Origin of the sequence: Formosa sp. S-31 (assembly GCF_051172795.1) — a bacterium.
Lineage (GTDB): Bacteria > Bacteroidota > Bacteroidia > Flavobacteriales > Flavobacteriaceae > Formosa.
This window is the reverse complement of record NZ_JAENDK010000004.1, coordinates 1-57,671: the sequence shown is the minus strand read 5'-3', so window position 1 is coordinate 57,671 and position 57,671 is coordinate 1. Positions and strand designations below refer to the sequence as shown.

Annotated in this window: 46 protein-coding genes and 1 rRNA gene (1 of these 47 running past the window's edge); 17 read left to right on the top strand and 30 right to left on the bottom strand. The window is 35.8% G+C overall.

What is annotated here, in order from left to right; genetic code table 11:
- Both I3217_RS06005 and I3217_RS06000 read right to left on the bottom strand, forming a co-directional pair.
- Positions 1-1,381: the 5' portion of an ankyrin repeat domain-containing protein gene (locus I3217_RS06005; protein ID WP_435048849.1), read on the bottom strand. The gene continues 125 nt to the left of window position 1, outside the view; 1,381 of the gene's 1,506 nt are visible here — the first part of the coding sequence; the start codon lies at positions 1,379-1,381; its stop codon lies beyond the left edge, outside the window.
- 1 nt (position 1,382) lies between these two features.
- Positions 1,383-2,291: a DUF6607 family protein gene (locus tag I3217_RS06000; RefSeq protein WP_435048848.1), complete on the bottom strand. Its 909-nt coding sequence runs from the start codon at positions 2,289-2,291 to the stop codon at positions 1,383-1,385.
- A 104-nt stretch (positions 2,292-2,395) separates the two neighbouring features.
- Between I3217_RS06000 and I3217_RS05995 the strand changes: the two genes are divergently transcribed.
- Together I3217_RS05995 and I3217_RS05990 are read left to right on the top strand one after the other, a co-directional pair.
- Positions 2,396-4,528: a TonB-dependent receptor plug domain-containing protein gene (locus I3217_RS05995; RefSeq protein WP_435048847.1), complete on the top strand. Its 2,133-nt coding sequence runs from the start codon at positions 2,396-2,398 to the stop codon at positions 4,526-4,528.
- 11 nt (positions 4,529-4,539) lie between these two features.
- Positions 4,540-5,625 (top strand): HmuY family protein, encoded by a 1,086-nt coding sequence (locus I3217_RS05990; protein ID WP_435048846.1) that lies wholly within the window; start codon positions 4,540-4,542, stop codon positions 5,623-5,625.
- Positions 5,626-5,690: 65 nt separating this feature from the next.
- Here I3217_RS05990 and I3217_RS05985 read toward each other — a convergent pair whose 3' ends face one another.
- The 13 genes from I3217_RS05985 to I3217_RS05925 form a co-directional block, all read right to left on the bottom strand.
- Positions 5,691-6,317 carry a carbonic anhydrase gene (locus I3217_RS05985; RefSeq protein WP_435048845.1) on the bottom strand — a complete coding sequence of 209 codons (627 nt, stop codon included), beginning with the start codon at positions 6,315-6,317 and terminating at the stop codon, positions 5,691-5,693.
- Between the two features lie 11 nt (positions 6,318-6,328).
- Complete coding sequence (locus tag I3217_RS05980) at positions 6,329-8,194, bottom strand: SulP family inorganic anion transporter (protein ID WP_435048844.1); 1,866 nt, start codon at positions 8,192-8,194, stop codon at positions 6,329-6,331.
- 145 nt (positions 8,195-8,339) lie between these two features.
- Positions 8,340-9,932, bottom strand: coding sequence for a SulP family inorganic anion transporter (locus tag I3217_RS05975; protein WP_435048843.1), 1,593 nt, complete (start codon positions 9,930-9,932; stop codon positions 8,340-8,342).
- A 76-nt stretch (positions 9,933-10,008) separates the two neighbouring features.
- Positions 10,009-10,314, bottom strand: coding sequence for a hypothetical protein (locus I3217_RS05970; protein ID WP_435048842.1), 306 nt, complete (start codon positions 10,312-10,314; stop codon positions 10,009-10,011).
- A gap of 72 nt (positions 10,315-10,386) precedes the next feature.
- On the bottom strand, positions 10,387-11,136 hold the full coding sequence (locus I3217_RS05965) for a tetratricopeptide repeat protein (protein WP_435048841.1): 750 nt from the start codon (positions 11,134-11,136) through the stop codon (positions 10,387-10,389).
- A 6-nt stretch (positions 11,137-11,142) separates the two neighbouring features.
- Positions 11,143-12,915, bottom strand: coding sequence for a BatD family protein (locus tag I3217_RS05960; RefSeq protein ID WP_435048840.1), 1,773 nt, complete (start codon positions 12,913-12,915; stop codon positions 11,143-11,145).
- 24 nt (positions 12,916-12,939) lie between these two features.
- On the bottom strand, positions 12,940-13,845 hold the full coding sequence (locus I3217_RS05955; RefSeq protein ID WP_435048839.1) for a tetratricopeptide repeat protein: 906 nt from the start codon (positions 13,843-13,845) through the stop codon (positions 12,940-12,942).
- Positions 13,842-14,879: a vWA domain-containing protein gene (locus tag I3217_RS05950; RefSeq protein ID WP_435048838.1), complete on the bottom strand. Its 1,038-nt coding sequence runs from the start codon at positions 14,877-14,879 to the stop codon at positions 13,842-13,844. The genes I3217_RS05955 and I3217_RS05950 overlap by 4 nt, the downstream gene beginning before the upstream one ends.
- A 4-nt stretch (positions 14,880-14,883) precedes the next feature.
- Positions 14,884-15,888, bottom strand: coding sequence for a vWA domain-containing protein (locus I3217_RS05945; protein ID WP_435048837.1), 1,005 nt, complete (start codon positions 15,886-15,888; stop codon positions 14,884-14,886).
- Complete coding sequence (locus I3217_RS05940) at positions 15,888-17,570, bottom strand: BatD family protein (protein WP_435048836.1); 1,683 nt, start codon at positions 17,568-17,570, stop codon at positions 15,888-15,890. Before I3217_RS05940 ends, I3217_RS05945 begins: the two co-directional genes overlap by 1 nt.
- 13 nt (positions 17,571-17,583) lie before the next feature.
- Positions 17,584-18,450 carry a DUF58 domain-containing protein gene (locus I3217_RS05935; protein ID WP_435048835.1) on the bottom strand — a complete coding sequence of 289 codons (867 nt, stop codon included), beginning with the start codon at positions 18,448-18,450 and terminating at the stop codon, positions 17,584-17,586.
- Positions 18,451-18,534: 84 nt separating this feature from the next.
- Positions 18,535-19,536 carry an AAA family ATPase gene (locus I3217_RS05930; RefSeq protein ID WP_435048834.1) on the bottom strand — a complete coding sequence of 334 codons (1,002 nt, stop codon included), beginning with the start codon at positions 19,534-19,536 and terminating at the stop codon, positions 18,535-18,537.
- A gap of 156 nt (positions 19,537-19,692) precedes the next feature.
- Entirely contained in the window at positions 19,693-20,505 is an 813-nt protein-coding gene (locus I3217_RS05925) for a DUF4382 domain-containing protein (RefSeq protein WP_435048833.1), read from the bottom strand.
- A 272-nt stretch (positions 20,506-20,777) separates the two neighbouring features.
- On the opposite strand from I3217_RS05925, the gene I3217_RS05920 reads away from it, so the two are divergent.
- Together I3217_RS05920 and I3217_RS05915 are read left to right on the top strand one after the other, a co-directional pair.
- Complete coding sequence (locus tag I3217_RS05920) at positions 20,778-21,530, top strand: SDR family NAD(P)-dependent oxidoreductase (protein ID WP_435048832.1); 753 nt, start codon at positions 20,778-20,780, stop codon at positions 21,528-21,530.
- Position 21,531: 1 nt separating this feature from the next.
- On the top strand, positions 21,532-22,665 hold the full coding sequence (locus I3217_RS05915) for an ATP-binding protein (RefSeq protein WP_435048831.1): 1,134 nt from the start codon (positions 21,532-21,534) through the stop codon (positions 22,663-22,665).
- Between the two features lie 230 nt (positions 22,666-22,895).
- On the opposite strand, the gene I3217_RS05910 is transcribed toward I3217_RS05915, so the two are convergent.
- The 4 genes from I3217_RS05910 to I3217_RS05895 all read right to left on the bottom strand — a co-directional run bounded on the left by I3217_RS05910 (position 22,896) and on the right by I3217_RS05895 (position 28,053).
- A complete protein-coding gene (locus I3217_RS05910) occupies positions 22,896-23,402 on the bottom strand; it encodes a hypothetical protein (RefSeq protein WP_435048830.1) in 507 nt (168 codons plus the stop codon).
- A 13-nt stretch (positions 23,403-23,415) separates the two neighbouring features.
- Positions 23,416-24,333: an OmpA family protein gene (locus I3217_RS05905; RefSeq protein ID WP_435048829.1), complete on the bottom strand. Its 918-nt coding sequence runs from the start codon at positions 24,331-24,333 to the stop codon at positions 23,416-23,418.
- 182 nt (positions 24,334-24,515) lie between these two features.
- Positions 24,516-26,072, bottom strand: coding sequence for an L-piperidine-6-carboxylate dehydrogenase (amaB, locus tag I3217_RS05900; RefSeq protein ID WP_435048828.1), 1,557 nt, complete (start codon positions 26,070-26,072; stop codon positions 24,516-24,518).
- A 97-nt stretch (positions 26,073-26,169) separates the two neighbouring features.
- Positions 26,170-28,053, bottom strand: a complete 1,884-nt coding sequence (locus I3217_RS05895; RefSeq protein ID WP_435048827.1) for a T9SS type B sorting domain-containing protein — start codon at positions 28,051-28,053, stop codon at positions 26,170-26,172.
- 60 nt (positions 28,054-28,113) lie between these two features.
- Between I3217_RS05895 and I3217_RS05890 the strand changes: the two genes are divergently transcribed.
- On the top strand, positions 28,114-28,437 hold the full coding sequence (locus I3217_RS05890; protein WP_435048826.1) for an antibiotic biosynthesis monooxygenase family protein: 324 nt from the start codon (positions 28,114-28,116) through the stop codon (positions 28,435-28,437).
- Here I3217_RS05890 and I3217_RS05885 read toward each other — a convergent pair.
- Genes I3217_RS05885 through I3217_RS05875 form a run of 3 tightly spaced genes read right to left on the bottom strand, consistent with a single transcriptional unit; the run spans position 28,432 to position 30,120 of the window.
- Positions 28,432-29,079 carry an HAD family hydrolase gene (locus I3217_RS05885; protein WP_435048825.1) on the bottom strand — a complete coding sequence of 216 codons (648 nt, stop codon included), beginning with the start codon at positions 29,077-29,079 and terminating at the stop codon, positions 28,432-28,434. The two genes, I3217_RS05890 and I3217_RS05885, sit on opposite strands and share 6 nt — an antisense overlap.
- A 19-nt stretch (positions 29,080-29,098) precedes the next feature.
- Positions 29,099-29,650, bottom strand: coding sequence for a YciI family protein (locus I3217_RS05880; protein ID WP_435048824.1), 552 nt, complete (start codon positions 29,648-29,650; stop codon positions 29,099-29,101).
- Positions 29,647-30,120 carry a CYTH domain-containing protein gene (locus tag I3217_RS05875; protein ID WP_435048823.1) on the bottom strand — a complete coding sequence of 158 codons (474 nt, stop codon included), beginning with the start codon at positions 30,118-30,120 and terminating at the stop codon, positions 29,647-29,649. Before I3217_RS05875 ends, I3217_RS05880 begins: the two co-directional genes overlap by 4 nt.
- A 32-nt stretch (positions 30,121-30,152) precedes the next feature.
- Here I3217_RS05875 and dinB point away from each other — a divergent pair, with 32 nt between their 5' ends.
- The 3 genes from dinB (at position 30,153) to I3217_RS05860 (ending at position 35,251) form a co-directional block, all read left to right on the top strand.
- Complete coding sequence (gene dinB / locus I3217_RS05870; protein ID WP_435048822.1) at positions 30,153-31,253, top strand: DNA polymerase IV; 1,101 nt, start codon at positions 30,153-30,155, stop codon at positions 31,251-31,253.
- A gap of 233 nt (positions 31,254-31,486) precedes the next feature.
- Entirely contained in the window at positions 31,487-33,901 is a 2,415-nt protein-coding gene (locus I3217_RS05865) for a TonB-dependent receptor (RefSeq protein ID WP_435048821.1), read from the top strand.
- Between the two features lie 12 nt (positions 33,902-33,913).
- Positions 33,914-35,251 carry a hypothetical protein gene (locus I3217_RS05860; protein WP_435048820.1) on the top strand — a complete coding sequence of 446 codons (1,338 nt, stop codon included), beginning with the start codon at positions 33,914-33,916 and terminating at the stop codon, positions 35,249-35,251.
- Between the two features lie 108 nt (positions 35,252-35,359).
- On the opposite strand, the gene pyk is transcribed toward I3217_RS05860, so the two are convergent.
- The 5 genes from pyk to I3217_RS05835 all read right to left on the bottom strand — a co-directional run bounded on the left by pyk (position 35,360) and on the right by I3217_RS05835 (position 39,667).
- Positions 35,360-36,811 (bottom strand): pyruvate kinase, encoded by a 1,452-nt coding sequence (gene pyk / locus I3217_RS05855; RefSeq protein ID WP_435048819.1) that lies wholly within the window; start codon positions 36,809-36,811, stop codon positions 35,360-35,362.
- The gene (locus I3217_RS05850; RefSeq protein WP_435048818.1) at positions 36,811-37,296 is read right to left on the bottom strand and encodes an IPExxxVDY family protein; all 486 of its coding nucleotides are present in this window, start codon (positions 37,294-37,296) and stop codon (positions 36,811-36,813) included. The genes pyk and I3217_RS05850 overlap by 1 nt, the downstream gene beginning before the upstream one ends.
- A gap of 128 nt (positions 37,297-37,424) precedes the next feature.
- Positions 37,425-38,165, bottom strand: a complete 741-nt coding sequence (gene rnc, locus I3217_RS05845; RefSeq protein WP_435048817.1) for a ribonuclease III — start codon at positions 38,163-38,165, stop codon at positions 37,425-37,427.
- Between the two features lie 5 nt (positions 38,166-38,170).
- Complete coding sequence (gene fabF / locus I3217_RS05840) at positions 38,171-39,421, bottom strand: beta-ketoacyl-ACP synthase II (RefSeq protein ID WP_435048816.1); 1,251 nt, start codon at positions 39,419-39,421, stop codon at positions 38,171-38,173.
- A gap of 12 nt (positions 39,422-39,433) precedes the next feature.
- Entirely contained in the window at positions 39,434-39,667 is a 234-nt protein-coding gene (locus I3217_RS05835; protein WP_007647141.1) for an acyl carrier protein, read from the bottom strand.
- 262 nt (positions 39,668-39,929) lie between these two features.
- On the opposite strand from I3217_RS05835, the gene I3217_RS05830 reads away from it, so the two are divergent.
- The 4 genes from I3217_RS05830 (at position 39,930) to I3217_RS05815 (ending at position 44,146) form a co-directional block, all read left to right on the top strand.
- Positions 39,930-40,502 (top strand): phosphoribosylglycinamide formyltransferase, encoded by a 573-nt coding sequence (locus I3217_RS05830; protein ID WP_435048815.1) that lies wholly within the window; start codon positions 39,930-39,932, stop codon positions 40,500-40,502.
- A 21-nt stretch (positions 40,503-40,523) separates the two neighbouring features.
- A complete protein-coding gene (locus tag I3217_RS05825) occupies positions 40,524-41,162 on the top strand; it encodes a ribonuclease H1 domain-containing protein (RefSeq protein ID WP_435048814.1) in 639 nt (212 codons plus the stop codon).
- A gap of 98 nt (positions 41,163-41,260) precedes the next feature.
- Positions 41,261-42,187, top strand: coding sequence for a PfkB family carbohydrate kinase (locus tag I3217_RS05820; RefSeq protein ID WP_435048813.1), 927 nt, complete (start codon positions 41,261-41,263; stop codon positions 42,185-42,187).
- Between the two features lie 60 nt (positions 42,188-42,247).
- Positions 42,248-44,146, top strand: a complete 1,899-nt coding sequence (locus I3217_RS05815; protein WP_435048812.1) for an amidophosphoribosyltransferase — start codon at positions 42,248-42,250, stop codon at positions 44,144-44,146.
- A 682-nt stretch (positions 44,147-44,828) separates the two neighbouring features.
- Here I3217_RS05815 and I3217_RS05810 read toward each other — a convergent pair.
- Entirely contained in the window at positions 44,829-45,437 is a 609-nt protein-coding gene (locus I3217_RS05810; RefSeq protein WP_435048811.1) for a superoxide dismutase, read from the bottom strand.
- 128 nt (positions 45,438-45,565) lie between these two features.
- On the opposite strand from I3217_RS05810, the gene I3217_RS05805 reads away from it, so the two are divergent.
- The 4 genes from I3217_RS05805 to I3217_RS05790 all read left to right on the top strand — a co-directional run bounded on the left by I3217_RS05805 (position 45,566) and on the right by I3217_RS05790 (position 54,274).
- Positions 45,566-48,724 (top strand): UvrD-helicase domain-containing protein, encoded by a 3,159-nt coding sequence (locus I3217_RS05805; protein ID WP_435048810.1) that lies wholly within the window; start codon positions 45,566-45,568, stop codon positions 48,722-48,724.
- A gap of 48 nt (positions 48,725-48,772) precedes the next feature.
- Positions 48,773-49,966 (top strand): glycine C-acetyltransferase, encoded by a 1,194-nt coding sequence (gene kbl, locus I3217_RS05800; RefSeq protein ID WP_435048809.1) that lies wholly within the window; start codon positions 48,773-48,775, stop codon positions 49,964-49,966.
- Between the two features lie 123 nt (positions 49,967-50,089).
- Positions 50,090-51,448, top strand: a complete 1,359-nt coding sequence (locus I3217_RS05795; protein WP_435048808.1) for an OmpA family protein — start codon at positions 50,090-50,092, stop codon at positions 51,446-51,448.
- Positions 51,449-51,511: 63 nt separating this feature from the next.
- A complete protein-coding gene (locus I3217_RS05790) occupies positions 51,512-54,274 on the top strand; it encodes a PD-(D/E)XK nuclease family protein (protein ID WP_435048807.1) in 2,763 nt (920 codons plus the stop codon).
- A 27-nt stretch (positions 54,275-54,301) separates the two neighbouring features.
- Here the strand turns inward: I3217_RS05790 and I3217_RS05785 are convergent, their stop codons facing one another.
- Positions 54,302-56,092 carry a cation:proton antiporter gene (locus I3217_RS05785; protein ID WP_435048806.1) on the bottom strand — a complete coding sequence of 597 codons (1,791 nt, stop codon included), beginning with the start codon at positions 56,090-56,092 and terminating at the stop codon, positions 54,302-54,304.
- Between the two features lie 170 nt (positions 56,093-56,262).
- On the opposite strand from I3217_RS05785, the gene I3217_RS05780 reads away from it, so the two are divergent.
- Positions 56,263-56,889, top strand: a complete 627-nt coding sequence (locus tag I3217_RS05780; protein ID WP_435048805.1) for an alpha/beta hydrolase family protein — start codon at positions 56,263-56,265, stop codon at positions 56,887-56,889.
- Positions 56,890-57,381: 492 nt separating this feature from the next.
- Here the strand turns inward: I3217_RS05780 and rrf are convergent.
- A 5S ribosomal RNA gene (gene rrf, locus I3217_RS05775) occupies positions 57,382-57,489 on the bottom strand.
- Positions 57,490-57,671: the final 182 nt, after the last annotated feature.

Here is a 57,671-nt window from a genome sequence, read left to right as displayed (position 1 = left end):
TTAGAATTACATCGTCTGTTGCCGACATAGATGCTTTTAATAAAGCTGTCATGCCGTCCTTATTCTTAGCATTAACATTTACTCCATAAGGCGCTAACTGCTTCAATAAATCCAAACTGTTTTTATCCAGCGCTAAATGGTAAACTGTATTGCCGTTATTCTGAGGTTTAGAAACATCTAACCCTTTCTGCTTTAATAATTCCAATTTTTGCTTGAACTCATTACTATTCCTTTCTGAATATCCCTGAATTAAATAAGCGATTAGGTTGTTTCCTTCAGCATCTAAAACATTTACATCCGCTCCATTGTTAATTAAATAGGTAACGACTGCAGCTGAATTATTCTGTACCGCTAAAGCCAAGGCAGATTCTCCTTTTTTATTAGTTGCATTAATAGTTTTCACCTCCTTAGCTAATAGCTTCACTATATCTAAAGTGTTTCTTGAAGCTGCATTTAAAAAAGCGGTATTTCCATTCTGGTCGGCCTGATTAACATCAACACCTTTTGCTATAAAGTAATTTATAATTTCGGCATCTTTACTTTTGCCCCCTAAAGCATGTAACGGCGTTTCGCCTGTACTTGTAGTTACATTAGGACTTATACCTTTACTTTCTAAAAACTTAAATAACTCTAATCCGTTTGAAGTACCACGACCACCCATACTGGCAAACATCATGGCGTTTCCTCCTTCGTTATTTTTGTAATTATAGTCTATTCCCTTTTCAATAAGTTGATTTAGCATATCTATATTACCAGACTTTGCCACATAATGAAATATACCATTGCCTTCGGCATCCTTACCGTTAATATCTAAGCCTTTAGATACAAAATAATAGATGGTATTGAAATCCTTAGCCCGTTGCGAAACCAGTAACAAAGCATTAGCCCCGTGATGATCTAAATCTGATTGTAAATTTGCTCCGTTTTCCAGGCATAAATCGTAAACTTTGGTATTACTCTGACCGGTTGCAGCGGCAAAATTTAAAACCGTAAAGCCATGGTTATCCAATAGATCTGTTTTTGCTCCTCTTTCTAATAAATACTCCATAAGCTCGACCTTCCCTTTATTCGCTGCCCAAAATATATAGGTACGGCCGTCGTGAGTTAATTTATTAACATCGTTCCCTTTTTGGGTGATAAGATATTCTATAGTCTCATCTGGAAGCCCCTGTAAAATAGCCAAAGTTACCGGATCGAAACTGGCCGAATTACGCTCAGTAGGATCATTCCCAGCTTTAATTTTTTCTTTTACTACCTCTACAGAAGGATTGGATTTCCAGAAATCGCGTTCTAAAAACACGTTGGACTGTTGCGCCTGAGCGAACAATCCAACACTTAAAAAGGCGCCTAACACACCTTTTTTGAAACTTAAATTTTTCATATTATTTTTTTACAAAAGATTCGATTACCTCATTTATGGCTGCCTCATCCTGATAAGCATCTTCAGAAAACAAATACTTATACAGTTGTTTATTATCTACTTTTTCTTCTAAATTTAAATTAGTGTCTCTCGCAAAAACCTCATCCCATTTTGCTCGAACCAAAGCCCATTTAGCACTTGTTTTAGTCCAGTAATCCTGAGCTGCTTTACACTTAGCATCTTCTACTTTTTTGTACGTATTATACCCTTTTTCCTGAGCCACTAACACATCGTCCTTACCTGTTTCACGCACTACTTTGTCGTTATCCTGATCGTGAATCCATCCCGTTTTTGTTATTTCCTGACGGTTGCGTCGAACCGTTACATTATAATCGCTACGTTGTGTATATTCGCGACGCGGCAGTGGGGCCGTTGTTGTATTTTCCCAGTAACTTTTCCCATCTACGTGTACCCAGGATGCAGATCCTTCGTAACGCGGACTATCGTCTACCTGAAATACTTTTTGCGACCATTGTCCTTTAACTTCACTTTTCGGAAGATTTACATAGTTCCAAACATTATCACCGTTATACAAATACAAATCCGTGTTTTCGTACTCCCAGTCCTGTCTCCAGTGTTTTACAATGTGCGGATGCGCAGCATCACCAACAATTAAAAGGTGTTGTAAGGCAATTTTATCTTTAGAATCTTCAACCAGCTCTACCCATTCCAATCCTCTGTCATGCTTTACCTCAGATGGCACATATGCAGAGTCTTTTACATAATTAAACGTTTCTGCAAAATTAAAATTCACTTCATAACAGCCACACATGTTCTTAATGGCGTCCTGATCTTGTTTCTTTTTGCTTTGAGCTTCTGCCTGACCAGCAAACATTAAAGCTACTAATCCTAGAATAAAGCTGTGTTTCATAAAATGGTTTGTTTTTAAGATTATAAAAGTACTACAAAAATATTAATTCTTATTTAGATTGAATTAAAATAAAAATATATATTTGCCTGCAAATCTAAATAAGAATGAGTCTAAATAAAAATAATATTATACTTTTTTTAAACCTGATTACCGCCATTTCAGTGAAGGCACAATCTGATTTAAAAGACTCTCTTAATTTAGTACAACTGGATGAAGTCGTAATTACAGGGCAATACAACCCGCAATCCATAAAAAAATCCATCCACAACGTCACAGTTATTAACAGGGAGAAAATTGAAAATCAGGCAGCTAATAATTTAGCAGATGTTCTAAATTTTAACCTTAACCTTACCGTAATCCCAAATTCACAAACCGGAAGATCCACTATTTCCTTCTTTGGTCTGGACGGCCAATATTTTAACATCCTCATAGACAATATTCCTATGGTTAGCGGTAATGGTTTAGGCAATAATATCGACTTGACTACAATTAACTTAGACGACGTAGAACGTGTTGAAATTGTTGAAGGAGCTATGGGTGTTGACTACGGAGCGAATGCCGTTTCGGGAGTCATTAATATTATAACCAAAAAGAAACACGATAATATCTGGAACGTTCAGGCTTCTGTCCAGGAAGAAACCGTAAGTGATGAATACGCCTGGTTTAATGAAGGTCGCCACATACAGGCCTTAAATCTGGCTCATAACTTTAACACTAAATGGTCTGCTAAACTAGGCGTTAATCGCAATCAATTTGCCGGATTCTATAATAACAAATTAGGAAAAGACCATTACCAGAATGATGGTTTAAGAGGCTATGACTGGCTGCCTAAAACACAATTAAATTCGAATGCATTAATCAATTATCAGTCGGACAACTTAAACATATTCTATAAGTTCGAATTCTTTAATGAGCTAATTAATTATTTCGATGCCACCGTTAGGCCCAATATCGACGTAACTTCTCAGACTAGTAATCCTTCGGCCAGCGATAAAATATATACAACCAACCGATTTGTAAACAATTTAAACATTGATGGCCATTTTAAAACCGGAGCGCACTATACGGCTTCATTATCTTACCAAAACCAAAAACGAAATCTTAACGCCTTTAACTACTATATCCTTACGCGAGACAAAACCAATGAAACTAAAGAAACTTACCAATCCAGTCAAGTTTTATTCTCCAAAGGCACTATTAACGACCTTATAAAACAGGATTATTTTGATTTTCAATTAGGTTACGAAACACGTTATATCGAAGGTTTCGACACTCAGGCTTCTGGGAGCATTACACAATTAGATAAAACCAAATCGCAAAGTAATATCGCCATATTCGGATCTTCAGAAATTAAATTATCCGAAAGAATTTCGATACGCCCGGGCATTAGATATGAATACAATTCCATGTTCCATTCTAAAACTTTAGGGACTTTAAGCGCCAGATATTCCATGAGTCATGGATTTGAATTACGTGCCAATTTAGGAACCTCTTATCGTACTCCTAATTTTGAAGAGCTGTATTATTATTTCGTTGACTCTAATCACGATGTTAGGGGTAACGAAAACCTGAAACCCGAAAAAGGGTATTCTGCCTTTATAAACCTTAAAAAGTACAGTTGGGTAAAAAGCATTGCTTTACAAAACACTCTAAAGCTAAGTTATCTGAATGTAAATGATAAAATTGATCTGGCTATAGTAAACACCTTGCCACTAAAATACCAATACATCAATATTGATGCTTATAAACTTTGGGGACTTACTTCAGAAAACAGTATTAAAAAAGGTCCGTGGGCATTTAATCTGGGGGCTACAGTACAAGGCATTTCCAGAATTACCAATAACGAAGTCAATGCCGAAAATGACTTTTTATATTCATTTCAGCTCAATACAAGTAGTACCTATAATATAAAAAAGTGGAATACTGTATGTGCTTTGCTTTTAAAATACAACGGTAAACAACAAAATTATATCGCCTCAGGCACCGACGATAACGGCAATGCTTTATTTGAAAAAGCGACCACAGACGCATACAGCTGGATGGATGTTTCTATCAGAAAATCATTTTTTCAAAACTCAACCCAGATTACCATTGGCGCACGAAACCTATTTGATGTTACTAATGTAACAACTAGCAGCCCTAACAGCCAGGGCACGCATAGCACAAACAACAGTAACCTGTTACTGGGTTATGGCCGTTCATTCTATTTAAAACTATTATATAAACCAAACTTTTAAACATTAAAATTATGACTAAAAGATTTTTATCTATAATGCTAAGTATTACTGTACTTGCTTTTACAGGATGTAGTGAAGACGATTCACCATCAGGACCTATTGACATTGTTATAGAAGGGGCCAACGTTACTCCGGAAGTAGGAGGCCCTAACCAACAAAATCAAGTCTATATTGATTTAAGCACAAATACAAGCACTACTGTACAACGCGATTCCTGGGACTTAGGATTTTATTCCGGCTCTGAACACAGAGTAATTATCAACGGATCCATTTACATGGCTACAGCACAATTAACAACTACAGATATAGACGCTGTAAACAAAAACTCAACAGAAGTACAGGATTTACAACAAAGAGTGGCTGTAGGAACTTTTCAGGCAGAAAGCGCTGCGTTTATAGATGCTCCAGATGGCAATTTAAGTAAAACCGCCATTGCAGAAATTTCTGAAACTGATGCAGAAAACCATGTGTATTTAGTAAATCTTGGATTTGCTGTTGGGACAGAAACTCCTGCCACAGGAAGTGTCGCCATTAATGGTGAAAGCAGAGGCTGGAAAAAAATAAGAATTCTTAAACGCGATGAAAACTACCTGTTACAGTATGCCGATTTAGATGCTACAAGTCATGAAGAAGTAAGCATTTCTAAAAACAGTGATTACAACTTTACGTTCTTCAGTTTTAATTCTAATACTGAAACAAGTGTTGAACCTGCAAAAATGGACTGGGATTTAAAGTTCTCTGTATTTACTAATGAAATCCCAGGTTATGGTGCTTATGGTTATTCCGATTTCGTTGTGAATAACTTAAATGCAAATGCAAAAATTTATATGATAGACAGTGCCGAAAACACCGAGTTAACTTATGACAACTTTATTCTAGCCGATGTAGACATGAATAACTTTAGTGATGACCAACGCGGTATTGGAAGCAGCTGGAGAAATGGAGGTGGACCAAGTACAGAGCCTTCTTTAAAAGAGAATCTTTTTTATATCGTAAATGATACCGATGGTAACTTATATAAATTGAAATTTTTAGCCCTAACCAACGAAGCTGGTGAACGTGGCTATCCGCAATTTGTTTATAGCCTGTTACAATAACGTTTCATTTTATTTTTTTACACAATTAGCAAAAAAATGCCACTCTTTTGAGTGGCATTTTTCTTTTAATCTAAATGATAAATCTCTCTGATGTTCTTTAAAATGGCATCGAAATCTATTTTTAAATCGATTAATTTTCCTGAAAATATATCGAAAACCCAGCCGTGTACCTTAACGCCTCGTGTACGAATTGCCTTTTGCACCTCTGCCGTTTTTATAAGATTAACACATTGTTCCTGAACGTTTAATTCTATTAAACGATTATATCTTTTGTCTTCATCATCGATCTTATCCAGTTCTTTGGCATGAATACGATAAACATCTCTGATGTTTCTCAACCATGGATTTAAAATACCAAGATCCTGAGACTGCATCGCCGCTTTAACACCACCGCAACCGTAATGTCCGCAAACTACCACGTGATTCACTTTTAAATGCTCAACCGCATAATTTACAACCGACATCACATTTAAATCGGTATTAGGAACCATATTGGCAATATTACGATGTACAAATACGTCTCCTAATTCCAAGCCCATTAAACCTTCTGCATCCACACGGCTGTCGGAACACCCTATATATAAAAATTCCGGACTTTGTCCTTTACCAATATTTTCAAAATACTTCGGATCCTGATCCAGTTTATTTTTAATCCAATCTTCGTTGTTTTTAAAAACCTGTTTTAATTTCATAATTATAACTTTTAGTTTGTTTCCTTTATATTATTATTTATCCAGAATAAGCATGTTTTAAAATCCCTAAAGATAAGCTCTTCAGGAATTATTTCAGGAATTAAACCACTTCTTTTCATCATATTTTTTGGCTGCTTTAGCAAGCCTACAAATACGACAATCTTATTGCGTTGTTCTAAATCGACAAGCGTATCTTCTAAGGCATATAAACCGGATTGATCTAAATACTGCATACGCCCAAACCGTATAACCACAACTCTGGCTCGTTCGGGAATATCTTTAATTAAACTCTGAAAATCGCTGGTTGAACCAAAAAACAATGGCCCGTTTATATGCTTAACAAAAATGTCTTCCTTATATTTTTCCTGAGTATTTAAGGCATCGTACCAATATTTCTCTTGCGACAAAGATTTAACTGTCGATCGTCTTGCCGTTAATTCTCCAATACGTTTCATAAACAACAAAGAGGCTATAATTAAACCAATACCTACAGCATATACTAAATTCCAGAATGTAGACAGTAGTAACACTATAAACATGATAAGAACCTCCGAACTTAGTTTAACTGGTCCCAAAGTTATATCTTTTGGTAAACTTGGAATGGCTTTTAATCCCTTATAATCCATTACCCCAATCCCTACCGTCACCAGTATTCCTGCTAATACCGCAGCCGGAATTTTAGATGCAATCGGACCTAAGGCAAGTAATATGAGCAATAACACCAAACCGGCAATCATTCCCGATAATCTGGTCTTTCCTCCCGATTTAATATTGACCACAGTTCTAATGGTTGCCCCGGCACCCGGAATACCTCCAAATAATCCGCCAAGCGTATTCCCTATCCCTTGTCCTACCAATTCCTTATTTGGGTTATGTTTCGTTCTTGTGAGGTTATCAGCCACCAGACTAGTCAATAAAGAATCTATTGCCCCTAATAACGCTAAGGTTAGCGCGGTAAAAATATAAGGCGTAATATGTCCTATGCTAAACCCCGTAAGCACTTCTAAATGCGGAATAGGCAAACCTGTTGGAATCTGCTCTATAGGTCTATAATCTAAACCAAGAAAAACCGCCAAACCCGACATTACCATTAAGGCTACCAAAGTACTGGGTACAGCCTTTGTAATTCGTTTAAAACCATAAATAATTATAATGGTCCCTAAGGCCAGACTTAGTTCCAGCCAACTTATGGATTTTACAGCCCTTGGCAATACGTTTAATGTGCCTATCACGCCGGAAGATTTATTCCCAGCCAAGGTTTTTGATTGCTTTAAAATTTCTTCAGAAGTTACATTTTTCGCACGTTTTACGGTTTCTGTAAAATCTTCTAAAACCAAAATACCTTCGCCCGATTCTTCAAGTAAAATTTGTTCTAAAATAGCTTCTTCAGCATACGGCTTAAACTGGTTAACATAGGCCTCATCTTCCTTTGGGTAATATCCTAAAACCGGAAGTATTTGTGTAATTAAGATTATTAAACCAATAGCAGTCATGAACCCTGAAACCACTGGATACGGAATATATTTTATATACACACCCAACCCTAAAAAACCCAAACCTATCTGAATGAGTCCTGCGAGAATAAAAACGCTTAAAATTAAAGGTAATGCCTTATTAACATCACCATCGTTAGCTGTAATTAAACCGGCAATTATTACCATACTAACAGCTGTCATAGGAGCTGTAGGTCCGGAAATTTGAGTATTTGTGCCACCGAAAAGCGACGCAAAAAAACTTAAAAAAATAGCCCCGTACAATCCTGCACTAGGCCCTAAACCTGAAGAAACTCCAAAAGCAAGGGCTAAAGGTAGAGCAACAATTCCTGCTGTTATACCTCCGAATGCATCGCCCTTAATATGGGTAAACAAGGCCCTCATGAGTTATTTCAATACTATTTTAACTAAATCTTTTTATACACAAGCTAATTTATTAAATTAATAAAAATACTTTAGTTTATTTGGATTTTTAATAAATCAGGCCATGCTTTTTAACATTTTTCCGTTCATTATCAATAATTTACCATTAACTCAAACTTAATTTCGATTTAGGACGTTCTTTAAAAAACTTAACATAACTATCGGGATTCTCAACAACTCCACGTTTAGACACCAGTTTTACATCAATATGGCGTTCCTTGGCCTTTACGGCAAAATCCTCCAAAATTTCAATAATGTCATGATCCAAATACCGTGTATTAATAAGATTTAGTTCCAGATATGTATCTCTTGGCAGACTATCCAGTTCTTTCAAAATAGCTCCTTTATTAAAAAAAGTTACTTCCTCGGCTAAGGTCATTTTTATCTGATGCTTCCCATTACTTTTATCTTCAATATGAAGGAAATGAGAATTTTGATAACTCTTTAAAAGAATAACCACAATACCCACCAGAAGTCCAAGGCTTATACCTTTTAATAAATCGGTAAACACTATACCCAGCACCGTTACTATAAACGGCAACCATTGTTTCCAACCCATTTTATACATTTCTTTGAACAACTTTGGCTTGGCTAATTTGTAGCCAACTACCAGTAATATTGCCGCTAACACAGACAAAGGAATCATATTTAATAAACGTGGAATTAACACGACAGAAATCAATAACAGAATACCATGTATTATAGCTGACATTTTACTAATCGCTCCTGACTGAATATTTGCAGAACTTCTAACAATAACCTGAGTAATCGGTAATCCTCCCACTAATCCGGATAGTATATTACCTGTACCTTGTGCCAACAGCTCACGATTTGTTGGTGTTACATTTTTATTAGGATCAATTTTATCTGTAGCTTCTACACACAATAAAGTCTCTAAACTGGCAACAAGAGCTATAGTAAAGGCGGTAATCCAGATTTCCGGATTCGTTATGGCCCCGAAATTAGGAAAGGTAAACTGACCTAAAAACGAGTCGACATCATCTGGAATTGGTACACTTACCAAGTGTGACTGGGAAATACCAAGTACACTGTTTGACTGCGTTAAAATAAAAAACAAAATACCTAAAACCACTGCTACCAATGGTCCTTGAATCAGCGTAAATATTTTTGCCTTTTTAGCCAGAACATTATCCCATAGCAAAATAATAGCTAAACCCACAAAGCCAATTACCATTGACCCCATTGTGATATGGTCGAAAATATGAAATATAGATGAAAAGGAATTTTCTCCGGAAACTTCCAGAAAACTATCAGCACCCTCCGGCTCGGCATCATATCCAAAAAAATGCGGAATTTGTTTAAGAATAATAATGATACCAATTCCGGTTAACATCCCTTTAATGACTGAGGAGGGAAAATAATACCCAATGACTCCAGCTTTTAAAAACCCTAATGCTAACTGAATAACACCGCCCAGTACAACAGCTACAAGGAAATTCTGATACCCTCCTAAGGTCCCTATAGCAGTTAATACTATAGCTGCCAGACCTGCCGCAGGACCACTTACTCCTATTTTAGATCCACTTAAAGCGCCAACTACAATTCCGCCAATAATACCAGCAATTACCCCTGAAAACAAGGGAGCTCCACTGGCCAGAGCAATACCAAGACATAATGGTAAGGCCACAAAAAACACGACAATACTTGCCGGTAAATCTTTTTTTATCGTTTTAAACATAATAAAACCTGTTTTAAATTTTTAAATACTACCATAAGCCTGACAACTATTTTAAACCATCAAGCTAAAAAACGTGTTATATTATGTGTAATTCCGGTGGCGGGTATTGCAGATCGAGACTTCGTGAAGTATAAGTGTTCTGATAAAACGATGTATGCTCTATATCATCTTTTATCACCAGTAAATTTTGATATATGGCCTGATCCAGGAATTTCAATTCCAGATTTTTAAGCACTTCATTTTTGTGATTCTCTTCTTCATTTACATTTTTATAGAAGGTAGAAATATCATAGCTGTCGTCTACAATAGATATTACCGTGGGTGTAGTAATAAATACTGCAAAGACTAAAAACATGAAGTATGTAAAAATCAGCTTTGCCATGAAACCATATTTAGCATTTTACCAAAAATACGGTTTTAGCCTTAATTTTTTAAAATATTAACTTTAAAAAACTCAAATCTTTTTAATATCCTCACTGGAAATCCAGCCCGTTTTACCATCAGCAAGTTTAATGCGCTTCCAGTTATTAACGGTATCCAGAATATTAACTTTTGTCCCTTCATGAAGAATAAAGAGCTCCTGACTACTTAAATTAGGTTCACTTTTAACCTGACTCTCCTGAGCAAATACTATGGCCGGATTAGTTTTCTTATCTAAGCTATAGCTACGAAACGCCAGCATTAAAGTGATAAGCCCGGAGCCAATTGCGAAGAAACTTGCCGTAAATGCCATACGCTTTCGAACCGTATATTCTGCGAAATAATAGGTTAAAAACAATAAGACAAACAGTACAAACAGAAGCACCGACATTACGGCCCATCCGTTATAAGTCATAATGTTTGTAATTGAATTTACTATTTTAGAAATCCCAACTTCGGGTACCTCATCTATAGCATCTATCGTCATATTTTTAGCATAAGCCATATTATTTTGTATATCCTTATCCTTAGGATTTAACAATAAAGCTTTTTCATAATAATAAATACTGGGCGCTATATGGTTTAACTTATAGTGCGCATTACCCAAATTAAAATACAATTCGGAAGAGTGCATACCGGTATCTAAAATGGCCTGATATTTATCTATGGCCTCGGCATATTTTTTGTTATTATAAAGGGTATTTCCCTGCTCAAACAAATTTTCGTTCTGAGCAAAAGTTAGACTTCCTATTAAAAGTGCTAGTATATAAATTAACGATTTCATCTTAACCTAAGAAATTTGTTTATCGATTAAAGAAATGGTTTTTGCTGCTTTATCTAAATCCTGTTTCATAGCCACATTGGTAGAAGGCGTATAACGTGCCAGTTCACAACTTTGTAACAAACTGCTAAACTCATTTACAACTTCAGTTTCCACCTGTTTAGACTGCAGTAATTCGCTTATTTTATCTTTACTAAACTCACTGGTTTCAATATTCAACTTTCCTTTTAAGTAGTTATGCAATGCTTTCTCTAAAGCCACATAAAAAGCCTCCTTATTTCCTAAAGCTTTTTTAGCTTCACTTAAATATTTTTTAGCAAGTTTATCTGCCTTTCTAAGTTTTGTTCCCACCACATCGGCATCGCGAACTGCTTTTTGTTTTCTGAATACCATAGCTAAGGGTATGGCTAAAAGCGGAGCTAGAAGTGACCCCCAGAACAAATTAGATTTAAAGAAATCTTCGTGCGTTACCGGTTGTAAATTGGCCTGTGTCTTCACAAAGGCAAAATGATCGCTATTTAAAACCACAGGTTGCTTCCCATTATTTACTATGGTAGGGCTTTTATCAGCAGGCAGGTTGTTTGGCCCCTGAAATACATTTACTACTATTTCATCGGATGAAATGCGCTTATAACTTTCGGTTTTTACATCGAAATACGAAAAAGTAATACTTGGAATCGGATATTTCCCTTTAAACTGAGGTACAACAGTATAATTATCGGAAATACGCCCCTGCATCCCTGCGAGTGAAGTCTGCACATTCTCGTTGTGCTCCGGTTCGTAAACCTCCAAAGAACTTGGAAGGTTAACTTTTGGCAATTCGAATAACTTCAAATTTCCATTTCCGGAAACCTCAACCTTTAAATCTAAAGACTCCGAAGCCTTTAATTCGTTTTTAGAGGTTGTTACCTTAAAATCAAAATTACCTACTGCACCTGTAAAATCAATAGGTTTTCCTTGCTCTGGTAATGGTTTTACATTTATTACCCGCTCGCCGGCAGAAACGGTTTTGTGTACCTGAGTCATTAAACGTCCACCAAAAATATCACGTCTGTTTGTTGGCACATCAACTGTAATATCCAGACTCAATGGCTCTATTTTTAACTTACCTGTTTTTTGCGGATATAATACGGTTTTACGCAACACCACATAACGATAGGATTCGCCTTTATAGTCACCATTCTGAACCTTTAAACCTTTAATATCTATGTTCTGGCTCCAGAAATCATTATAGCGCGGATTATCAATTTCTCTCCAGTTACTCACTCCTGTATTAGGAGACACATACAACTTATATACCACGGTAATGGCTTCGTTTAAATACGGATTAGCCTTTGAGACTTCGGCCACCAAATGAATATTTTCAGAGGCTACATAATCGGCATTATTGCCATCTTTTGGTTTATCTACAGCCTTAGTAACGGTTACCGCCACGGGAGTAGTTTTATACACCTGACCATCGACTTCTATAGTCGCCTGGTTAATGGTAAATTTCCCCTGACTTTTTGGTGCTAAAAAATAAGTGTAGGTTTTAGAAAACTGAGACACACCATTAACCCACGATTTACTTACAGACTGATTTGGACCGCCTACAACCGCGAAATTTGAAAAGTTAGGCGGATTAAAATTATCGCCATCTTTATTCATTTCAAAATCGACACGCAAGCGCTCATTAATACCCAATTTGGTCTTACTTAATTTTGCTTCGAATTTAACCTGCGCAAGGCCCAGACTCGAAAACAGCAGAAATAAAACTATTGAAATATACTTAATCCCTTTCATCTTAATTTTTATACGCAATATAAATTACCAATCTTTATCTGTTTGTATTTGTACGCCTTTGGTCTTTTCAGCATTCATTTTTTCCTGAACCTTCTGCTCCTGATTATTCATAGCTTCTAACAAATTCTTAATTTGTTGCGGAGACATTTGCCCTTGCTGTGGCTTAGGTTGCTGAGGCTGTTCCTTTTTATCTTTATCGCCCTGTCCCTGATCCTGTTTATCATCCTTAGGCTTACCGTCTTCTTTCTCGTCCTGATCACCATCTTTTTGATCCTGATCTTTTTTATCACCGTCGTCCTCCTTGTTCTGATCCTGGTTATCCTGATCTTTTTGATCCTTATTCTCGTCTTTATTATCCTGATTCTGATCTTTATTCTGTTCCTGATTATCGTCTTCGTTATTTTGATTGTCCTGCTTTTGTTGCTCTTCACACTCCTTAGCCAGACCAAAATTATAACGTGTCTCCTCGTCGGTAGGGTCGTTTCTTAACGCATTCTTGTATGCCTCTACAGCTTCTTTACATTTTTTATTCTGCATTAAAATATTACCCATATTATGATAAGCTTTATGCTTTTCGGCCTTATCTGTAGATTTTACAGCGGCTTCCTCCAGGCGAAATAAAGCTTCGTCATAATTCCCCTTTTTAAAATAAGAGGTTCCCAAATTATAGATTCCGGAAATATTGCTCTGCTCCTCAGAAATAGCCTTTCTGTAAGCCATTTCGGCTTCAATATAATCTTCGCTTTTAAGGTCTTCATTTCCTTCATAAACAAAGTTATTCGCTATTCTTTTTGCCTTTTGTATTTGTTCGTCGTTATCCTGGGCAAAAGAAAACACAGAGCATAATGTGACCATTAGTAACACTATCTTTTTCATAACAAATAATCCAAAATCACCGAATATTACTAATTTTTTAGCTTTTTCTATCATAAGTTTTCGTTAAATAAGTTTAACCGCTTTAACCAAGCTGTTTTACGATCTAACAAGAATATATCTATAAACAGGAAGAAAATAGCCAGTGCTAAAAACCATTGAAACTGATCTTTAAAGTCGGCAAACTGCTTTGCCTCGAACTCTTTTTTATCCATGCCGTTTAGAATTTCCCGAATTTCATCTACCACATCGGCAGTATTTCTTCCGTTAATGTAAACCCCGTTGGCTTCCTGTGCTATATTTTTAAGTGTCTCTTCATTAAGTCTGGTAATAACAGTTTCTCCATTGCTATCCTTTTTATAGTTCATAACAATGCCGTTTCGTTTTTCCGGAATAGGGCCTCCCTTTACATCTCCTACACCTATAGTAAAAATTCGAATACCTTCTTCTGCGGCTTCCTCTGCCACACTAGCAGCAACTTCGCTGTGATCTTCTCCGTCGGAAATAATAATTAACACCCGATTGGTCTGATCGACATCATCATAATAGGTTTTTGCCAGATTAATCGCTTCGTTAATTGCGGTTCCCTGCGAAGACAACATATCTGTATTCATGTTTTGAAGGAACATTTTAGCCGACGCATAATCGGTCGTAATTGGCAACTGCGGAAATGCTTTTCCTGCATACGCAATAATTCCAATCCTGTCACTGGCCAGATTATTAATAATCTGAGTGACCAGTTGTTTGGCTTTTTCCAGACGGTTTGGCGCTATATCTTCGGCCAGCATACTTTTAGACACGTCTACTGCAAATACAATATCAACTCCTTCGCGCTTTACAGTTTCCAACTTGGTCCCTATTTTCGGATTTACCAATGCAATCGCCAAACAGCCAAATGCCAAACAAAGCACTACAAGTTTTAGCACCGATTTAAACAAAGACCTATTAGGGCTAAGGCGTTTTAATAAGGTTTTATCTGCAAACTTTTTCTGCGTATGTCGCTTCCAGAGTTGCAATACCAAAAAGATTACCACCAGCGCCGGAATGATACACAATGCCCAAAACCATATTTTTTCTTCTAACTGATACATGTATCTATATAAAACTTTTAAATAATGTAGAGCGTAACAACACTTCTATTATTAATAATAAACCGGCTAACAATACTAACGGACGAAATTTTTCTTCGTAATTATAAAATTTAAATTCCTCAATATCTGTTTTTTCCAACTTGTTTATCTCTTCATAAATCTCTTCCAGTTTTTTATTATCTGTTGCCCTAAAATATTTACCGCCTGTCACCTGCGCTATTTCTTTTAGCAATTCCTCATCGATTTCAACTGGTACACGCCCGTATTGAAATCCGCCATTTGGCAAAATCTGTACAGGAGATAAGGCCATACCATTAGAACCTAATCCAATTGTATAGGTTTTTATTCCGAACTCTACTGCCATTTCACTGGCAATTTTAGGATCTATAAACCCGGAATTATTTACCCCGTCTGTAAGTAAAATTATAACTTTACTCTTTGCTTTACTGTCTTTTAAACGGTTTACAGCAGTGGCTAACCCCATACCTATAGCCGTACCTCCCTGTATAATATTATTATATTTAATATCTTCTAAAGACCTAACAACAATTCCTTTATCACTTGTAATTGGAGTACGTGTATAACTTTCTCCTGCGTACTCCACCAGACCTATCCTGTCGTTTGGACGTTCTTTAATAAAATCGGTAGCCACTTCTTTTAAGGCCTCCAATCGATTTGGTTTTAAATCTTTAGCCAGCATACTTGCCGAAACATCGATAGCCATAACTATATCAATTCCTTTGGTTGTTTTGGTTCTCGACGACACATCAACAGTCCTTGGTCTTGCCAAGGCCGTAATTAATAATGCCAAGGCGATTAAGCGCAATGCAAACATAAGATGTTTCAACTTTGGCAACCAGGACTGCGTAAGCTTAAACCCCTTAAGGCTGGACATTTTAAGCTCGGCGGTTTGCTTTTTTTGTTTAAAAATATACCAGACTACAGCCAATGGCAGCAGTAAAAGCAACCAGAAAAAGTCTTTGTTTAAAAATTCTATACCTTCAAACATTATTGTACTTTTTTATTAAGTTCTACCGAATTAAGTATGCGTTCTGAAATGTCCCTGGCGTAAACATCTCCATCTTTCCATGTAATTACAATTTGCTGTAATACATTTTGAGATGTAAAATGCAGCATTACATAATGCCCCAAAACATAATTTTCGGTATTTAAAATCGGAATATTTGCTGTTCCAAACGTTTTTAATCCTTCGGCTCCATTAGGCGTACTAAATTTTTCGCGCATAACAGTAATATCGGTAATCTTTTGAAGCTCAAACTGCTTAATTGCGGCTTCTGAAGCCTGATTTAAATCGATGCCCGATTGCTTATTTTCTCCTTGTTCTTGTCCTTGCGACTGATTTTGAGTAGCGGTACGCGTGGTGGTAACCGAAACACTAAATAAATCTAACAAGGAACCGTAACCAAAAGCAGTAACCTGAACTTTATCTTTAATTCCGTCAGGCACCGGACTTTCCAAACGCTTTAAAACTTTTGGAGTAGAAACGGTTACCGGAGGAAAACCATAAGCACTGGTCACCCATTGCCCTTCTAGCAACTCTTTAGTTTCGTGCCCTAAAATAGTATCTTTCGTATAGTTAAAACCATACTTAACGGCGAATCCAGTAAACACTAATACAATTAAAGCGATTGCCGAAGCAACAGAAATAATAAGTTTTTTACGCTTCTTTTTGCGTTCCTGCTCTTCCTTATATTTCTGATCTAACAGTTTTTCTTCTTCATCCGGTTCCGGAAGCACTTCCTTAACATGATCGATTTCGGATGCAATAGTTTGCTTATCCAACTCTGCCAAAGCCACATCTGGTGCAGATTTCGCAAATTTCACCAAATCGGCACGCTTTAAAATACTTTCTATATTATGAATGGTTTCTTTACTAAAATGAATCTGATTTCCTTCTTTCAGTAATTGCAAACGTGCGATTAATTCATCAGTTGTACTTTCTAAAGCTCTGTTGTATACCTTTTCGTCCAGATATTTCCTTAAAACCAGTGTCAACTCAGAGTAATATTCTTTAATCTCGGAATGCTCCAGATAATGACTTTCGTCTAATTTCTGAAGCGCCAGTTTTGCGCGTTCATAAGGCGGTAACAAAGCAATTTCCTCTTCTTCAGTTAATGGCTTTTTACGCCATACAAACCAATATAAAACCCCACCAATAATGGCTAGAGCCAATAAAATATACAGTGGTAGTTTCCACCAGTTATCATTTGTTTTTTTAACCTCTATTATCGGCTTAATATCATATAAACCTTGCTTGGTTGAATCGACAACTATATTGTTAATTTCAACTTTTAAAGAATCTGTAACTAGCGTTTTATTTCCCAGCACCACTTTTTGCGGTGGAATTGTATATTGTCCGGAATCGAATTGTGTTAAACCGTACTTCTTAATTAAATTATACTTATCATTAAGTTTGGTTGTATCTGTAGGATAGGACTCTATAACTTCCAAAGGCATAAAGGTTTGCCCTTCTGGAAACACCACTACATTAGTTGTATCGGTTTCAACTTCTATTTTATAAGTAATCTGTGCCCCGACTTTTACAGCGGTAGAATCTACCCCAAACTTTAATTCCTGAGCATACGAAATTGTTGAAAACACACAACAAAACAGTAGGCTTAAAGCACAAGTTTTAAGGCGATTTATTATGGTATTTTTTTGGCTTCTCATAAGTCTTTTACGATTATCCTCTGCGTTTAAAATAACCAAGTAATTTTTTTACATAGCTTTCATCAACACGACAATCTATAGTTCCTGCTCCCGATTTTGCGAAACTGTCTTTATAATAATTTACTTTATCCTGATAGTATTTACTGTAATTTCTACGCACGGTTTTCGATGCTGTATTAACCAGCATTAATTCTCCGGTTTCTTCATCCTGCATCTGTACCATACCCAGATTTGGTATACTTTCTTCATGTTTATCGTACACCCGAATACCGGTAACATCGTGTCGTCCTGAAGCAATCTTCAAGGTCTGTTTATAATCATCGGCAATAAAATCGGACAGCACAAAAACTATAGCCCGTTTTTTCATTACGCTAGACAAAAACTTAAAAGCCTCTACTATATTAGTTTCCTTGCTTTTTGGCTCGAATTCGATAAGCTCCCTAATAATACGCAACACATGGGATCGTCCTTTTTTTGGCGGAATATAAAGTTCTATAGCATCAGAGAACAATACCAATCCAATTTTATCGTTATTCTGAGTAGCAGAAAACGCCAGGGTTGCAGCTATTTCGGTTACAACTTCATTTTTAAACTGTTGTTCGGTACCAAACCATTCCGATCCCGAAACATCAACCATAAGCATCATGGTTAATTCGCGTTCTTCTTCGAAAACCTTAATGTAAGGCTCGTTATATCTGGCTGTAACATTCCAGTCTATATTACGAACATCGTCTCCAAACTGGTATTGCCGTACTTCACTAAATGTCATACCACGTCCCTTAAAGGTCGAATGGTATTCGCCTCCAAAAATATGATTAGACAATCGGCGTGTCTTAATCTCAATTTTTCGTACTTTTTTTAGTAATTCTTTAGTGTCCATTTTTCAATTTACGATCATGATTTTTTTGATTTACAAGGAAAAAACCTGCAAATCGTCTTTCGTCATTCTTAAATTAAAAATATCTTATGGCACTTCTATTTCGTTAACGATTTTATTTATGATATCAACAGAAGTAATATTTTCGGCTTCGGCTTCATAAGTTATACCAATTCTATGACGCAATACATCGTGAACTACAGCTCTTACATCTTCAGGAATTACGTAACCACGTCGCTTAATAAATGCGTAACATTTTGCAGCTGTTGCCAGGTTAATACTACCACGAGGCGAAGCTCCAAAAGAAATTAACGGTTTTAAATCTGCCAGTCTGTATTTTTCAGGGTAACGCGTCGCGAAAATGATATCAAGAATGTATTTTTCAATTTTTTCATCCATATACACCTCACGAACAGCCTTTTGCGCATTTAAAATTTGTTCTACCGAAACTACTGGAGAAATGGTTTCGAAACTTCCTTTTAAATTAGCGCGCACGATAAGTTGCTCTTCGTCTAATTTAGGATAATCGATTACTGTTTTTAACATGAAACGGTCTACCTGAGCTTCCGGCAACGGATACGTACCTTCTTGCTCTACAGGGTTTTGTGTAGCCATTACAAGAAATGGCTTATCCAGTTTAAAAGTTTCATCTCCAATGGTTACCTGCTTTTCCTGCATAGCTTCAAGCAAAGCCGATTGTACTTTTGCAGGCGCTCTGTTAATCTCATCTGCCAATACAAAATTGGCAAATATTGGCCCCTTTTTTATAGAGAAATCATTTTCCTTTATATTGTAAATTAATGTACCAACAACATCTGCGGGTAATAAATCTGGTGTAAACTGCACCCTGCTAAAACTACCGCTTATTGCTTTAGACAACGAATTAATAGCCAGAGTTTTTGCAAGCCCCGGAACCCCTTCCAAAAGAATATGTCCCTGACCTAATAAGCCTATTAATAATCTTTCGACCATGTGCTTCTGACCAACAATTACCTTATTCATTTCTAAAGTAAGCAAATCTACAAAAGCACTCTCCCGTTCTATCTTTTCGTTAATTGATTTAATATCAATTGTAGTGGTATCATTCATTATCATATTTTTTTAAAACCTCGAATATAGTAAGCTATTTTATGCCATGCAAATTGTTAATTTTTTTCCTCGATAGCTGTTAACAATTGGTTAAAAAAAATAAGAGCAACACGCATTTGTGTTGCTCTTAACAAAATTATTTAAAAATTAACAGTATTACTGCAAATTAACTTCTCCTACATCCGTTGTTTCTTCCAGATTGACTTCAACACCTTCTATAGTCTGTTCTAAAAATTCAGATTCCACATCTGGTAAAATGCTTAGAGTATACGTTCCAGGCTCCAAACCTAAAAGTAAAAACTCACCATCTACATTGGCATAAGCTGAAATAACATCTACACCGTTGGTTGCCGAAATTAAAGTTTGAACCTCTGCAGGAACCACTTTACCACTTATCGCTCCGGTATTTGCCTCTACACTAGCTCTTATTACCGGTTTTAGGTTGATATTTCCTGAATCGCCTGCTTCTACTATAGATTGATCCACATCAAAATCTAACAAAAATGTATAATGAATATTGGGTTCCAGATATTCATTAACTTTAATTTTTAATCCGGATTGTTGTGCACTCGGGGTTTTCAATGGCTTTGAGTCTCCATTAATCACGATAGTATTTTCATCTCCAAGAAGCAACCTGATTTCTTTTAAATCACCTGAAGGGATATCGTAATCATCTACCAACAACACATTTAAACCTCCGGTTAATTCCAGTAAATCATACACTCCGGTATTAATTGCTTCTAAAGACTCCCAACCTTCTTCTTCATTATCGGTGTCCTGAGTTTTAATTAAAACATCCTGTACATCTACATAAACATGTTCATAGTCGCCAGGATTATCCATCAATTTTACTGAGATTCTGGAGATACCAGACGCCGTATTTTTATCATCATTACTCTCGCAACTAGAAAAAGTTACAATAGCTAAGACAGCAAGAAATACTGCGTTTAAAGATTTCATAATTTTCATATTATTACATTTTGGGGTTTAAATTATATACGTCGTTTCATAAGAAATAGATTACATTTATCTGAGTTTATTTCCTTTCAACCTGAAGCATCATTCCAAGCTCTCTTTAACGCTCTGAGACACAAACATTACACATTTAAATAAAAACCTGTTAAAGTTTTTCAAATGTACTCCGTATTTTTAGTAACAATTAACTCATATCATTTACATTATTAACTCGTATTACCTATTTTTATAACTAAATCCTAAGAATTAACTTTAACAGCTAATACATGAAAAATAGAATTGCACTTATTACCGGTGCAACCAGTGGAATAGGCAGAGCAACTGCTCATAAATTTGCAAAACACAATATAGATCTGGTTATTTGCGGAAGACGACTGGACAGGCTACAAACCATAAAAAAGGCCTTGGAAAAAGAAGTTAATGTACAAATTTTAAACTTCGATGTTCGCAATAAAAAAGAGGCTATTTCTGCTATAAACTCGCTACCTGAAGCTTTTTCTGACATCGATATCCTTATAAATAATGCAGGAAATGCTCACGGACTCGACCCCATACACACCGGCGATCTGGAAGACTGGGACGCTATGATGGATATTAATGTAAAAGGCTTGTTATATGTTAGTAAAGCAGTTATACCTGGGATGACAGCAAGACAAGCCGGACACATTATAAACATTGGTTCTTCCGCAGGAAAAGAAGTTTACCCTAACGGCAATGTATATTGCGGAAGTAAACATGCTGTACTGGCCATTACAGAAGGTATGCGTATCGATTTAAATCCGTTTGGTATAAAAGTAGGCGCTATAAATCCCGGATTAGTAGAAACGGAATTTTCTCAGGTCCGATTTAAAGGAGATGCCAAAGCAGAGCAAGTTTACAAAGGTTTTAATGCCCTGCAGGCAGATGATATTGCCGATATTATTTATTTTACCATTAGCCGACCGGCACACGTAAATATTGCAGACATGCTAATATTTCCAACCGCCCAGGCCAGCTCTACCATAATTAAGAAAGACTGATATGATTAATAAACGGCTTCTTATTAAAAATCTATTAGCTCATAACGACGAGAATAGTTTTTACGATAAAAAGCGCAAAATTGATATCAGTGAAAAAGAAGGGAAGGCCAAGTTTTTAAAACACATTTGCGCGCTGTCTAACAGTAATCCCAAAAACAACTCGTATATCGTTATTGGTGTGGAAGATGATGACAACGACATTGTAGGAGTTGATTTCTTTGATGACAGCAAAATTCAGAATCTTATTAATGCCTATTTAACCAATCCACCAATTGTTCAATATGAAAACATTCCTTTCCCTCATTTACCCGATGATAAAGTTGTTGGGCTGGTAACTATTAGAGCCAACAACCAGATAACGTCTCTCCGGAAAAATATATGGAAGTATTACGGGGGCTCAGTATTCTTTCGAGATGGTAGCATGAGTATGCCTAAAGTATTCGATTTAAAATTAGAGGATTTAAACTCTAAAATTGTTGAAGCCATCGAAAACCACGCTCAGAATAACATAGAATACACATTAAATGGTGTCTTCGATTTTTTAAATAAGCGCAAAGATTATCACCCGGAATACCTGGTATTTAAAGAGTATTTTGTAGTGTGCTGGGCAGGGCAGAAAAAAACCGTTAAGGACAAAACCTATTATTCCAGAGTAGATATTGAACTAATAAACGAACAGGTTAGACTGTTTTTTTCCGAACTCGATGAAGTTTCCATAAACATAACCAAAGACTCATTTAACATTATTGAATATGTCCATCTGGGCCTTCAGGACTCTTACAATTATTATCCTTTAGAAGAAACAAATATAAGTTTTAACGAAAATGCCAGTTATCAAATTCACACCAAACTTTTATTTGAACCACCACAATTCAACAAAAAAGTACTGCACCATATTTACAACACCAATAATACCATATTGGAAAAACTTAAAAAAGGCTTAAGTTTAAATAAAATAGAACAGACAGACCTTAAGAATTTACCTGCCACTTACCTCATCTGTTTTTTAAACGATTTTCCTGAAGCATTAAATAAACTACATGAGATTAAGCCCTATTTAAAAAATTTCAGTCCGGAAATTTACCAACTCTACAAAGAAACACTTCGAATTTTACGAAAAGTAAAATACAGCTAATTTTTATTCATACACCAAACCTTACCAATTATATAGTAATTTTTACCAACTATATATCTGCATATTTACCCATTTAATTAAATTATATATTTGTTATGCTATTAGTCAATAACTAAATACTAACCTTATTTCTCCCAATACAAGTTTGGCATTGAAATAAGGTTTTTTTATGCAAAAAATCGTCTGAGAATATCTCAGACGATTTTTGTTTTTAATGGTGTTTTGTCAAGTTATTTCCCTCCTTTTAAGCTTTGCTGCCATTCAAACAATTTTTTCCACTGGCCTTCATAAGCCAGTTTAGCCTGTTCTGCCCAGGTTCCCGGATTATGCATTTTAAAAGCATCGCCTCCACCATCTAGCACATTCTGACAGGTTTCTAAAGATGTCTCAGATAAGCTTTTCCAGGTTGTAATACCCGAATTACGGAATAATTGCTCAATCTTAGGACCAATACCCTCAACAACTTTCAAATCGTTTTCCTTGATTAACTTTCCGAAAATAGCTTTAGCTTCTGCTGCATTAAATACCAGTAAAGGAGTCTCCATAGCAGCAGCCATTCTTCTATCCTGCATTTCAAGCGCTCCTAATTTGGAGTGACAGGCTTTTAAATCGCTTTCTAAATTTGAAATTTTAGTTGTATAACTAGTTACATCAACTGGCTTTTGACTTGATTTACCTAATAAATACCCTAACAAGGCACTTATTATTCCAACTATTAAAGGGATGAGTATACACATATTCATAATATTTTTAATTTAAGGTTACTATTGTTCTTCTGTTAAGGGCTTTTCCCTCTTCTGTGCTATTATCTCCTACAGGCTCTTCCTGCCCTTTGGAAATTGTAGAAATTTTATGTTCCGGAATATGATTTTTTATGAAATATGATTTGGCAAAATCTGCTCTTTTTTGCCCCAGACTTATATTTGATTCTGCATGACCTGCATTATCTGTATGACCAACAATTGTAATTGAAGCCCCATCGACCTTATCTAAATACCGCGATAATTTTGCAACCTTCTCACGTTGTTCAGCATTTAAAACTATTGAAGACTCGGCCGTATCAAAATACATAACCAGTGGATTCGCTTTAATATCCTCTGCTATTAATCTTAGAGCCTCCAGATGGGAAGTATCATCTTTTTCTCTTGTGCTTATTGTAAATGCTTGCGGACCGTGATAAATACTATCCTGATCTGGGATTAAATCGTCGTTCAATTCGCCATAAGTATCTATTTGACTGGAAGAAATACCTTGGGAAACCAAATAGTTTTTCACGGCGTTGGCCCGGGCCAAACCCAAATTTGGAAATGCCGAATTGTTAATTTCATCACTGGTGTAATATCCGGTTATCTTTAAATTTTTAAGCGGAAACACCTCCAGATAGCGCTTAAGACTATCAATTGCTTCTTCAACTTTTTTAGATATGGGCTGTAAAATTGAAATCCCAGACAATTTAAAATTAATATTATCATTAACATTAATGTTTAAATCTCCGTTAGAATCACTTACAAAAAAAGGATTCATTGTAGCGGAAACAGGTGCTTCTATAACTTCATCGTTCACAACTACTTCCTGTTGATAACAGGTAGGACATAGTTTATAATACAATACGGTTCCGAGAAAAATAGTTAATAGAATACCAAGCAGATAAAGCGGTTTACTACTCATTGGTTAAGGTTTTTAATTAGCGAGTATTAAGTTATTAATTTTTTGTTAAAATCTCAACTAAAAACACACTTAACACACTAAACACAAACACATTACAAAACCTTAATTCCAAAAAACGAAAAAGCGCTGCAACAGTGCAGCGCTTTTCAATAAAATTTAAAATTGTACTACTAGTCTGACCTCTAAAATTCAAATTTTATACCCTGAGCAAGTGGCAAATTTGTAGTGTAATTAATGGTATTTGTTTGTCTTCTCATATATACTTTCCAGGCATCGGAACCGGATTCTCGTCCGCCACCGGTTTCTTTTTCTCCTCCAAAAGCACCTCCTATTTCAGCGCCGGAAGTTCCAATATTTACATTTGCAATACCACAATCTGAACCGTTTACCGATAAGAATTGCTCTGCTTCTCTTAAATTATTTGTCATAATTGCGGAAGATAAGCCCTGAACCACATTATTTTGAATTTCCAGTGCATTTGTAACATCTCCGGTATATTTTAAAAGATATAAAACCGGAGCAAAAGTCTCGTGCTGTACAATCTCAAAATGAGGTTCAGCTTCGGCGATTGCTGGCTTAACATAACATCCGCTAGCATAATCCTTACCTTCCAGAACGCCACCTTCAACAATAATTTTGCCTCCTTCCTGTTCCACTCTATTTAAAGCTTCCTTATACATAGCAACCGCATCGGTATCAATTAATGGTCCTACATGATTTTTTTCATCTAAAGGATTACCTATTTTAAGTTGTTTATAAGCATTAATTAAAGCATCCTTAACCTGATCGTAAACACTATCGTGCACTATTAAACGTCGTGTAGAAGTACAGCGCTGACCACAGGTACCAACAGCTCCAAATACCGCCCCTATTATCGTCATTTTTAAATCGGCATCCGGCGTAACAATAATGGCATTATTTCCCCCTAGTTCCAGAAGTGATTTACCTAAGCGTGCAGCTACATCCTGAGCAACTATTTTCCCCATTCGGGTTGATCCGGTTGCAGAAATTAATGGCACACGTTTATCTTTTGTCAATAATTCACCAACATGAGCATCGCCGTTAATTAAACAGGAAATACCCTCTGGTAAATTATTATCAGCAAAAACCTGAGCGGCAAGATGCTGACACGCAATTCCGGTTAGTGGTGTCTTTTCACTCGGTTTCCAGATACATACGTCTCCACAAATCCAGGCTAGCGCAGTATTCCACGACCAAACAGCAACAGGAAAGTTAAATGCCGAAATAATACCTACAATTCCTAAAGGATGATACTGCTCGTACATCCTGTGACCCGGACGCTCAGAGTGCATAGTCAAACCATGAAGCTGTCGGGACAGCCCCACTGCAAAATCGCAGATATCTATCATTTCCTGAACTTCCCCTAAACCTTCCTGAAAACTTTTACCCATTTCGTAAGACACCAGTTTACCTAAAGCATCCTTATTTTCTCTTAACGCCTCGCTAAACTGCCTTACAATTTCGCCTCTTTGTGGAGCAGGTGTAGTTCTCCAAACTTTAAAAGCGTCCTGCGCGGTTTCGACTACAACTTCATAATCTTCCTTTGTCGTGATTTTTACCGCACCAATCAATTCTCCGTCTACCGGAGAATAACTACTTATAATTTCTGAACTGCTTGAAAAACTATTTTTACCGGTAGAAGTACCGTTATTTACATCTTTAATCCCTAGTGTGTTTAGAACCTTTTTAATTCCAAATTTCGCTGAAACTGACTTCATTTTATGTTTTTTACAATTAACAAGAAAAACTATTGCGAATATAACAATTAATAATCGCTTTAATTTGACTGTTAATTATAAATAAAAGCTAAATACCTTAACGCTTTAAAGTAAAATGACCAGTATAGGTGTGTGAATTAATACTAATAATATACCAGTAATCTGAAGCTGGCATCTGGCGGTTTTCAAAAGTACCATCCCAGGAAAATGGAGTGTTTTTGGAAAATTTCATGAGAACACCAAAACGATTGAAAATTGAAACTTCCGAAGCTTCATAATTTTCTATACCTGCAAGTTCAAAATAATCATGATCACCATCGCCATTAGGTGTAAAAAATGAAGGAATAACAAGGTGGAGATAGTCCAATAACTCATCCTCGCCACAACCGTTTCGATCTCTTACCTGAATATTATAGTAACCGCCTTCAACATTTTTAAAAATCGGGCTAATTTGATAATTAGAATCTCCTAAAGCGTATTCGAAATTCCCTGTTTGGGTAGTCGTAATATAAATTGTATTCCCTCCAGACATTACACTTTTAATAACCGGCTTAGGACTAACTTCTACAGTAAACACTTTGTCCTTAGAGCAAAGCGCTGCATTTGTCACAGTAACCACATAAGTTCCAGGACTGTTTACAGTAATACTTGACGATGTCTCTCCGGAATTCCATAAATAAGTGGCATCTGCTAAAGAAACGCTTAATTCCACTTCTTCTGAATCACACATTAAAACAGTCTCATCCCTCACATCAGGAGCCTCAGAAACACTGTAACTCACAGCTGTTCTATTATCGGAAACACAACCTCCCTCGACATTATAGGCTTCTGCATAAAAAGTTCCTGAACCTGTTGGATAGTAAGATGTATTATTAGATTGAATTAAATGTCCACCCGTTGCAGCATCGTACCAGTTTACAGACTCCCCTTCTGAAACCACTACAGATATCGAGCTGGAAACCTCATCGCAGTCAACAATATCACCTTCGCTAGCAGGCGCGTCGGGTGTAGGAATAACTTCAACTGTAAACTCATCTGTAAACGAATTACAACTGGCTTGATTAACATTTACCTGATCTTCCGCAACCTTAGCTCTAAAATAAGTCGTCTGATTAATTGGATCCGGAATAAATTCACCTGAAGTTGCTCCCGAAATATCAATCCAATTATTACCATCATTACTTTTCTGCCATTGATAAAAATGAGTACTTGAAATTCCCGTTGTTGGTACGGCACTTAATTTTCCAGGATTAAAAGGAACATCTTCCTCGCAAACAACATAACTTGTAATGGCTCCTACATCTTCAATGGTAATTACATCGCCGCAGGATTTAAAAACGATATCGTCTATAGCAACATCATTTCCGCAACCTCCTGCACCATTATTAATCATTTTTAATATTATGGAATTCTGCCCTGATGCTGAAGTAAAAACAAGTCCGTACTGATTCCACTCCGGACTAGTTGTACCGGCAATATCCCCTGTATCACCTGAAGCCAATAATACGCTATTGGAATCATCCCAGATTTCAAATTTTACATTTACGGGTATTCCATTATTATCACATGCTGAGGCTGGCAACAAATTAAGTAACCAGGCCGAAAATTCGTAAGTTGTATTTTCGCATAATCCTGAAATTGTAGTTCTAAAAAACTCACCTGCAGTATAATCTGCATTTACAATTAAGCTCCTCCCATTAGTGTCACCAGCGGTATGATCCTGTGTAATATGCCAACCATACCAATTGGTATTACTGGAAATGGTATAATAACCATCATTGGGCTCGGAAGCAACATAAGTATAAGTGGTTTCACTTGGAGATTGCAACTGAATACTTGAAGTACCGGCACCGAAATCTTCCGTAAAAATCGGATTTCCTGAGTTACCGGAACATAAACCCAGCTGTGCATATGTGCTTAAAGAGGCAACACAAAACAACAGAGATAAATACAAATTAAATCCAGGGCGTAGCAATTTCATTTTTGTAATTATGCTATTTTTGTGTTAAAATATTAATATTTTTTCAATTATCCTAAAAACATGTGTAAACCAAACTATTACGCCGTTATTTTCACTTCTAAACTTAAAACATCTCACCCTGAATACTCAAAAATGGCAGAGCTTATGGGAACACTTGCCAAAAAACAACCAGGTTTTTTAGGTATGGACAGTGCCAGAGATGGCATTGGTATAACAGTTAGTTACTGGGAGGATTTAGAATCTATTAAACTCTGGAAAGCTCAGACGGAGCACATCAAAGCACAGAAACAAGGAAAAAACGACTGGTACTCTTACTACAATGTTAAAATATGCAAAGTAGAACGCGAATACGAATTTCGGAACGAAGAGGACGCTCTGCTATAAAAGCTCTAGCAATTCCATCGGACTATTTATTATGTGATTTGCTCCATGAGCTTCCAGTTCGGCTACGGTTCTAAACCCCCAACTAACGCCCACAGAAGTCATATTGGCATTTTTAGCGGTTTCCATATCTACGCTAGTATCCCCTACAAATAAAAAATCCTGTGGTTTGTAATTATAATCCATACTCACCTGAATTGCTTTTAAAGGATTAGGTTTCTTTAAAGATTCTTCTGTTAATCCCAGAACGTAATCGAAACAATCCGGCAATATCGCTTTGGTGATTTTCTTGGTTAGAGGATCTGCTTTATTAGAGAATACACTTAGTTTTAAATTGGTTTTTGATAAAGTTTCTAATAGTTCCAACACCCCTTCGTAAGGCTTGGTTTTATCTATACAATTGTCTTTATAAACATCGAGCATGGCCAAAAATACCTCTTCAATCAAACCCTCGGTTTTTTCTTCAGGAGGAAGCACTCTTGCTGATAAATTTTTTAACCCGTGACCTATAAAACTCTTATAGGACGCATATTCGAAAGTGGGATAATTATACGTTTTCAGAACCTGATTCATGGCATCTGAAATATCTTCAACAGAATCCACTAAAGTTCCATCTAAATCAAAAATTACTCCTTTAAATTTCATTCAAAATTAATTTTACAGATTATCGTAACATAAACCCTTTTGCAGCCCACCATGGATGAATTTCTATTTCCAATCTGCCGGCTTTCACCATGGGATCGGCATTCGCCAGGCTATCTGCCATTTTAAGAGTTGGCACATTATAAATTGTTATGCCACGAATATCACCATCGTCTCCAAAAGGCCCGGAAATATCTGCATAGCCCAACTCATACATTTTACCTAAGTGAGCCAAATGGGCCTGCTGCAGTTTTTGAGCTTCCTCTTCGTTCTGAGTTCGTATTGCTCCACTTTTTAAAAAAGCGATAAAGTATTTCTGCATCAAAACGGTATCCTGAGTCTTTTCGTCTATATAATCGAAAGTTTCAAAACCTTTAGCTTCAAGTTCTGCTTTAATCTCCTTATGGGTTTTAGGTGCTTCCAAAACTTCCTCAAGTATTACCAGGGTATCAATTTCAGAAACAACTTCTAAAGTATCAATTGGCCTAACCGGTAGATTTAACCCATTTTCTGTTTTATCGTTTTTACAACTTAATACAGACAAAACCATTAATAAACTGACTAAATACTTCATAGCTCCCAAGTTTTAAAGGGTTTTTTACTCAATTGAGAATTGTAATATTTAACATCTCCAGTCACTTCGCGTCCCAGCCAATCGGGTTTAACAAAAGATTCTGCCTCGTGGGATAATTCGATTTCAGCCACGATTAACCCTTCATTTGCGCCAAAAAATTCATCAACCTCGAAAATTTTATCATCGAAATTAATCTCATAGCGTATTTTATCAATCACGCCTTCTTCACATAAATCCAAGAGCGCTTCTGCATCTGTTTTACAAATCCGCTTTTCCCATTCAAACCGCGATAAACCATCTTTAGAAGAAATACCTTTAACCGTTATAAAACCTTGTTCCCCCATTACACGAACCCGTACTGTTCGTGCTTTATCGGTATTTAAAAAACCTTGAATAACCCTCGTACTTTTATCAGCCTCGGTTTTAAAAGCAGGAGAATTTACCAAAAATTTACGTTCAATCTCTATCATACAATTTTTAAAAGTTGTTATAAATTTACACGATGCAAAGTGATTTACCAATAAGAAAGATAATTCATATTGATATGGATGCGTTTTATGCGTCTGTAGAGCAAATGGATTTCCCCGAACTTAAGGGTAAACCTATTGCTGTTGGAGGTAGCGAACAGCGCGGTGTGGTAAGTGCCGCCAGTTACGAAGCCAGAACTTTTGGCGTGAAAAGTGCCATGAGCGGCCTGCAAGCCAAACGGCTTTGTCCTGAGATTGTTTTTGTAAAACCGAGATTTGAACGTTATCGTGACATTTCTAAAAAGATAAGAGCCATTTTTCTAGAATATACCGATTTGGTAGAACCACTGTCTCTAGACGAAGCTTATTTAGATGTTACTTCGAATAAAAAAGGTAATCCCAGCGCCTCCCTAATTGCTCAGGAGATAAGAGCGCGTATTTTAAACGAAATAGGCTTAACCGCTTCGGCAGGCATATCTATAAATAAATTTATTGCCAAAGTAGCCAGCGACTACAATAAACCTAACGGGCAAAAAACAGTAAACCCTGAAGAAGTACTGGAATTTCTGGAACATTTAGATATTAAAAAATTTTATGGAGTAGGTAAAGTCACTGCCGAAAAAATGTACCAGCTGGGTATTTTTTCGGGCAAAGATTTAAAAGCAAAATCCATTGAATATCTTGAAAGGTATTTTGGAAAATCCGGAAGTTATTATTATCAGGTTGTAAGAGGCATTCACCACAGCGAAGTGAAACCAAACAGAATTAGAAAATCATTAGCAGCTGAGCGCACCTTTAGTAAAAACCTCTCTTCGGAAATTTTTATGCTGGAAAAGCTGGAACATATAGCTAAGGAAGTTTCTAGACGTTTAACCAAAAGTAAGGTGGCCGGAAAAACAATAACCTTAAAGATAAAATACTCCGATTTCACGCTCCAAACCCGAAGCAAAACCTTACCTTATTTTATAAGTGATGCTTCAATTATTTTAGAAACCGCTAAAGAACTTTTGGTGCAGGATAAATTGATAAACTCGGTACGTCTTTTAGGCATTTCCATGTCCAATTTAAATACAGAAAAACCCAATAAAACGGTCGATAAAAAAACTGTAAGCGTACAGTTAAAACTGGATTTTTAATAGACTTCAAAAGCCCCTTCTAAACACTATTCTGCCAAACCACTGAATAAAACTATATTCTCTGTTTCCTTTAAAACGAGTTAAATGGCTATTTTTTTAAGAATAAATCAATTTTACACCTGAATTCACAGTATAATCATACAATTACATGCGTATTTTGAAATATTTCTAAAATCATTATTTTTATTTGTACTAAGTCTAAATAAGTTTAATTTTGTGTAAAATTTTAAAATATGGTCTTAAGCAAAAGGCTTTTTAGTATTTATATATTTCTAACCAGCTGCATTTTACTAGCCCAACAAGGCCCCTTAAAAGGAACTGTTATATTTAACAACAATGAACCTGTTTTAGGTGCCCACATAATTTTACAAGGACAGGAATTGACTAAGGAAACCATTTCTGACATTAACGGGGAATACACCTTTAGTAAGATTCCATATGGGAGCTACACCATACAAATACATTCCTTAAATGCTAACTCCCAAACCATAACGGTTACTCATAATTCAGCCTCAAAACCAAATCATACCACTTTAGAACTAACAGAGTATCATGATTTAGAAGAAGTATTGGTTAAAACACAAACCACAAAATCGAAAATGGAGCGCGACGGCTATGCTGTAAATATTGTAGAAACCAAAGAAGCGAGTCTTCGCAACATTCAAACCAACGAGCTCTTAAACACAACAGTTGGCGTAAAAATTCGTCAGAATGGTGGATTGGGGTCTCAAGTACAATATAGTTTAAACGGCTTATCTGGAAATGCGGTACGCATTTTTATAGATGGTATTCCTATTTCTGTTTACGGGTCGTCCTACAATTTAAACAGCATACCACCTTCCATGATTAAACGTATAGAAGTTTACAAAGGTGTTGTACCGGGTTATTTATCAGAAGACGCTTTAGGAGGCGCCATTAATATCGTTTTAGATAAATCTACTGAGACCAACCTAAATGCATCTGTATCCTACGGGTCGTTTAATACTTTACAGACCAACATCAATGGATTGTATCGATTTGAGAAATCCGGTTTTACAGTTAAAGCTTCCGGGTTTTATAATCATTCCGATAACGATTATAAAGTTTGGGGCAGAAGTGTAGTAGTTACTGGCTTAGGTGGAGTACAGACCCCTATTACCGCACGCAGATTTAACGATTCCTATAAATCTAAAGGCGGTGTAGCTGAAATTGGATTTACCGATGTAAATTGGGCAGATCAGTTTTTTATAGGTATTACCGGGTCTGATGATTACAAAGAAATTCAGCATGGTGCTTTCATGACGATTATGCCCTATAAAGGTCGTTTCATGGAGTCCAATGCCATGCTTGTGAATTTAACATACCAAAAGAAAGATTTATTCACTAAAGGTTTGGATGTAGATGTCCATGGTCTACACGGTAAACGAAACCGCATGGTTAACGATACCGTAGCCTGGGCTTATAGCTGGAATGGAGAAAAAGCTATAGATTATAAAGGCGACGAATACAAATACACCTGGGGCTCGCAACAGGAAGGCGGACCTACATTAGCAAGAATAGACAGACATGTTGCTTCCGTTAGGACAGGTATCTCATATACGGTTAACAGCCATCATAAATTCTTATTTAATCACTTATACAATGCCATAGACCGCGAAGACAGTGATGCATTGAGATCGGTTTTAGAAAACACATTTAAGGGCTCCAGAGATTTACATAAAAACATTTTGTCACTTACCTACGAGTTAAATGCATTTGATGAAAGACTAAAACTAAGCCTCTTTGGTAAATACTATCAACAAAAAACTGTAAATACAGATCCTTTTGTAAATGAAAGCACAAACGAAATTGAAGATGAAATTACCGCTTCGAATGTAAAAGATGAAGGTTACGGTCTTGCTCTATCCTATGCCATACTTCCAAAAATAACCTTATTAACATCTGCCGAAAAAGCCATTCGTTTGCCAAACGAAACAGAAGTATTCGGTAATGATGGTGATAACGTTGTGGCCAACCCAAGTATTAACCCTGAGTATAGTAACAATTTGAATTTAGGATTTAAATTCGGCACATTCCATTTAAATGATCACGCCTTTTCCATTTCAGCCAATTTGTTTACTCGTAATATTAATGACCGAATTGGTCTGCCTATAGAAACATCGTTAAATGTTAACGATGAAACTATTCTTTACGAAAATCAGGGTAATGGTAGTTCCAGAGGTATTGAAACCCAGTTAAACTACACCTATAACAATAATTTTGGATTCAATTTTAACATATCTCGTTTCGAATTAACTATTGTAAACAGAGGTGTAGAAATTGACGTGCCAAACACTCCTTTTTTTACTATGAACGGAGGGTTACGTTATTCCATTAAAAATCTATTCCTGAATAACACTCGCTTAAACCTGTTTTATAACATGTATTTTACAGACGACTTTTCCTATTTAGTTCCACAAGGTTCTAACACTGTTGGTGACGACTTTTTTAAAGTACCGGAGCAATTAGTTCAGGATTTTGGCCTGAGCTATTCATTTCCCAAAAACGACGTTGTAGTAAGTTTCGACATTAAAAATATTTTCGATAAACCGGTCTATGACAACCTTTCTGTACAAAAACCAGGACGGGCCTTTTACCTAAAACTAAATTATTTTATCAATAAATTCTAAATATTTAATCAAATGAAAAATTACTTTTTCAACTTAAAAACGCTTGCACTTGCTTTAAGTGGACTATTACTAACTGTAAGTTGTAGTGAAGACGATAGCAGTAATTCTCCTGGAGAAGACAAACAAGAAGACAGCAGATGGATTACTGTTGCTGCAGCCAGAATGGGAGACAACCCCGGAGATGGTAATGGAGGTACATTAATATACTCTGTAAGCAGCGAAGATGCAAAAGATCCTACAAAATCTATTGCACCTTTCGATAATGGTTTTATTGTACCTTCTAACAGAACCGCACGATTACAAGCCTCTGAAGACGGGAATACTATTTTTAACATAAGTTACGCCGGAGACACAGGAGGAAATTATACCAAATACACTGTTAATGGAGGTCAAAATTTCGCTAAAACAGGAAGCGAAGTAAGTATTGCTCCTTATGTTGGCTCTGCTCCTAGATGGATAAAATTATTTGATGGCGACCAGACCGGAGCTGCGGTTTATGTATCAACAGAACATCAATTTGACACAGACGGAAATTATACACGTACCGAAGCAACTATGGGTGTTGTAACTTTAGACCTGGTAAACTCTTCAATACAAAACTTTCAGGAACAAAGTATCGCTTTAAGTACTGAAGAAGAAGCTCAAGGGTATTACATTTCCAGAATTGATATGCCTACTTTAAACGCTTCTGGCGATAAATTATACATAGGAGCTCGTTTAAGTAAGGTAGATCCTGCTACTGGTGAATCTGATAGCGGTTATGACATTTTAGGATCTAAAACCATCGTTCTAGATTACCCTTCCTTATTAAACCCAAAAGTAATAAGCTCTACCGTTGGTCATGGAAACACAAATGGCTACCGTAGTATTAATGCCTTTTTATATAACGGAAGTGTATACCAGGCAAATCAAGGCGACCCTAACGGTTCACACATTTTAAAAATAGATTCTAACAATCAGTATGACGATTCTTATGTGTTTAATTTAGATGAAGCCTTAGGTGTAGAAGATGCTTATATTTTAGCATGGAGACCTACAGAAAACGGTAAAGGCGTTTTAGCATACCGTCACGCCGGTTCTGCCGAAGGTACAGCTGGAGCACAAGGCTATTTTGCACTTATTGATTTAAATGCAAAAACGGCTCAAAAAATTGATGCTATTCCTTACGAACCAGATTTTTACTTATTCCAATATCAAGGTTTTGCTGTTAATGGTACCGAAATATTCGTTACTGAAGCTCCTGTTGGGAAAAACGGAAATATTTATGTTATAGAAACAGAAACTGGAGAAGTAACTAAAGGTGCAGAATTAATTAATGCTGAAGGAAGTCACTATATTGGAGCCTTCTAAAACTCCAATCTCATTTTTTAGTTAAAAATACTTAAGCTAAGCTTAAACATAAAAAAGCCTCAACAAAATAATTGTTGAGGCTTTTATTTATCGTAAAGATAATGTCTTTTACTTTTTCTTTAAATTACAATCTGTAATTTCAGATACACGTAAAGTGTTAACCATACCTTTTTCCTGGATTGGCATAGCAGCTAAGCTAATAAGCATATCACCTTCTTCCAAATAACCTTTTTCACATGCTAAAGCATTAACATCTTCAATAGTCTCATCTGTAGTAACAAACTTATCATAGTAGAACGCCTTAACACCCCAAAGTAAATTTAACTGTGTAAGGATACGTTTGTTTGATGTAAACACTAAAATGTGAGCTGATGGTCTCCAAGCTGAAATCTGAAATGCAGTATACCCACTGTTTGTAAGTGTAGAAATGGCTTTTGCATTAATTTCGTTAGCCATATTAGCCGCATGGAAACAAATAGATTTAGTGATATATCGTTTTGTACGAATATGAGGCGGAGATTGCGGTACTTTAATAAGTGGAGAATCTTCTACACTTTTAATAATATTAGACATCTGTCTGATAACCTGTACTGGATACTGTCCAACAGAAGTTTCTCCTGAAAGCATTACTGCATCTGCCCCATCCATAACCGAGTTAGCAACATCGTTAACCTCGGCCCTTGTTGGCGTTAAACTGGAAATCATAGTTTCCATCATTTGGGTTGCTATAATTACCGGTATTCTGGCTTTCTTAGCAACACGTACCAACTGCTTTTGAATTAACGGCACTTCCTGAGCAGGAATTTCAACTCCTAAATCTCCACGAGCTACCATTAAACCATCACAGTATGCAACTATCTTATCGATATTCTCTACTGCTTCCGGCTTTTCAATTTTCGCTACAATCGGAATTTTATGATCGCTGTGTTCTTTAATAAGTTCCTGTAACTGCATTAAGTCTTCTGCATGACGTACGAATGATAATGCAATCCAATCTACCTTCTGCTGAATAGCGAAAATAGCATCTTCAATATCTTTTTCTGTAAGTGCAGGCTGAGAAATATTAGTATTTGGAAGATTCACCCCTTTTTTAGAACGTAAAGGACCTCCTTGAATAACTTTTGCTTTTACTTCAGATTTTTTATCGGTAGAAACAACTTCAAAAATTAATTTACCGTCATCAAGAAGAATACGTTCCCCTGGTTTTGCATCCTGAGGGAATTGCTCATAGGTCATGTAAACACGCTCCTTTGTTCCTTCGAAACGCTCTCCTGTAGCAAAAATAATTTCATCATCTGGATTTACAAACACTTCGCCTTTCATTACACCAACACGAAGTTTTGGCCCTTGTAAATCTCCTAAAATTGCAGCGTTATAACCATATTCTTCATTTAATTCACGAATCATTGCAATTCGTTCAGCAACATCATTATAGTCGGCATGAGAGAAGTTAATTCTAAATACATCAACGCCTTCATCCAGCATCCCTTTTAAAACTTCCTTAGTACTTGTTGCCGGCCCAAGGGTGGCCACTATTTTGGTTTTCTTTCTTTTTAACATTAATTAAAAATTAAATTGTCCTTCGATTTTAATTGTTCAACATTTACCGGATAGGTTGTAATAACCTGCGGTATTTGTTGTATTTTGTTTACTATTAGTTTTTCGTTTATCTGCAGATCTTCCTTAGTTATTTTAAGTAAATAATCCACATTTTTAAGTTCAGGAATTAAATTATACGATTTGATAATTTTTTCCTGAGTATCAAACAGCGAACCGGAACTTTGCAAACTATCTTCTTCGCGTTTGCAAATGTTAGACACCAGATTATAAGTTATTAAATGTTTCGTGTCTTTCCATTCGAAAATAGCATACGACGCAGAAAAATATTTATAGTCTACATCCTGCCGTCTTCTCGCCAGTTGAATTTGTAAATTTTTATTTAAAAAATAAGCTAATCTGTAATCCTTTAATCGACAATGTATCGCTATTAAAACATAATCAATTTCATCTAAAAAGTCCTCAAGATTAAGCTTATGAATGGCCATAAATACATAATTCCAGATGTAAATATAACACTTATAACGGTTAAAAACTGAGGTTTAAGCTAATCTTAATACTATATTTTAACGAAAACGATTTAGTTTAAGAAATCTTTAACATTGTAGTTAGAATTTTAATTGGGCCTAGAGATTTGTTTCTGAAAAACAAAAAATGCGCGTTTTGAAGCCTTTTCTTCGGCTTTCTTTTTAGATGTTGCTCTGGCTTTTGCAACCACTTTTTTATCGATAGATAATCTTACAGCAAAGTGTCTCACTTCATCATTTCCGGTATCATCGTAAACCTCGTAATTGAAGGTTTTCTTTTCTTTCTGACACCATTCTATCAGTAAACTTTTATAACTGATAACCTTGCCCTCCAGCTTTTCTATATCGACAAACGGAATAATAATTCGCTTGTAAATAAATTTTTCGCAATACTTATAGCCACGATCTAAAAAAATAGCACCTACCAAAGCTTCGAATAAATTACCGTGAATATTATCTCCGAACTGCCCTTTAGGGATTTTACTTTCTACAAGGTCGATTAATTTTAAATCTTTACCCAGTTCGTTTAAATGCTCCCGACTTACAATTTTAGATCGCATTTTGGTAAGATAGCCTTCGTCTCCTCCCGGTACTTCACTAAATAAATGCGAAGCTATAACAGCCCCTAACATGGCATCTCCTAAAAACTCTAACCGCTCGTAGTTTATAACATTACCCTCCTTATCTCTAATGTTCATAGAACGATGGGTAAATGCTGTTTTATAAAATGCCAGATTTTTAGGTTTGAAACCTAAAATGTTATGTACAGAAATAAAAAAATTCCCGTTGTTTTTAAAACGGGAATTTAATATGTTACGAATGGATTTCATTCGATTTAATCTAATTTTCTAAATAATACACAAGCGTTATGCCCGCCAAAACCAAAGGTATTACTCATCGCTACCTTAACATCTCGCTTTTGCGCTTTATTAAGGGTTAAATTTAAATTCGGATCAATTTTTTCATCAACAACTTCGTGATTAATTGTAGGCGGTACAATACCGTGTTCCATCGCCATAATAGCAGCAATTGCTTCTATAGCTCCGGCAGCTCCTAACAAGTGACCTGTCATTGATTTTGTTGAATTGATATTTATGGTTTTAGCATGCTCACCAAAAACCTCAGTAATTGCCTTTAATTCAGCTACATCTCCTAAAGGAGTGGAAGTACCATGTGTATTAATATGGTCTACATCTTCCGGATTTAATCCTGCGTTTTCCAAACAGTTTCTCATTACAGCCATAACTCCGATACCATCTGGATGTGGTGCTGTCATATGATGTGCATCAGACGACATTCCACCACCCATTACTTCTGCATAAATTTTGGCTCCTCGTGCTTTAGCGTGCTCATATTCCTCAAGAATAATAGCCCCTGCGCCCTCACCTAATACAAACCCATCTCGAGTTGCATCAAATGGTCTGGATGCAGTTTCCGGACTTTCATTTCTTGTAGATAAGGCATGCATCGCATTAAAGCCTCCCATTCCTGCAATAGTAACTGCGGCCTCACTTCCTCCTGTAACTATAACATCGCAATGCCCTAAACGTATATAGTTTAAAGCATCTATCATAGCATTAGCAGAAGATGCACAAGCCGAAACAGTAGTATAGTTTGGTCCCATAAATCCATTTTTAATGGATATGTTACCAGGCGCTATATCTGCAATCATTTTTGGTATAAAAAACGGATTGAATCGCGGAGATCCATCGCCTGCAGCAAAGTTTAAAACCTCGTCTTGGAATGTTTCTAAACCACCAATTCCTGCTCCCCAGATTACACCAACTCGTAATTTATTGATAGTATCCAGATCTAATTTAGCATCTGCAATCGCCTCGTCTGAAGCCACCATAGCATATTGCGTAAAACGATCCATCTTACGAGCCTCTTTTCTATCTAGAAAATCGGTAGGATTAAAATTTTTTAATTCGCAAGCGAATTTTGTTTTGAACTTCTCAGCATCAAAATATGTTATAGGAGCAGCTCCGCTTTTTCCACTAACCAGACCTTCCCAATACTCATCCTTGGTATTTCCAATTGGCGTTAAAGCCCCTAAACCTGTAACTACAACTCGCTTTAATTCCATAAAAATTTTTCCTTATTTTGCAGCTTCTATGTATGATATAGCTTGACCAACTGTTGCAATATTCTCAGCTTGATCATCTGGAATTTGAATATCGAATTCTTTTTCGAATTCCATAATTAATTCTACAGTGTCTAATGAATCTGCTCCTAAATCGTTTGTGAAGCTAGCTTCAGTTACAACTTCGTTTTCATCAACACCTAATTTGTCTACGATAATCGCTTTTACTCTTGATGCAATGTCTGACATAATCTTTAATTTTAAGTTTTAAATAAGTCGCAAAAATAAAAAACTTTATTTTAAAACACACCATTAGTTAAAAAATGTGATTGTAAATTACTAAAATTAAATTGAAGTAAATTAATTTTACACCTTATTTATTAATCATATTCTGTTTTTTTGTTCGATAAATTTTAGAATCATCGGCCATTGTAATTAAGAGTATTTACAAAATGATTCATCATTTTACCTTTTTAAACATCTAAGTTTTAAACTTTAAACCCAACACCTCATGAAACGCATAGTAATTTTCGCCTCAGGATCTGGATCGAATGCTGAAAATTTAATTAAATACTTTAATAACAAAAGCAATGCTTCTGTAATTCAGGTGCTCACCAACAATCCTCATGCCAAAGTACTGGACCGATGTAAAAAACTAGGCGTTAGCGCACTGTCTTTTAACCGTATAGCATTCACCAAAACAGATGATGTTTTAAACCTATTAAAAAGCTCAAATCCGGATTTAATTATTCTTGCTGGTTTTCTATGGAAATTCCCGGAACACATTTTAGAAGTTTTCCCTAATAAAGTTATTAATGTTCATCCGGCACTACTGCCTAAATTCGGAGGCAAAGGCATGTATGGCATGCATGTCCATGAAGCTGTAGTCCATAATAAGGAAACCGAAACGGGCATAACTATACATTATGTAAACGAAAATTACGACGAAGGCGCTACCATTTTTCAGGCGAGCTGTCCAGTACTTACTACTGATACTGCCGAAGCTGTCGCTGCAAAAATTCACGAACTGGAAATGGAACATTTTCCTAAAGTTGTAGATCAACTTTTAACTGCACAGAATTAATAATTTGCTGAATGCCTTTAAATGAGCGCTAAAAAGAAAAAATACTACACGGTCTGGAAAGGACATCACACCGGAGTTTTTGAATCCTGGAACGATTGTAAAGCTCAGATTAAAGATTATCCGGGCGCCGTATATAAATCGTTCCCGACTTTTGAAGCAGCAAAACACGCCTTAAACAGTAACCCTAAAGACTTTATTGGCAACAAAACATTTAAAAGTGAATTAACACCAGAGCAATTAAAAAAAATAGGGAAGCCAAATTACAACTCTATTTCTGTAGATGCCGCCTCCAGCGGAAATCCCGGAATTATGGAGTATCGTGGTGTAGACACCAAAACTAAAAAGCAATTATTTATTCAGGGCCCATTTAAACAAGGTACAAATAATATAGGCGAATTTCTTGCCATAGTACATGGCTTGGCCTTTTTAAAAAAACACAACAGCGACCGCATAATTTATACCGACTCGAAAACGGCTATAAGCTGGGTAAAAAAGAAAACGTGTAATACTAAATTAGAGTTAAACGATTCTAATAAAGAACTATTTGAATTAGTTAATCGGGCTATACACTGGTTAAAAACCAACACTTACAACACAACCATAGTAAAGTGGGAAACCAAGGCCTGGGGAGAAATACCTGCAGATTTCGGACGCAAATAAAGTGTTTTTAGTTGATTTTTTGATTTTTATTTAAACCCAATAAATTATTCAGATTCATCTATAAAACCCTATATTTGCAAAAAATTTGACACCTCTATATGAGCAAATTAGTAATTGTAGGAACAGTAGCCTTTGATGCTATTGAAACCCCTTTTGGAAAAACCGACAAAATCCTTGGTGGTGCAGCCACATATATTGGATTATCAGCATCGCAGTTTAATGTTAACAGTACGATAGTTTCTGTGGTAGGAAACGATTTTCCTCAAAATTATCTCGATTTATTGTCTAATAGAAATATAGATATTTCGGGAACAGAAATTGTAAGTAACGGCAAAACCTTCTTCTGGAGCGGTCGTTACCATTACGACATGAACACACGAGACACTCTGGCTACAGAATTAAATGTGTTAGCCGATTTTAATCCGGTTGTTCCTCAAGATTACAAAAATGCCGACGTAGTTATGTTAGGGAATCTTCATCCCTTGGTACAGCTAAGTGTATTGGAACAGATGGAGGACTCTACAAAATTAACCATCTTAGACACCATGAATTTCTGGATGGACAACGCCCTAGAAGATTTACATAAAGTAATTAATAAGGTAGATGTTTTAACCATAAACGACGAAGAAGCCCGACAATTAACAGGTGAATATTCTTTGGTTACTGCTGCTCGTAAAATTTACGAGATGGGACCAAAATTTGTAGTGATTAAAAAAGGAGAACACGGCGCTTTATTATTTCATGAAAACGAAATATTCTCTGCCCCGGCACTGCCTTTAGAAAGTGTATTTGACCCTACCGGAGCGGGAGATACCTTTGCCGGCGGATTTGCAGGGTATCTGGCAAGCACCAGAGACTATAGTTTCGAAAATATGAAAACTGCCATTATTTATGGTTCTGCATTAGCCTCGTTCTGCGTAGAAGAATTTGGAACCGAACGCCTGCAACACGTAAGCGATGTGGATTTAAAAAACCGACTGAAGCAGTTTAAGGAATTGACAACATTTGACATTGAATTATCATAATAAAAACGCGCGCTTAATTAAAGCGCGTTTTTTACTTAATTTTACACATACACATATCACATGAGCGATGCTTTAAAACATGAGTGCGGTATTGCACTTATTAGACTTTTAAAACCATTAGAATACTATAAAGAAAAATATGGTACTGCATTTTATGGCGTAAATAAAATGTATTTAATGATGGAGAAACAGCACAATCGCGGTCAGGACGGTGCTGGTTTTGCAAGTATTAAGTTAGACACTCATCCGGGAGAGCGCTATATAAGCAGAGTAAGATCTAATGCTCAGCAACCTATTCAGGATATTTTTTCTCAGATTAATCAGAGAATCAATCAGGAGCTTCAGGAAAATCCGGAATATGCAGACGATGTAGCGCTACAAAAAAGACACATCCCATATATTGGCGAAGTGTTATTAGGGCACGTACGTTATGGAACTTTTGGAAAAAACAGTGTAGAAAGTGTACACCCGTTTTTAAGACAGAACAACTGGATGCACAGAAATCTAATTGTTGCGGGTAATTTTAACATGACCAATGTAAACGAATTATTCGATAATTTAATTCGTATTGGGCAGCACCCTAAAGAAAAAGCCGACACCATTACCATTATGGAAAAAATCGGCCACTTCCTTGATGATGCCGTAGAAAAAAAATACAAACAGCTTAAAGCTGAAGGTTACAATAAAACAGAATCTTCTCCTCTTATTGCCGAACGTTTAAACGTAGGTAAAATTTTAAGACGTGCTGCTAAAAATTTCGATGGAGGTTACGCTATGGCCGGAATGCTTGGACATGGAGATTCTTTCGTTTTACGTGATCCAGCCGGGATAAGACCAGCGTATTACTACAAAGATGATGAAGTTGTCGTTGTAGCTTCTGAGCGTCCGGTTATACAAACTGTATTTAATGTAGATTTCGACAAAGTAAAAGAACTTGAACCGGGTTGCGCTATTATTACAAAAAAATCTGGAAAAGTTAAGATTGAACAAATTTTAGAACCTACAGAACGCAAAGCCTGTTCTTTCGAACGCATTTATTTCTCCAGAGGAAGTGATGCAGAAATTTATCAGGAACGTAAAACTTTAGGAAAATTAATTATGCCTAAAGTTCTTGAAACTGTAAATCACGATACTAAAAATACGGTGTTCTCTTATATTCCTAATACGGCTGAAACATCGTTTTACGGTATGATTGAAACTGTTGAGGATTTTCTGAATAAACGAAAAACCAAAGCTATTATTGAAGGCAAACGTAACTTATCGGAACAACAGGTAACCGATATATTAGCTGAACGACCTCGAATAGAAAAAATCGCAATTAAAGACGCTAAATTAAGAACCTTTATTACTGAAGACAGCAGTAGAGATGATTTAGTTGAACACGTTTACGATGTAACTTACGGTGTTATTAAGCCAACCGACAATATTGTAATTATTGACGATAGTATTGTTCGAGGAACCACTTTAAAAAAGAGTATTATCAGAATGCTGGATCGTCTGCATCCAAAACGTATTGTGGTAGTCTCTTCTGCTCCACAGATTCGCTATCCTGATTGTTACGGAATCGATATGGCTAACCTGGAAAGCTTAGTTGCTTTTAGAGCAATGTTAAGCTTATTAAAGGAAAATAATAAATATCATCTTGTTGAAGAGGTTTACAATAAATGTAAGGCTCAAGTAGATTTAAAAGACACTAAAGTTAAGAACTTCGTTAAAGATTTGTATGATGAATTTACAGACGATGAAATCTCAACAAAAATTGCAGAACTTATCTCTGATGATACAATTAACGCAGAAGTACATACTATTTTCCAGAGTGTTGAAAATTTAAATAAAGCCTGTCCTAAAAATTTAGGAGACTGGTATTTTACAGGTAATTATCCTACTCCTGGTGGAAATCGTGTTGTTAACAGGGCCTTTATTAACTTCTTTGAAGGTAATAAAGAGCGCGCATACTAACTCTTAATCATTGATTTATAGAGATTTAACGCACACATAAACACCTTTTACCTAATAAAGATGCATTTAATCTAAAAGATTATTTGATAACCTAAAAATACTCTAATTTGGCTGAACCATAACATAAGTAGGTTAAGTTCATGGTAGATTTGGGGCAAAAAAGGCGAACTAACGTTCGCCTTTTTTATTTTATTAAAACTCAAAGACTTAACATAACAACAACAAAACAACTCTTCTTTTTAAAGTCTCCTATCTTCATTTTCTTCATTAAAAATGGTTTCGGAATACGATCAAATAAAGTCAAAACCACGTATTCTTAAAATTTTCAGAAAATCGCAAAATTTACGATTACGAACTAGCAATCAAAGGAATATATAATAAAAAGCTTAACTTCTAATTATCATTTTAATAAAAAAACGTCTCTTAAGAATTCTAAAACTAGAACTAGTTTTAACATTATTTCCCGTTAGACTAATTTTTTGGCAGTTCGACTAATATAATTTTATCTACACCTCAATCACTTATATATTTGTTTCACCATAACATAAGTAGGTTAAGTTCATGGTAGATTTGGGGCAAAAAAGGTGAACTTAGGTTCACCTTTTTATTTTATACAAACAAAAAAGCGGATTTTACCAATAGGCAAAATCCGCTTTTTTTATTTTAAAAGATATAAGATATCTTATTTAGCTTCTGCGTAACGACGCTCCACTTCATTCCAGTTAATAACGTTAAAGAACGCAGAAATATAATCTGGTCTTCTGTTTTGGTAATTTAAGTAATAAGCATGTTCCCATACATCTAAACCTAAAATTGGAGTCCCATCACAACCAGCTCCTGGCATTAATGGATTATCCTGGTTTGGTGTTGAACATACAGAAACTTTACCTCCTTTATGAACACATAACCAAGCCCAGCCAGAACCAAACTGAGTAGCGGCTGCTTTACTAAACGCTTCTTTAAATGCATCTACAGAACCAAAAGCTTCAATAATTGCATCTTTTAAGTCTCCAGATAAATACCCTTTCCCTTCCGGATTCATTACTTCCCAGAATAAAGAGTGATTATAAAATCCACCTCCATTATTTCTAACTGCTGCATTGCTCATATCTAAACCTGTAAGAATATCTTCAATAGATTTTCCTTCTAATTCTGTACCGGCAATGGCATTATTTAAGTTATTAGTGTACCCTTGGTGGTGTTTTGAATGATGAATTTCCATAGTACGAGCATCGATATGAGGCTCTAGCGCATCGTAAGCATATTGTAATTTCGGTAATTCGAAAGCCATAATATTTTTTTATTTAAATGATTAATAAATTTTCACTTTCAAATTTACGGATTATACACGGCAATAAAAAATAATAAATTGTTATGAAATCATTGATAGTTTCTATCTTGTATTCAAATTAGTTCTTCATGCAAAACCCTAATTCTTTTACCATATACGACGCTTCCGCTGGAAGTGGAAAAACCTTTACATTGGTTAAAGCCTACCTCAAAATTTTATTTCAATCTAATAGTCTGTTTCAGTTTAAAAACATCCTGGCTATAACATTTACAAACAAGGCGGTTTATGAAATGAAAGAACGTATTATTAATACGCTTAAAATGTTTTCAGATGTTTCAATTTTAACAAGCGAAAACACCATGTTTAAACTGCTTTGCGAAGAATTAAATCTGGAACCCGAAGCCCTTTACAGTAAATCGAACACCTTATTAAACACCATTATCCATAATTATGCTGCTTTTGAAATTTCTACAATTGACGGGTTTACACACCGTTTAATCAGAACCTTTGCTCACGATTTAAAATTACCCCTTAACTTTGAAGTAGAACTGGATACTGACTCCTTATTAACCGAGGCTGTAGATCGGTTAATTGCCAAAGCAGGAACAGACAAAGAACTGACCAAAATCCTGGTGCAATATGCCATTGAAAAAGCTGACGACGATAAAAGCTGGGATATTTCTCTGGATTTATATAAAATCGCGAAACTACTGGTAAACGAAAATGATATCCCTTACTTAAACAACTTACAAGGCAAATCGCTTGAAGATTTTAAAATTTTAAAACAACATTTAAAAACAGAAATAAATAGCACAGAAGAGTTTATTGTATCTACAGCCAAAAACTTATTGTCCTCGTTTGCAAATCAAGACTTAACCGTAAAAGATTTTTCCAGAGGCACCTTATACAATCATTTTGTAAAAGCCTCAAAACTAGAACTTTACAATCTTTACGACAATAAATTAGAAAGCAATATTACTGAAGGAAAAATATACACCAAATCGCTCGCTGCTGCGAAAGCACAACTTATAGATGAATTACTTCCGGAAATAGCAACTAAATATCAAGATATAAAATCGAAGGTTTTCCATTTAAAACTTTTGAGAACCATTTATAAAAACATTACGCAACTATCGGTTTTAAATGCCATTAATAACGAGTTAACAGACTTAAAAAACGAAGAAAATAAAATGCTGATATCGGAATTTAACACCATAATTGGTAATGAAATTTCCGAACAACCCACGCCGTTTATTTACGAACGTCTGGGTGAAAAATTCAATCATTATTTTATAGATGAATTCCAGGACACTTCGGAATTACAATGGAAAAATTTAGTTCCGTTAATCTCGGAAACTCTGGATCATTACACGCCCGAAAAAGACCCGGGTTCATTAATGCTGGTGGGAGATGCCAAACAGGCCATTTACAGATGGCGAGGTGGAAAAGCGGAACAATTTATCGAATTGGCCGATCTGTCTTCTAATCCTTTTCATACCGAAAAGCAAAAATCTGAATTAAAAACCAATTTCAGAAGCTTCAAAAATGTCATAGAATTTAACAATAGTTTTTTCCGTTTTTTAACTACAACAGCCTTTAGCAATACTACATATCAGGATTTATATAATCGGGCAGGTCAAGAAACCGCTAATCCAAACGAAGGGTTTGTAAATATTACATTTCTGAATACTACGGATGAAGACAGAGATGTTATTTATCCCGAACAGGTTTTAAAAACCATAAATTCCTGTCTGGAAAACGGCTATTCTTATAAAGACTTATGCATACTAGTTAGAAAAGGCAAGGAAGCTGCAGCCATTGCCGATTTTTTAAGTCAGCAAAACATTCAGATTATCTCTTCTGAATCCTTACTGCTAAAAAAATCACCAGAAGTTATATTTGTAAACAACATTATTTCACTTTTATTCGACCCTAGAAACAACGAAGTTAAAATTGAAATTTTAAAGTATTTATCCGACAAATTTGGGATTGAAGATAAACACGCATTTTTTGAAAAACATCTGAATCTGGAGATCAATCAGTTGTTTTCTCAATTCAGCCTATTGAACATTTTCGTAAAAGCAGAACAACTTATACAATTACCCTTGTTCGACATGGCCGAATCCATTATAAGAGACTTTAATCTGGTATCAAATTCTAACGCTTACCTTCAATATTATCTTGATGTCATATTAGATTTTTCACAAAAACAAGGATCTGATATTTTTAAATTTTTAGAATACTTCAATAAAAAAATGGACAAACTAAGTATCGTTTCTCCCGAAGGACAAAATGCGGTTCAAATTATGACTATTCACAAATCCAAAGGACTGGAATTTCCAGTAGTTATTTTCCCGTATGCCGATCTGGATATTTATAAAGAAGTTGATCCAAAAACCTGGTTTCCGTTAGACGCAAACAACTATAAAGGGTTTTCGAATGCACTTATAAATTATAGCAAAAAAGATATTGTTGAATTTGGCGAGGATGGCAAAAAAATTTACAATACCAGAAACAGCGAACTGGAATTAGACAATCTTAATTTACTTTATGTAACTTTAACCCGACCAGTAGAGCAGTTGCATATTATTTCCAGTTTAGGATTGGATAGAAATGGTAATCCAAACACTAATTTATATTCCGGATTATTTATTGCTTATTTAAAGGAACAACAACTCTGGAGCGATTCCACTCAAAGTTATAGTTTTGGCACTGCAACACGTCCAATTTCCGAAACTGACATGGAAGCTGTAGCCGAAAACCATTCTGAAACCATAGAATTTATTTCTGAATCTAAACAGGAACACAACATTAAAATAATTACTAAAAACGGCTATTTATGGGACACCGTTCAACAGGATGCTATAGAAAAAGGAAATTTGGTTCATCATTTAATGTCTAAAATAAAAACTGCACAGGATATACTACCAACGCTTGAAAGTGCCAAACAAGATGGTTTAATCAACACTGAACAAGAACAGGTTTTACAGGACATTATTATAAATATCGTGAATCACAACGAATTAAAAACATACTATTCCGAAACAAATACTATCTACACCGAACGAGATATTATTACTAAATCAGGAAGTATATTAAGGCCCGACCGCATTGTAATATCTCCACAAAACGAAGTTATCATTATAGACTATAAAACCGGTACAGAACAACAAAAACACAAAGAACAGTTACAAATGTATCAGCATTATCTGGAAGATATGAACTTTAAGGTCACACAGAAAATACTTGTTTATATCAATGAAGATATTCAAATAAAATACGCCTGATAACTTAAAACCATCCATTTAGCTTAAATTTGTTAAAAAGCATCTATCATGTACGGGAACATAAAAAAACACTTTGAGCAGGAACTGGACAATATAAAAGAAGAAGGACTTTATAAATCTGAACGCATAATAACATCTCCACAAGGTGCGGAAATTACCTTGAATACTGGTGAAACTGTATTGAACTTCTGTGCTAACAACTATTTGGGACTATCAGCACATCCAGAAGTTATTAAGGCTGCAAAAGATGCCATGGACACCCATGGTTTCGGAATGTCCTCGGTACGATTTATTTGCGGAACACAGGATATTCACAAAACTTTAGAACATAAAATAGCTGAGTTTTACGGTACGGAAGACACCATTCTGTATGCGGCCGCGTTCGATGCCAATGGCGGAGTATTCGAACCTTTGTTAGGACCTGAAGACGCCATCATATCCGACGCCTTAAATCATGCTTCTATAATCGATGGGGTTAGATTATGTAAAGCGGCGAGATACCGCTATGCCAATAATAATATGGCAGATTTAGAACAACAATTAATTACTGCAAATGCCAATGGCGCACGCTTTAAAATTATTGTTACAGATGGTGTATTCTCAATGGATGGTCTGGTAGCTCCATTGGATAAAATTTGCGATTTAGCAGAGCGATACGAAGCAATGGTTATGGTAGATGAATGCCATTCTGCTGGTTTTATAGGCCAAACCGGTATAGGAACTCTGGAAGAAAAAGGTGTTTTAGGACGTGTCGATATAATAACGGGTACCCTGGGAAAAGCCCTGGGCGGAGCTATGGGTGGCTATACTACAGGAAAAAAAGAAATCATCGAACTTTTACGTCAACGCTCCAGACCTTATCTATTTTCCAATTCTTTAGCACCGGCAATTGTAGGTGCTTCCATAAAGGTATTCGACATGTTAAAAACGGATACTAGTTTAAGAGATACGCTGGAGGAAAACACAAAATATTTCAAAAAAGGCATGAAAGACGCTGGTTTCGATATTATAGACGGAGACTCCGCTATAGTACCTGTAATGTTATATGATGCCAAATTGGCGCAAAATATGGCACGCTTATTACTTGAAGAAGGAATCTATGTTATTGGCTTCTTTTTCCCGGTTGTTCCTAAGGAAAAAGCAAGAATTCGCGTACAGCTTTCAGCAGCACATAAAACAGAACATTTAGACAAAGCCATCCATGCTTTTACAAAAGTCGGGAAGTTATTAGGGGTTATTTAAAACCGTACTAAACTCGCTTACTTTGGTCAGAGTAATCAATATTTTTTTATATTTGTCTTTGTTAATAATATTTAACAACTTACATTTGTTTACAATTAACACTTAAAAATTAAACTTTTGAATATGAAAAATCTTAGCAGATTAATGTTCGCAATGTTGCTGGTATTAGGCTTTAGCAACACTTATGCGCAAGATGACAACAACCCTTGGCAGATTGGCTTTGGGGTAAACGCCGTAGACTTCTTCCCTAACGGAGATGGTTACCCACTTAGTAATGGATTTGGCGATGAGTATTTCAATGTAGGTGACCATTGGAATATCTTACCTTCTTTATCATCAATTTCAGTTTCTCGTCACTTATCAAGTGGATTGTCTTTTGGTGTTACAGGATCTATTAACAAAATAGAATATATGGGAGACATGGATGTAGCCGATTTATCGTACTACGGTATTGATGGTACTTTCAAATATGGTTTCTTAAACCACAGTGTATTCAACCCATTCGTTGGAGTTGGTGGAGGTTACACTTGGGTAGACGAAATTGGAGCTGGTACTCTTAACGGTACTTTAGGTTTCAACGTATGGTTTACAGAAAACATCGGTTTAACTGTACAATCTAGCTATAAGCACGCTTTCGAAGATTACTTAACTTCTCACTTCCAACACACTGCTGGAATCTCTATCAAATTTGGTGGAAAAGATACAGATAAGGATGGTATCTACGACAAAGACGATGCTTGTCCAGATGTATTCGGTTTAGAAATTTTCGATGGTTGTCCTGATACTGACGGTGACGGTATTGAAGATAGCAAAGACTCTTGTCCAAACGAAGCTGGTCCTGCTGAATTTAATGGTTGTCCTGATACTGACGGTGACGGTATTCCAGATCCAGATGATAAGTGTCCTACTGTAGCTGGTTTAGCTGAATTAAACGGTTGTCCTGATGCTGACGGTGACGGTGTTGCTGATGTAGATGACAATTGTCCAAACGAAGCTGGTCCTGCTGAAAACAACGGATGTCCTTGGCCAGATGCTGACGGTGACGGTGTTCCAGATAAAGATGATAAGTGTCCTAACTTAGCAGGAACTGTAGCTAACTATGGTTGTCCTGAAGTTTCTGAAGAAGTTAAGCAAAAATTAAACGCTTACGCTAAAACAATCTTATTCGACACTGGTAAATCTACTATAAAGAAAGAATCTGCTGAAGTTTTAGAAAACATCACTGTAATCTTAAACAAATTCCCTCACGCTAAATTCACAGTTGAAGGACATACAGATAGCACTGGTTCTGATCAGTTAAACTTAAACTTATCTGAAGCTAGAGCAAGAGCTGTAAAAGATTACTTAGTTGGAAATGGTATCGATGAATTTAGATTATCTTCTAAAGGATATGGTGAAACTAAGCCAATCGACACTAACAGCACAAGAGCTGGTAGAGCTAACAACAGACGTGTTGAAATTAACTTAGTTAAGGAAGACTAATTCTGTTAAAATATAATTTTAGAAAACGCCTCGATTATTCGGGGCGTTTTTTATTTTTATGCTATGACAACTTTTATTGCAGAGGTATTGTTAGACCTCAGAGCCAAAGGCTTTAACCTTTCCGAACTTACTTTCATTTTACCTAGTAAAAGAGCCGGAACCTTTTTAAAACATGAATTATCCCTATTAGCAAACACCACCCTGTTTGCTCCTGAAACCTTAAGTATAGAAGAATTTGTAGCAGACCTATCCGGATTAACTCCAGCTACGAACACCGAATTATTATTTCACTTTTATAACACCTATTTGGATTTACACGATAAAGCTGTAAAACCAGAACCTTTTGAAAGCTTTTCAAAATGGGCTCAGATCCTCCTTCAGGATTTTAATGAAATTGATCGTTATCTTATTCCTCAAAAAAAAATATTTGATTATTTAGGGGACATTCAGGAATTATCCCATTGGTCTCTCGAACCGGAAAAAACAGAATTTGTTCAAAATTACTTATCATTCTGGAATTCCCTTCATACCTACTATAACCATTATACTACTAACCTATTACAACAAGGCATAGGATACCAGGGACTGCTGTATCGAAAAGCAAGTGAAAACATCCAAAACTATTCAGGTTCAACAAAAAAAACTCACATATTCTTAGGTTTTAATGCACTTAATACCGCAGAAGAAAACATAATTCAGACCTTACTGAAGTCTGAACATGCCCATATATACTGGGATATAGACAAAACTTTTATAGAAAATCCTATTCACGATGCCGGGCTTTTTACAAGAGAGCACAAAGCCAACTGGAAGTATTTTAAAAACCATCCGTTCAACTGGATTACAACAAATTATTCAGCACCTAAAAACATGAGTTTAATAGGAATTCCAAAAACCATAGGACAGGCAAAATACATAGGAACCATTTTAAAACAGCTTTCAAAAACAAATCCGAATCTTGCAAATACGGCTGTAGTTTTAGGAGATGAAAATCTGTTAATCCCCGTTTTAAATTCAATACCAAAAGAAGTTAAGGCATTAAATGTTACTATGGGATTCCCTCTAAAGTCAATACCTCTAGCAACATTGTTTGAGAGCTTGTTCGACTTGCACAAAAAGAATAAAACAAGATTCTATTACAAAGATATTATAACCATAGTAAGCCACCAGTTTATTAGACCTTTACTTCAGTCAGAAACTAAGGACTATGCAAGTATCATTCTGAATAGCATTAAAACAAATAACCTTGTATTTCTGAATAAAGAGGACTTATTTGATATTGCCAGTCCGTTTAAAAAAATTTTAGAGCTCTTATTTGGTAATTGGCATAATAATCCAAACAAAGCTCTGGAATCATTTATTAAGCTTATTACAGCTATTAAAACAAACTTAAACACAAACAAAGATGCCAACGTATTAGCATTAGAATACGCCTTTAAATTTAACGAGCTATTTAATAACATAAAACGTCTGAATTCAGTTTACCCCCATCTAAACTCTTTACATAGCTTACATCAGGTCTATAAAGAATTACTTAGCAGTGAAACTCTGGATTTTCAAGGTGAACCACTGCAAGGTCTTCAGGTTATGGGAATGTTGGAATCTCGTGTGCTGGATTTTGAAACTGTAATACTATCATCCGTAAACGAAGGGATTTTACCTGCTGGAAAAAGCAATAATTCTTTTATTCCTTTTGATGTAAAACTAGAGAATAAATTACCAACGTATAAAGAAAAAGACGCAGTTTACACCTATCACTTTTATCGTTTATTACAACGCGCTAAACAAATATTCATTTTATACAATACCGAGGCTGATGCTCTTACTGGCGGCGAAAAAAGTCGTTTTATCACTCAGCTGGAGCTGGAAAATATTCATCATATCACACATAAAATAGCAACGCCTACCGTACCGGTAATCCCTCAGAAATTAAATACAATACAAAAAACTCCTGCAGTTATCAACAGGCTAAAAGCTATTGCTGAAAAAGGTTTTTCACCATCCTCTTTGAGTAATTATGTACGCAATCCTATAGATTTCTATTACGACAAAGTATTGCATATAAAAACCAGTGAAGAAGTTGAAGAAACAGTAGCAGCAAACACCTTAGGGACCGTAGTACATAATACGCTTGAAGATTTTTATAAACCTTTGGAAGGTCAATTTCTAACAGAGAGCCACATAAAAACAATGGAGACTAATATTCCTGAACGCGTTGCCCACCACTTTAAATCAGAATATAAAAAAGGAGATTTTAGCTCCGGTAAGAATCTCATTATTTTTGAAATAGCAAAACGTTACGTTTCCAATTTTTTAAAATCTGAATTAAAAGTATTAAGCTCAGGAAATGAGATAAAAATAATCGCAATAGAATCTGAATTCAAACAAATACCGATAGCTATACCGGGTTTAGCTTTTCCGGTTACCATAGGCGGAAAAGTGGATCGCGTTGATGAATGTAACGGTATTACCCGAATAATAGACTACAAAACCGGAAAAGTGGAACAAAACAATGTAGAATTAGTAAACTGGGATGATTTAAATACCGATTACAAAAAGTATAGCAAACCCTTCCAGATTCTTTGCTATGCTTACATGATGCAATCAAATAAAACTTTAAATTTTCCTGTAGAAGCCGGAATCATTTCCTTTAAAAATTTAAATAGTGGTTTTTTAAAGTTCGCCAAAAAAGATAAAAACGGAGCAGGAGCTAAAAAAGATTTCAGCATAAGCAATGACACAATTGAAGCATTTAAAATACAATTACAGCATTTAATAACAGAAATTTTTAATCCGGAAATTCCTTTTATTGAAAAAGAAGTATAAAATAAACTACATATTTAAGGTAACAAGTTACCGTATAAAGTGAATTTTATCACCAGGTTGTAATTCATATCCAAAATGAAATACCTCTCTTTCTCCGGACTCCGTTTCAATTACAAGAGGTAAGACTTCATCCTTACTTCCTATGTATTTTTTAATCCAGGCCCGTGTCGTACAAGTTTGTTTTATGTGATCAACGGCTTTAGCATAATCATCATTTAAAATTTTTTGATTCCAGTACTCAACATCAACTCCCGAAGCAAATAAACTAGACGTGTTAGATAATTCAAGAATGTCTATCCCAGCAACATAATTACTTCTGGATAGCATTACGTGCGTATTGGGAATCTGAAAGGATTCCGAAGCCAGTTGCGCTGCTAAGATATTTACTTCGGTATTGGATGTCGTAGCCATAAACGTCTGTTTAGTTTCTGCTCCCGCTTCTGTAAGCACTTCCTCCTGGAGGGCATTTCCATAAAAACAATCATACCCCAAAGCTTTGCTTTGTTGAACACTATCCTGATTTGAATCAATGAAAGTCATTTTCAGTTTAGGTTTAAGAAACTCAGCTAACAAGAAACTAATAGGATTTGCTCCCAAAACAAGAATCCCTTCACGCTTATTCATCACAACCAACTCGCCCCTGCGTTTTAACCAATCCGTTGTCCATTTCAACAAAAAAGGCACGGTAAGAGTTGTTAAAATCGCCATAAATACAAGAATTGAAAATATATTTCGATCTATAATCCCCATTTCTAAACCTATCCCTGCGATAATAATTTCCACTGCCCCTCTCCCGTTCATTCCAGCACCAACGGTTACACCTTCACGCCATCCTAATCCTGTTGGTAAATAAAACAGTGCCGCACCTAGAATTTTGCCTATAATCGCCATTGCTATAATTGTTATAAGCATAGGCAATTCTGTTTTAAACACATCGAGATTTACCATAAACCCGGCAGAAACAAAAAACACAGGTGCCAGAAAGCCAATAGAAACATCGTAAAATGCTTTATGTACTTCTTTCGAAATATTCTTTGGAAACAGTTTATCCTTAATAAATAACCCTGCCATAAACGCTCCTAAAATACTGTGCATCCCTGCGAGTTCTGCCAACTCAGCATAAGCCAAAGCAACTATTATGATAATGGTAAAAAAGAAAGTACTACTTATCGATTTGAATTTAGACAGATATTTACCTATTCTGGGTAGTATGTAAATACCAATTAAAATGGTAACTGCGAAAAACGTAACTGCTTTAAGCGCAACAACCACAAGTCCGGCTGCATCAAATTCCCCCATGGCGGCAGCACTCAAAATTCCAGCAAATATTAATAAAGCCAAAGTGTCCGATATTAAGGCACTAGCCATAAGTACATAAGCTATTCTGGTATTAAGTAATTTTAAATCGAATAAAATTCTGCTTTTTGTAGCTAAAGAAGTAACACCTACAGCCATTCCAACAAAGAGTCCCGCCATAGTATCTCCTCCAAACAATAAAGTACTATAATAACCTAAACCAAAAGGGACTACAAAACCGCCTATAGAAGCCAATAAACCAGGCCAGGAAGCTTTTTTTAAATCTTTAAAATCTATTTCTATTCCAATATAGACCATGAGCAACATAATGCCTACTTCCGATAATACTTTTATAGTTTCGGTAAATTCAAGCCAGCCCAACAAGCCCGGCCCAAGGAGAATCCCTATAACAAGTTCTCCCAAAATAGACGGATACCCTATACGCCTTGCCGCGGCACCACCAAGCCATGCTGCAACTAGTACAAATAAAAGATTTAATATATTTAATTCAAATGCTTCCACAATTATTTAAAAATACCATTTTTTAATAGTATTTCATAAAATACTAAAACTTAAAAACCTTATTTAAAACCACTTAACATTACTATAATACGAAATGTTAATTCTACCGGATAAAATTATATAACTAAAAAGTCTTAAATTTAACAACCACTCAACCTCAATAGAAGCCTATGAAGATTACAAAAAATCTAATCCTTACTGGTAAACACGAAAAGCCCATTGTTACAGATATATTTTACAAATCTGATAATATTAAAAAACCTGTACTAGTATTTTCCCACGGATACAAAGGATTTAAGGATTGGGGTGCCTGGGATTTAATGGCTAACGCATTTGCCACAGTCAATATATTCTTTGTTAAATTTAACTTCTCTCATAACGGTGGGACACCTGAACAACCTGTAGATTTTCCTGATTTAGAAGCCTTCGGTAATAATAATTACACAAAAGAACTGGACGATTTAGCGACAATAATAGACTGGATTTCTACAAATACTCAATTCTCTTCGGAAATTGATTTAAATAACATAAGTTTAATGGGGCACAGCCGAGGAGGGGGCATTGTAATACTGAAAGGGCAAGAAGATTCCCGAATTAAAAACGTGATAAGCCTAGCTGGAGTAAGCGATTATGGCAAACGATTTACAGCCATGGGTGATTTAGACACATGGAAAACAAATGGTGTAACTTATGTTATTAATGGCAGAACTAAGCAAAAGATGCCTCATTATTATCAGTTTTATGAGGATTTTATTGAAAACCAAGAGCGATTAAATATAGAACGCGCGACCAGATGATTACAAAAACCGTTACTTATTATTCATGGAGATGATGACAGCAGTGTACTACTGGAAGAAGCTAAAAACTTATACAAATGGAAACCAGAAAGCACATTAAAAATTATATCTGGAGCCAATCACGTTTTTGGAGCTTCGCATCCGTGGGAAACCGATACTATACCTAAACATTTATCTGAAGCAATTGAAACAGTTATACAATTCATAAATCATAATTAGCGTTGTCGCATGCCAGTTATTAGATTATATTATGAATATCACATCGCAAATAAAGGCTGTATACTTCGCTTTTAAAGGCCTAAAAACAATAATGGACAGTGTCTGTTCCACAAACAATAAAAGGTTGCTTAAAACCGCATATAAATTCCCTGTCGTTCGACGGGGATTTTTTGTTTCTGGTTGGTTTACAAGTAAAGATCAAAAAGTATAAAACAAAAAAATCCCCAACATAAACTATGTTGAGGATTTCTAAACCTGCCTATCGGCAGATAAAAAAGGCAACGACCTACTCTCCCACTAATGCAGTACCATCGGCGCTAATGGGCTTAACTTCTCTGTTCGGAATGGTAAGAGGTGAGCCCCATCGCTATAATCACCTTAAATCTTTAGTTTAAAAGTTGAATGTTTATAAAGTTACAAGTATAATCACTTTCTAACTTTATTACTTTTTACTTTAAAACTCTAATATTTTAACATATTGAAAAAGGACTCTTATGAGTCTTCTACACTAAAATTGAATATAAATTGTTTTGTATAATTCGTGTACTCTAAAAAAACAGGCG

What these genes read in the sequence shown, in the direction of transcription:
- pyk (WP_435048819.1), bottom strand. Translation starts at nt 36,811, where the DNA reads ATGTTAAAAAGAAAGAAAACCAAAATAGTGGCCACCCTTGGGCCGGCA.
- I3217_RS05790 (WP_435048807.1), top strand. Translation starts at nt 51,512, where the DNA reads ATGACAACTTTTATTGCAGAGGTATTGTTAGACCTCAGAGCCAAAGGC.
- fabF (WP_435048816.1), bottom strand. Translation starts at nt 39,421, where the DNA reads ATGGAATTAAAGCGAGTTGTAGTTACAGGTTTAGGGGCTTTAACGCCA.
- amaB (WP_435048828.1), bottom strand. Translation starts at nt 26,072, where the DNA reads ATGAAGTCAGTTTCAGCGAAATTTGGAATTAAAAAGGTTCTAAACACA.
- I3217_RS05820 (WP_435048813.1), top strand. Translation starts at nt 41,261, where the DNA reads ATGAGCAAATTAGTAATTGTAGGAACAGTAGCCTTTGATGCTATTGAA.
- I3217_RS05990 (WP_435048846.1), top strand. Translation starts at nt 4,540, where the DNA reads ATGACTAAAAGATTTTTATCTATAATGCTAAGTATTACTGTACTTGCT.
- I3217_RS05890 (WP_435048826.1), top strand. Translation starts at nt 28,114, where the DNA reads ATGTGTAAACCAAACTATTACGCCGTTATTTTCACTTCTAAACTTAAA.
- I3217_RS05880 (WP_435048824.1), bottom strand. Translation starts at nt 29,650, where the DNA reads ATGAAGTATTTAGTCAGTTTATTAATGGTTTTGTCTGTATTAAGTTGT.
- I3217_RS05825 (WP_435048814.1), top strand. Translation starts at nt 40,524, where the DNA reads ATGAGCGCTAAAAAGAAAAAATACTACACGGTCTGGAAAGGACATCAC.
- I3217_RS05875 (WP_435048823.1), bottom strand. Translation starts at nt 30,120, where the DNA reads ATGATAGAGATTGAACGTAAATTTTTGGTAAATTCTCCTGCTTTTAAA.
- I3217_RS05920 (WP_435048832.1), top strand. Translation starts at nt 20,778, where the DNA reads ATGAAAAATAGAATTGCACTTATTACCGGTGCAACCAGTGGAATAGGC.
- rnc (WP_435048817.1), bottom strand. Translation starts at nt 38,165, where the DNA reads ATGAAATCCATTCGTAACATATTAAATTCCCGTTTTAAAAACAACGGG.
- I3217_RS05795 (WP_435048808.1), top strand. Translation starts at nt 50,090, where the DNA reads ATGAAAAATCTTAGCAGATTAATGTTCGCAATGTTGCTGGTATTAGGC.
- kbl (WP_435048809.1), top strand. Translation starts at nt 48,773, where the DNA reads ATGTACGGGAACATAAAAAAACACTTTGAGCAGGAACTGGACAATATA.
- I3217_RS05940 (WP_435048836.1), bottom strand. Translation starts at nt 17,570, where the DNA reads ATGAGAAGCCAAAAAAATACCATAATAAATCGCCTTAAAACTTGTGCT.
- I3217_RS05995 (WP_435048847.1), top strand. Translation starts at nt 2,396, where the DNA reads ATGAGTCTAAATAAAAATAATATTATACTTTTTTTAAACCTGATTACC.
- I3217_RS05905 (WP_435048829.1), bottom strand. Translation starts at nt 24,333, where the DNA reads ATGAGTAGTAAACCGCTTTATCTGCTTGGTATTCTATTAACTATTTTT.
- I3217_RS05965 (WP_435048841.1), bottom strand. Translation starts at nt 11,136, where the DNA reads ATGAAATCGTTAATTTATATACTAGCACTTTTAATAGGAAGTCTAACT.
- I3217_RS05970 (WP_435048842.1), bottom strand. Translation starts at nt 10,314, where the DNA reads ATGGCAAAGCTGATTTTTACATACTTCATGTTTTTAGTCTTTGCAGTA.
- I3217_RS05805 (WP_435048810.1), top strand. Translation starts at nt 45,566, where the DNA reads ATGCAAAACCCTAATTCTTTTACCATATACGACGCTTCCGCTGGAAGT.
- I3217_RS05935 (WP_435048835.1), bottom strand. Translation starts at nt 18,450, where the DNA reads ATGGACACTAAAGAATTACTAAAAAAAGTACGAAAAATTGAGATTAAG.
- I3217_RS05930 (WP_435048834.1), bottom strand. Translation starts at nt 19,536, where the DNA reads ATGAATGATACCACTACAATTGATATTAAATCAATTAACGAAAAGATA.
- I3217_RS05925 (WP_435048833.1), bottom strand. Translation starts at nt 20,505, where the DNA reads ATGAAAATTATGAAATCTTTAAACGCAGTATTTCTTGCTGTCTTAGCT.
- I3217_RS05945 (WP_435048837.1), bottom strand. Translation starts at nt 15,888, where the DNA reads ATGTTTGAAGGTATAGAATTTTTAAACAAAGACTTTTTCTGGTTGCTT.
- I3217_RS05915 (WP_435048831.1), top strand. Translation starts at nt 21,532, where the DNA reads ATGATTAATAAACGGCTTCTTATTAAAAATCTATTAGCTCATAACGAC.
- I3217_RS05860 (WP_435048820.1), top strand. Translation starts at nt 33,914, where the DNA reads ATGAAAAATTACTTTTTCAACTTAAAAACGCTTGCACTTGCTTTAAGT.
- I3217_RS05885 (WP_435048825.1), bottom strand. Translation starts at nt 29,079, where the DNA reads ATGAAATTTAAAGGAGTAATTTTTGATTTAGATGGAACTTTAGTGGAT.
- I3217_RS05960 (WP_435048840.1), bottom strand. Translation starts at nt 12,915, where the DNA reads ATGAAAGGGATTAAGTATATTTCAATAGTTTTATTTCTGCTGTTTTCG.
- I3217_RS05975 (WP_435048843.1), bottom strand. Translation starts at nt 9,932, where the DNA reads ATGTTTAAAACGATAAAAAAAGATTTACCGGCAAGTATTGTCGTGTTT.
- I3217_RS05895 (WP_435048827.1), bottom strand. Translation starts at nt 28,053, where the DNA reads ATGAAATTGCTACGCCCTGGATTTAATTTGTATTTATCTCTGTTGTTT.
- I3217_RS05985 (WP_435048845.1), bottom strand. Translation starts at nt 6,317, where the DNA reads ATGAAATTAAAACAGGTTTTTAAAAACAACGAAGATTGGATTAAAAAT.
- I3217_RS05910 (WP_435048830.1), bottom strand. Translation starts at nt 23,402, where the DNA reads ATGTGTATACTCATCCCTTTAATAGTTGGAATAATAAGTGCCTTGTTA.
- I3217_RS05810 (WP_435048811.1), bottom strand. Translation starts at nt 45,437, where the DNA reads ATGGCTTTCGAATTACCGAAATTACAATATGCTTACGATGCGCTAGAG.
- dinB (WP_435048822.1), top strand. Translation starts at nt 30,153, where the DNA reads ATGCAAAGTGATTTACCAATAAGAAAGATAATTCATATTGATATGGAT.
- I3217_RS05815 (WP_435048812.1), top strand. Translation starts at nt 42,248, where the DNA reads ATGAGCGATGCTTTAAAACATGAGTGCGGTATTGCACTTATTAGACTT.
- I3217_RS06000 (WP_435048848.1), bottom strand. Translation starts at nt 2,291, where the DNA reads ATGAAACACAGCTTTATTCTAGGATTAGTAGCTTTAATGTTTGCTGGT.
- I3217_RS05955 (WP_435048839.1), bottom strand. Translation starts at nt 13,845, where the DNA reads ATGATAGAAAAAGCTAAAAAATTAGTAATATTCGGTGATTTTGGATTA.
- I3217_RS05830 (WP_435048815.1), top strand. Translation starts at nt 39,930, where the DNA reads ATGAAACGCATAGTAATTTTCGCCTCAGGATCTGGATCGAATGCTGAA.
- I3217_RS05835 (WP_007647141.1), bottom strand. Translation starts at nt 39,667, where the DNA reads ATGTCAGACATTGCATCAAGAGTAAAAGCGATTATCGTAGACAAATTA.
- I3217_RS05850 (WP_435048818.1), bottom strand. Translation starts at nt 37,296, where the DNA reads ATGGCCATTCATAAGCTTAATCTTGAGGACTTTTTAGATGAAATTGAT.
- I3217_RS05780 (WP_435048805.1), top strand. Translation starts at nt 56,263, where the DNA reads ATGAAGATTACAAAAAATCTAATCCTTACTGGTAAACACGAAAAGCCC.
- I3217_RS05980 (WP_435048844.1), bottom strand. Translation starts at nt 8,194, where the DNA reads ATGAGGGCCTTGTTTACCCATATTAAGGGCGATGCATTCGGAGGTATA.
- I3217_RS05950 (WP_435048838.1), bottom strand. Translation starts at nt 14,879, where the DNA reads ATGTATCAGTTAGAAGAAAAAATATGGTTTTGGGCATTGTGTATCATT.
- I3217_RS05865 (WP_435048821.1), top strand. Translation starts at nt 31,487, where the DNA reads ATGGTCTTAAGCAAAAGGCTTTTTAGTATTTATATATTTCTAACCAGC.